This window comes from Reyranella sp. CPCC 100927, assembly GCF_007859315.1.
Taxonomy (GTDB): Bacteria; Pseudomonadota; Alphaproteobacteria; order Reyranellales; family Reyranellaceae; genus Vineibacter.
Genome location: NZ_VOHA01000031.1, coordinates 1 through 56863, shown reverse-complemented (window position 1 = coordinate 56863; position 56863 = coordinate 1). Strand labels below are relative to the sequence as shown.

53 protein-coding genes (1 of these 53 cut by a window edge) are annotated in these 56863 nt (G+C 66.7%); 25 read left to right on the top strand and 28 right to left on the bottom strand.

Annotated features, from left to right (window positions below; all coding sequences use genetic code 11):
• From FQU96_RS38550 to FQU96_RS38525, 6 genes are all read right to left on the bottom strand, one after another.
• A protein-coding gene (locus FQU96_RS38550) for a MaoC family dehydratase (protein ID WP_146546738.1) crosses the window boundary here: on the bottom strand, positions 1-27 show its 5' end (the start). Its footprint begins 393 nt before the window's first position; 27 of the gene's 420 nt are visible here — the first part of the coding sequence; its start codon is at positions 25-27; its stop codon lies off the left edge, out of view.
• Between the two features lie 19 nt (positions 28-46).
• A complete protein-coding gene (locus FQU96_RS38545) occupies positions 47-829 on the bottom strand; it encodes an HpcH/HpaI aldolase/citrate lyase family protein (protein ID WP_146546737.1) in 783 nt (260 codons plus the stop codon).
• Between the two features lie 212 nt (positions 830-1041).
• The gene (locus FQU96_RS38540; protein WP_146546736.1) at positions 1042-1833 is read right to left on the bottom strand and encodes a nucleotidyltransferase family protein; all 792 of its coding nucleotides are present in this window, start codon (positions 1831-1833) and stop codon (positions 1042-1044) included.
• 174 nt (positions 1834-2007) lie between these two features.
• Positions 2008-3162, bottom strand: a complete 1155-nt coding sequence (locus FQU96_RS38535) for a dATP pyrophosphohydrolase (protein ID WP_218575046.1) — start codon at positions 3160-3162, stop codon at positions 2008-2010.
• A 34-nt stretch (positions 3163-3196) separates the two neighbouring features.
• On the bottom strand, positions 3197-4063 hold the full coding sequence (locus FQU96_RS38530; RefSeq protein ID WP_218575045.1) for a sterol desaturase family protein: 867 nt from the start codon (positions 4061-4063) through the stop codon (positions 3197-3199).
• A gap of 165 nt (positions 4064-4228) precedes the next feature.
• Positions 4229-5836, bottom strand: coding sequence for an FAD-dependent monooxygenase (locus FQU96_RS38525; RefSeq protein ID WP_146546735.1), 1608 nt, complete (start codon positions 5834-5836; stop codon positions 4229-4231).
• A gap of 119 nt (positions 5837-5955) precedes the next feature.
• Here FQU96_RS38525 and FQU96_RS38520 point away from each other — a divergent pair, with 119 nt between their 5' ends.
• Positions 5956-6882: a LysR family transcriptional regulator gene (locus tag FQU96_RS38520; protein WP_178131070.1), complete on the top strand. Its 927-nt coding sequence runs from the start codon at positions 5956-5958 to the stop codon at positions 6880-6882.
• A 12-nt stretch (positions 6883-6894) separates the two neighbouring features.
• On the opposite strand, the gene FQU96_RS38515 is transcribed toward FQU96_RS38520, so the two are convergent.
• The 7 genes from FQU96_RS38515 to FQU96_RS38485 form a co-directional block, all read right to left on the bottom strand.
• A complete protein-coding gene (locus FQU96_RS38515) occupies positions 6895-7893 on the bottom strand; it encodes a tripartite tricarboxylate transporter substrate binding protein (RefSeq protein WP_178131068.1) in 999 nt (332 codons plus the stop codon).
• A 113-nt stretch (positions 7894-8006) separates the two neighbouring features.
• Positions 8007-9320: a CDP-alcohol phosphatidyltransferase family protein gene (locus FQU96_RS38510; protein WP_146546732.1), complete on the bottom strand. Its 1314-nt coding sequence runs from the start codon at positions 9318-9320 to the stop codon at positions 8007-8009.
• Between the two features lie 17 nt (positions 9321-9337).
• The gene (gene lptG / locus FQU96_RS38505) at positions 9338-10423 is read right to left on the bottom strand and encodes an LPS export ABC transporter permease LptG (RefSeq protein WP_146546731.1); all 1086 of its coding nucleotides are present in this window, start codon (positions 10421-10423) and stop codon (positions 9338-9340) included.
• 10 nt (positions 10424-10433) lie between these two features.
• Positions 10434-11714 (bottom strand): LPS export ABC transporter permease LptF, encoded by a 1281-nt coding sequence (lptF, locus tag FQU96_RS38500; protein ID WP_146546730.1) that lies wholly within the window; start codon positions 11712-11714, stop codon positions 10434-10436.
• 10 nt (positions 11715-11724) lie between these two features.
• On the bottom strand, positions 11725-12171 hold the full coding sequence (locus tag FQU96_RS38495) for an HIT family protein (RefSeq protein WP_146546729.1): 447 nt from the start codon (positions 12169-12171) through the stop codon (positions 11725-11727).
• A gap of 113 nt (positions 12172-12284) precedes the next feature.
• On the bottom strand, positions 12285-13196 hold the full coding sequence (locus tag FQU96_RS38490; RefSeq protein WP_178131066.1) for a metallophosphoesterase: 912 nt from the start codon (positions 13194-13196) through the stop codon (positions 12285-12287).
• 26 nt (positions 13197-13222) lie between these two features.
• On the bottom strand, positions 13223-13555 hold the full coding sequence (locus tag FQU96_RS38485) for a hypothetical protein (protein ID WP_218575044.1): 333 nt from the start codon (positions 13553-13555) through the stop codon (positions 13223-13225).
• Positions 13556-13729: 174 nt separating this feature from the next.
• On the opposite strand from FQU96_RS38485, the gene FQU96_RS38480 reads away from it, so the two are divergent.
• Together FQU96_RS38480 and FQU96_RS38475 are read left to right on the top strand one after the other, a co-directional pair.
• Positions 13730-14914: a CDP-alcohol phosphatidyltransferase family protein gene (locus FQU96_RS38480; RefSeq protein ID WP_218575043.1), complete on the top strand. Its 1185-nt coding sequence runs from the start codon at positions 13730-13732 to the stop codon at positions 14912-14914.
• On the top strand, positions 14911-15909 hold the full coding sequence (locus FQU96_RS38475) for a hypothetical protein (RefSeq protein ID WP_146546727.1): 999 nt from the start codon (positions 14911-14913) through the stop codon (positions 15907-15909). Before FQU96_RS38480 ends, FQU96_RS38475 begins: the two co-directional genes overlap by 4 nt.
• Before the next feature lie 21 nt (positions 15910-15930).
• Here FQU96_RS38475 and FQU96_RS38470 read toward each other — a convergent pair whose 3' ends face one another.
• Complete coding sequence (locus FQU96_RS38470; RefSeq protein ID WP_218575042.1) at positions 15931-16431, bottom strand: GNAT family acetyltransferase; 501 nt, start codon at positions 16429-16431, stop codon at positions 15931-15933.
• A gap of 116 nt (positions 16432-16547) precedes the next feature.
• The gene (locus tag FQU96_RS38465) at positions 16548-18125 is read right to left on the bottom strand and encodes an ABC transporter substrate-binding protein (protein WP_146546725.1); all 1578 of its coding nucleotides are present in this window, start codon (positions 18123-18125) and stop codon (positions 16548-16550) included.
• Between the two features lie 178 nt (positions 18126-18303).
• On the opposite strand from FQU96_RS38465, the gene FQU96_RS38460 reads away from it, so the two are divergent.
• Complete coding sequence (locus FQU96_RS38460) at positions 18304-19641, top strand: tetratricopeptide repeat protein (RefSeq protein ID WP_178131065.1); 1338 nt, start codon at positions 18304-18306, stop codon at positions 19639-19641.
• 37 nt (positions 19642-19678) lie between these two features.
• On the opposite strand, the gene FQU96_RS38455 is transcribed toward FQU96_RS38460, so the two are convergent.
• Positions 19679-20107, bottom strand: a complete 429-nt coding sequence (locus FQU96_RS38455; RefSeq protein WP_146546723.1) for a RidA family protein — start codon at positions 20105-20107, stop codon at positions 19679-19681.
• A gap of 175 nt (positions 20108-20282) precedes the next feature.
• Complete coding sequence (locus tag FQU96_RS38450; protein ID WP_255468824.1) at positions 20283-21863, bottom strand: ABC transporter substrate-binding protein; 1581 nt, start codon at positions 21861-21863, stop codon at positions 20283-20285.
• 198 nt (positions 21864-22061) lie between these two features.
• On the opposite strand from FQU96_RS38450, the gene FQU96_RS38445 reads away from it, so the two are divergent.
• The 3 genes from FQU96_RS38445 (at position 22062) to FQU96_RS38435 (ending at position 26513) form a co-directional block, all read left to right on the top strand.
• Complete coding sequence (locus FQU96_RS38445; protein ID WP_146546722.1) at positions 22062-24515, top strand: hypothetical protein; 2454 nt, start codon at positions 22062-22064, stop codon at positions 24513-24515.
• Positions 24516-24733: 218 nt separating this feature from the next.
• The gene (locus FQU96_RS38440) at positions 24734-25564 is read left to right on the top strand and encodes a protein-L-isoaspartate O-methyltransferase (RefSeq protein ID WP_218575041.1); all 831 of its coding nucleotides are present in this window, start codon (positions 24734-24736) and stop codon (positions 25562-25564) included.
• A 22-nt stretch (positions 25565-25586) separates the two neighbouring features.
• Positions 25587-26513, top strand: a complete 927-nt coding sequence (locus FQU96_RS38435; RefSeq protein ID WP_146546720.1) for a protein-L-isoaspartate O-methyltransferase — start codon at positions 25587-25589, stop codon at positions 26511-26513.
• Positions 26514-26595: 82 nt separating this feature from the next.
• Here FQU96_RS38435 and rpsD read toward each other — a convergent pair whose 3' ends face one another.
• Both rpsD and FQU96_RS38425 read right to left on the bottom strand, forming a co-directional pair.
• Complete coding sequence (gene rpsD, locus FQU96_RS38430) at positions 26596-27210, bottom strand: 30S ribosomal protein S4 (protein ID WP_146546719.1); 615 nt, start codon at positions 27208-27210, stop codon at positions 26596-26598.
• Between the two features lie 208 nt (positions 27211-27418).
• Positions 27419-28402, bottom strand: coding sequence for a tripartite tricarboxylate transporter substrate binding protein (locus tag FQU96_RS38425; protein WP_146546718.1), 984 nt, complete (start codon positions 28400-28402; stop codon positions 27419-27421).
• 119 nt (positions 28403-28521) lie between these two features.
• Between FQU96_RS38425 and FQU96_RS38420 the strand changes: the two genes are divergently transcribed.
• Both FQU96_RS38420 and FQU96_RS38415 read left to right on the top strand, forming a co-directional pair.
• Positions 28522-28899 carry an EthD domain-containing protein gene (locus FQU96_RS38420; RefSeq protein ID WP_255468823.1) on the top strand — a complete coding sequence of 126 codons (378 nt, stop codon included), beginning with the start codon at positions 28522-28524 and terminating at the stop codon, positions 28897-28899.
• Positions 28900-28917: 18 nt separating this feature from the next.
• Positions 28918-29277 carry a rhodanese-like domain-containing protein gene (locus tag FQU96_RS38415; RefSeq protein ID WP_146546717.1) on the top strand — a complete coding sequence of 120 codons (360 nt, stop codon included), beginning with the start codon at positions 28918-28920 and terminating at the stop codon, positions 29275-29277.
• 10 nt (positions 29278-29287) lie between these two features.
• Here FQU96_RS38415 and FQU96_RS38410 read toward each other — a convergent pair whose 3' ends face one another.
• From FQU96_RS38410 to FQU96_RS38400, 4 genes are all read right to left on the bottom strand, one after another.
• Positions 29288-29647 carry a hypothetical protein gene (locus FQU96_RS38410; RefSeq protein ID WP_146546716.1) on the bottom strand — a complete coding sequence of 120 codons (360 nt, stop codon included), beginning with the start codon at positions 29645-29647 and terminating at the stop codon, positions 29288-29290.
• On the bottom strand, positions 29640-29765 hold the full coding sequence (locus FQU96_RS42960) for a hypothetical protein (protein WP_255468822.1): 126 nt from the start codon (positions 29763-29765) through the stop codon (positions 29640-29642). Before FQU96_RS42960 ends, FQU96_RS38410 begins: the two co-directional genes overlap by 8 nt.
• A 160-nt stretch (positions 29766-29925) precedes the next feature.
• Complete coding sequence (locus FQU96_RS38405; RefSeq protein ID WP_178131063.1) at positions 29926-31041, bottom strand: leucine-rich repeat domain-containing protein; 1116 nt, start codon at positions 31039-31041, stop codon at positions 29926-29928.
• A gap of 68 nt (positions 31042-31109) precedes the next feature.
• Positions 31110-31946, bottom strand: coding sequence for an enoyl-CoA hydratase/isomerase family protein (locus FQU96_RS38400; RefSeq protein WP_146546714.1), 837 nt, complete (start codon positions 31944-31946; stop codon positions 31110-31112).
• Positions 31947-32044: 98 nt separating this feature from the next.
• On the opposite strand from FQU96_RS38400, the gene FQU96_RS38395 reads away from it, so the two are divergent.
• The 5 genes from FQU96_RS38395 (at position 32045) to FQU96_RS38375 (ending at position 38625) form a co-directional block, all read left to right on the top strand.
• Entirely contained in the window at positions 32045-33088 is a 1044-nt protein-coding gene (locus FQU96_RS38395) for a low specificity L-threonine aldolase (protein ID WP_146546713.1), read from the top strand.
• Between the two features lie 113 nt (positions 33089-33201).
• Positions 33202-33729 carry a hypothetical protein gene (locus tag FQU96_RS38390; protein WP_146546712.1) on the top strand — a complete coding sequence of 176 codons (528 nt, stop codon included), beginning with the start codon at positions 33202-33204 and terminating at the stop codon, positions 33727-33729.
• A gap of 87 nt (positions 33730-33816) precedes the next feature.
• Complete coding sequence (locus FQU96_RS38385) at positions 33817-36120, top strand: xanthine dehydrogenase family protein molybdopterin-binding subunit (RefSeq protein WP_146546711.1); 2304 nt, start codon at positions 33817-33819, stop codon at positions 36118-36120.
• Positions 36121-36244: 124 nt separating this feature from the next.
• A complete protein-coding gene (locus FQU96_RS38380; RefSeq protein ID WP_146546710.1) occupies positions 36245-37843 on the top strand; it encodes a GMC family oxidoreductase in 1599 nt (532 codons plus the stop codon).
• 152 nt (positions 37844-37995) lie between these two features.
• Positions 37996-38625 carry a DUF1013 domain-containing protein gene (locus tag FQU96_RS38375; RefSeq protein ID WP_146546709.1) on the top strand — a complete coding sequence of 210 codons (630 nt, stop codon included), beginning with the start codon at positions 37996-37998 and terminating at the stop codon, positions 38623-38625.
• Between the two features lie 38 nt (positions 38626-38663).
• Here the strand turns inward: FQU96_RS38375 and FQU96_RS38370 are convergent, their stop codons facing one another.
• Together FQU96_RS38370 and FQU96_RS38365 are read right to left on the bottom strand one after the other, a co-directional pair.
• Positions 38664-39401: a hypothetical protein gene (locus tag FQU96_RS38370; protein WP_146546708.1), complete on the bottom strand. Its 738-nt coding sequence runs from the start codon at positions 39399-39401 to the stop codon at positions 38664-38666.
• Between the two features lie 18 nt (positions 39402-39419).
• On the bottom strand, positions 39420-39881 hold the full coding sequence (locus FQU96_RS38365) for a glycine/sarcosine/betaine reductase selenoprotein B family protein (protein WP_146546707.1): 462 nt from the start codon (positions 39879-39881) through the stop codon (positions 39420-39422).
• Positions 39882-40085: 204 nt separating this feature from the next.
• On the opposite strand from FQU96_RS38365, the gene infA reads away from it, so the two are divergent.
• Positions 40086-40361: a translation initiation factor IF-1 gene (infA, locus tag FQU96_RS38360; RefSeq protein ID WP_146546706.1), complete on the top strand. Its 276-nt coding sequence runs from the start codon at positions 40086-40088 to the stop codon at positions 40359-40361.
• Between the two features lie 41 nt (positions 40362-40402).
• On the opposite strand, the gene FQU96_RS38355 is transcribed toward infA, so the two are convergent.
• The gene (locus tag FQU96_RS38355) at positions 40403-42307 is read right to left on the bottom strand and encodes a propionyl-CoA synthetase (protein ID WP_146546762.1); all 1905 of its coding nucleotides are present in this window, start codon (positions 42305-42307) and stop codon (positions 40403-40405) included.
• A 104-nt stretch (positions 42308-42411) separates the two neighbouring features.
• On the opposite strand from FQU96_RS38355, the gene FQU96_RS38350 reads away from it, so the two are divergent.
• On the top strand, positions 42412-43374 hold the full coding sequence (locus FQU96_RS38350; RefSeq protein WP_178131061.1) for a tripartite tricarboxylate transporter substrate binding protein: 963 nt from the start codon (positions 42412-42414) through the stop codon (positions 43372-43374).
• A 53-nt stretch (positions 43375-43427) separates the two neighbouring features.
• On the opposite strand, the gene FQU96_RS38345 is transcribed toward FQU96_RS38350, so the two are convergent.
• Positions 43428-44840, bottom strand: a complete 1413-nt coding sequence (locus FQU96_RS38345; RefSeq protein WP_146546704.1) for a hypothetical protein — start codon at positions 44838-44840, stop codon at positions 43428-43430.
• A 374-nt stretch (positions 44841-45214) separates the two neighbouring features.
• Between FQU96_RS38345 and FQU96_RS38340 the strand changes: the two genes are divergently transcribed.
• The 7 genes from FQU96_RS38340 (at position 45215) to FQU96_RS38310 (ending at position 54542) form a co-directional block, all read left to right on the top strand.
• Positions 45215-45457 carry a hypothetical protein gene (locus FQU96_RS38340; protein ID WP_146546703.1) on the top strand — a complete coding sequence of 81 codons (243 nt, stop codon included), beginning with the start codon at positions 45215-45217 and terminating at the stop codon, positions 45455-45457.
• A 356-nt stretch (positions 45458-45813) separates the two neighbouring features.
• Entirely contained in the window at positions 45814-47439 is a 1626-nt protein-coding gene (locus tag FQU96_RS38335) for an acyl-CoA synthetase (protein ID WP_146546761.1), read from the top strand.
• A 174-nt stretch (positions 47440-47613) separates the two neighbouring features.
• Positions 47614-48933, top strand: a complete 1320-nt coding sequence (locus tag FQU96_RS38330) for an SrfA family protein (protein WP_146546702.1) — start codon at positions 47614-47616, stop codon at positions 48931-48933.
• 94 nt (positions 48934-49027) lie between these two features.
• Complete coding sequence (locus tag FQU96_RS38325) at positions 49028-50332, top strand: hypothetical protein (RefSeq protein WP_146546701.1); 1305 nt, start codon at positions 49028-49030, stop codon at positions 50330-50332.
• Between the two features lie 69 nt (positions 50333-50401).
• Positions 50402-51754 (top strand): hypothetical protein, encoded by a 1353-nt coding sequence (locus tag FQU96_RS42380; RefSeq protein ID WP_178131059.1) that lies wholly within the window; start codon positions 50402-50404, stop codon positions 51752-51754.
• 69 nt (positions 51755-51823) lie between these two features.
• Entirely contained in the window at positions 51824-53140 is a 1317-nt protein-coding gene (locus tag FQU96_RS38315; protein WP_146546700.1) for a hypothetical protein, read from the top strand.
• Between the two features lie 88 nt (positions 53141-53228).
• Positions 53229-54542 carry a hypothetical protein gene (locus tag FQU96_RS38310; protein ID WP_146546699.1) on the top strand — a complete coding sequence of 438 codons (1314 nt, stop codon included), beginning with the start codon at positions 53229-53231 and terminating at the stop codon, positions 54540-54542.
• Positions 54543-54671: 129 nt separating this feature from the next.
• Here FQU96_RS38310 and FQU96_RS38305 read toward each other — a convergent pair whose 3' ends face one another.
• The gene (locus FQU96_RS38305; protein WP_146546698.1) at positions 54672-54839 is read right to left on the bottom strand and encodes a DUF465 domain-containing protein; all 168 of its coding nucleotides are present in this window, start codon (positions 54837-54839) and stop codon (positions 54672-54674) included.
• 131 nt (positions 54840-54970) lie between these two features.
• Between FQU96_RS38305 and FQU96_RS38300 the strand changes: the two genes are divergently transcribed.
• Positions 54971-55543: a UbiX family flavin prenyltransferase gene (locus tag FQU96_RS38300; protein WP_146546697.1), complete on the top strand. Its 573-nt coding sequence runs from the start codon at positions 54971-54973 to the stop codon at positions 55541-55543.
• 4 nt (positions 55544-55547) lie between these two features.
• On the top strand, positions 55548-56789 hold the full coding sequence (locus FQU96_RS38295) for a M20 family metallopeptidase (protein WP_146546696.1): 1242 nt from the start codon (positions 55548-55550) through the stop codon (positions 56787-56789).
• Positions 56790-56863: the final 74 nt, after the last annotated feature.

Sequence of the window (56863 nt, the reverse complement as noted above, 5' to 3'; positions counted from 1 at the left end):
GAAGCGTTCATGCGGATGCGCGCGCATGGTCGTCCAGGCGGACAGCCTATTTCAATCCGCGCAGGAAAGAGGCGCGGCTGCGGGCCGCTTCCATCAGGAATGCGAAGTCACTGCCCGACAGCACCATGCGCACCCCCATGCCGATGTATTTCTCCATCACCGGCGGCACGTAGACGCCGCCCATGCCGGCCCATTTGCCGTGCTTGCGGCAGGCGGCGATGACGGTCTCGTACGCCTTCACCACCTCCGGTGTATCGAGCTTGCCGGGAATGCCCATCTCGGTCGTCAGGTCATTGGTACCGATCAACAGCACGTCGATGCCCGGCACGGCGGCAATGGCGTCGGCATTGGCGATGGCGCCGGGTGTTTCCAGCATCACCACCACCAGCAGCCCGTCATTGACCGCCTTGGTCGCCTCGGCCGGCGGCACTGCCTGGAAGGCCAGCTGCGCCATGGCGCCGGCCACCGAGCGATGACCAACAGGCGGATAGCGCAAACGATCGGCAATGATGCGCGCCTCGTCGGCGGTATCGACGTGCGGCATCACGATGCCCATGGCGCCGCCATCGAGCACACGCGTCGCCATATCGTACTGGCCGTGCGGCACCCGCACGATCGGCGCAATGCCGACGGCATTGGCGGTCACCGCGATCTGCACCGCCACGTCGAGATCCATCGAGTTGTGCTCGAGATCGATGAACAGCCAATCGAATCCCGCCGTCTTCATCGCCGGCGCGATGTCGACCGTGCGCGCCTGGCGCAAGCCGACGCCCAGTGATACTTCGTTTTTCTTCAAGCGCTCGCGCGCCGCGTTGACCATCTCGACCATGAGTCTCTCCCGCCGTCGATCAGGAACCAGCTGAGGAGCTTAGTGCCTGTTTCGCTCGAATGCGATCACGCTGTCATTGCCGAAGGCAGAGCTGTCATCCCGAGCGCAGCGAGGGATCCTCTGCAAGTGACGCACGGGTGCGCCTACGTCGAAAGATCCCTCTCCTGAGCCTGCCGAAGGGGCGCTCGGATGACCGCGGGGATCGCGCGGCTCTAGCGTCGCTGTGACAAGATCCGCTCGACCTGGGCCAGATCCGATGGTTTGTCGACGTCGATCGCCGCCTCTGGCTGCGGCAGGATCACCGGCACGCCGCGCACGCCGATCAGCCGCGACAGCTCGCCAAACGCACCGCGCAGATCGAGCCAGCCCAGCGCGTAACGCAGCAGCGGCCGCAGGCCGATGCTGGCGGCGATCTTCCAAGGCGTCTTGCGGTAACGCTCCATCCGGGCCCAGAACGCGACGGCCTGCGCCGCCTCCGGCCGCATGAAGGCAAAGAGATTGCAGCCGGAATACCCTTCTCCGCCCAACTGGATGAAGGTGCGCACCGAATCGGGATAGGCCGCCAGGATCGACGTCCGCGTCGCCAATCCGACAGCGACCTCAGCGTCCCGGCTCACGCCGTCAATGAAGCTGGCAACGATGTCGGGCGTCAGCAGTGCATGGTCGCTGGTCGTCACCAACAGCGGGAACGCGTCGGGCAGGGTGCGGATCGCGGCCTCGACCGTCAGCGCCGGCGATGATTGCGTCGGCATCACGGTAATCTCGCCGCGCTCGACGGCGGCGGCCAGCGCCGGCAGCGTATCGACGATCTCGCGATCCTGCAGCGCCAGCACGATACGACCAACAGCGGGGCTGGCCCGCAGCGCGTCAACCACGCGCAGCAACATCGGCTGGCCGCCAACCACCGCCAAAGCCTTGTGCGTCACGCCGGCAGCCTGCGCGACCGGATCGACCGCACCGCGACTGCCCGCCAGCACCAGCGCGGTAAAGCGAGGCGTGGTCATGCGATACGGTTCCTCCCCCAACGCAGTTGGGGGAGGTGGCCGTTTCGGTACTTCGACGCTTCGCGCCGAAGTACCTGAGCCGGAGGGGGACCCGACGTGGTCTCAGTTAGCAACACCACGTCAGCTCCCCTCCGCCCCTTCGGGGCACCTCCCCAGCGGCGCTGGGAAGGAAGATCATGACAACGCCTTTTCGTAGATACGGTGCTTCTTATAGAGCTTGCCGCCGACCGAGCGGATGATGTTGTTGGTGGGCTTGTTGTCCTCCAGGATCCAACCCAGCTCCGCCGTCTTCATGCCGATCCGCTTGCCGTTCTCACGCAGCGCGTCGATGGCCATCATGGCCAGGCCGGCGCCCAGCAGCGGATGGTTGCGGAATTTCTTGCGCACGCCCATCAGGGGCACGCGCGCGCTTTTCGGCTTGTCGACCAGCAGGCGCCAGGCCAGCTTGGCCCAGCCGAACGGCAGCAACTTGCCGTCGAGGTCAGACAGCGCTTCGTTGAGGTTGGCCAACGCCACGATGAACGCCACCGTCTCGCCATCGACATCGACGAAGATCGCCAGATCCCGGATGACCACGGGCTTCAGGGTCTTGGCGGCGACGGCGATCTCGGCCTCGGTGAACGGCACATAGCCCCAGTTGTCGGACCAGGCGTCATTGAAGATGTCGAGCAACGTGCGCACCTCGGCATCGAAGCGCTTCATGTCGGCGGTGCGCACCTTGACGCGGCCGGCCAGCCCGCCGCGCTCGATCAGCTTGCGGCCGATCGTGGGCTCGGCGTTCTGCACGTCGTAGTCATACGAGACGACGTCCTTGGCCTTGGCATAACCCTGCGCTTCGACCCGGGCCGCCGCGTACGGCGGATGGTAGGGTATCAACAGCATGGGGCGACTGTCGAAACCCTCGATCTGCAGGCCGACCTCCTCGTTGATCGAGAGCGACAGCGGGCCCCGGATGCGCTTCATGCCGTTGTCGCGCAGCCACGCCTCCGCAGCGCTCAGCAGCGCGGCGTAGACGGCGGGGTCATCCTCGGCATCCATGCAGCCGAACAGGCCGGTCGCATCGGCATGGCGGTCGAGGTGGGCCCGGTCGACCTGGGCCGAGATGCGGCCCACGACGCGATCGGCGCGCCGCGCCAGCCAGAAGCGGACCTGGGCGTGCTGGAAGTAGGGATTCTTGGCGGGGTTGAACGTATCGCGCCGCTCCATGTCGAGGTGCGGTACGTAGCCGGCATGGCCGCGGTAGAGGCGCTTGGGCAGATCGATGAATGCCCGCATGTCGCGGGCATTGTCGACAGGCGTTACGACAATCGCCTCTGCGTCCGTACTCATGGCGATTGCCTGGTTCCTGGTGCTGGCGACGCGCCTAAGCCGCCTTGTCGCGCGGCGGCTGCGCCGCGTTGCCGCCGCCGCCGTAGCCGAGATCAGCGCCGATGGCGTCGGCACTGGCATGCGGCGTATGGGGCTTCCAGCGCCGGCCGTCGGCACCGACGCGGATGCCGTCGGTCGACAGGGCGGCGACCCATGGATACTTCGCCGCCATCGTCTCGTCGTAGCCCAGGTTGAACACGGTCGGGCTCTTGGTGCGATCGCGCGCCGCGTCGTAGCCGGTACGCAGGACGCGATCGACGACAAAGTTGGTGATGCCGTAGTTGCCGTTTTCGTTGTGGAAGTGGTGCAGCAGGTGCAGGCGCTTGATCTCCTGCATCCATTTCTGCTTGGGCCGATAGTTCAGATGTTGCGCGCTGTGACAGAATTCATAGAAGCAGGTGGTCAGCAGTGCGCCGGCGACACAGGCAGCCGCCCCTGCCGGCCCGCCGATCAGCCAGCCCAGCGGCAGGGTTACGATCGCGATGGTGGGCAAGGTCGTATAGAGCGCGCCGAACAGCACCCCCAGATTGTGCGGATCCTGGTGGTGGTCGAAATGCGTACGCTTCCACACCTTGGCGGTCAGCGGCGAGCGATAGGCGACGCGGCTGTGCAGCACCCAGCGGTGCAGGATGTACCACACTGCCGGATAGACGATCATCGCAGCCACACCGGCACCCATCACCCGCGCGACATCGAGCGCCGTCCACGCCGGCATCCAGGCAAACGTCAGCGCCAGGCAAACGGCGGCAAGCACGAAGTAGGCGACCACTGCGTAGTGGGTGAAATAGGCACGCACCAGATCGCGCATAGTCATGCGCGACAGGTTGTACTTGCTGCCGGCCCAGAAGCCGATGCGAATCACACGTTGCTCCGTTCGCGGCGGCGCACGCCCAAGGGCGCAGCACCGAAGGGGTGTCGCGAAAGAGTCAATCTAGTCGCAAGACGCCACCACCTCAAGCACGGGGTGGCGCAAAATGCTGTAACACCTTGTCATTGTTGGTGATCTGGCCTGCTGGCCGGCTTCTGTTCACGGCAATAGAGCTGCAAAAGCACCAGCCAGCGCGGCCTTGGTGTCGGATGGCAACCAGGGCATCCGCCAGGCAACATGACCGTCAGGCCGCACCAACACCGCACCGCGGCGGCCCATCCTGCAGCCGGCCCGGATGCCCTGGGGCGGCAGGCGATGCAGCCCCAGGGGCCGGCCTGTCTGGGAGGACACCGCGCGGCCGGCCTCCAGCCAGTCGTCGCCGTCCTCGCCGGCGACCAGGACGAAGTCGCGCTCGAACCAGTCCAGGCTCGAGGTCGTGCGGGCCTCGTCGAGCCAGAAATGCGGGAAGCGGCTGCCGGGCCGATCCGTTGGCGCGTAGTAGCGCGAATAGGTCGGCGGGCGAGTCGATCCGTCGGGGATCACGGCGCCCTGTTCGTACAGGAAGCCCAGCGACTGGCCGATGCTGTGCAGGTGGTTGTCGAGATCGTCGAGCCAGAAATCGATGCGATCACGATCACCCGACCGGCACGCCTCCTCGACATGCGGCAAACGCAGCGAATTGCCATGGCTCCAGTCCGCGTTGGACTGCGCGACCGGCCGCCGCTCCAGGTCGTAGCTGTCGAGCAGCGTCTGCGACGCCCGGCCGCTCAGCACATAGGCCAGTTTCCAGGCGAGGTTGTGCGCGTCCTGCACGCCGGAGTTCAGCCCGAAACCGCCGGTCGGCGGAAAGCGATGCGCCGCGTCGCCGACCAGCAACACCCTGCCTTTGCGGAAGCTGGCCGCGACCTGCTTGCTCATGCGCCACACGGACGTACTGATCCGGGTCACCTCAAGGTCATCGAGGCCGATATAGGGGCGCAGAAACCCACCGACCTCATGGTCGTCCAGCGGCCGTTCGCGGTCGTCGCGATCGGTCCCGATGCGCATCACCATCAGCCAGCGGTCGGTGCCGTTGGTGTTGAGCAATGTGATCGCCGGCACGGCCCGGTCCTGCGGGATGACACGGATGATCGCCGCTTCCTTGGCGACCGGCAGGCGCGAGAGATCGGCCCTGATATAGTCGTTGAGCATGACGGCAAGGCATGGCGGTCCCACCATGTCGATCCCGGCGGCGCGGCGCGTGCCGCTGCCGGCGCCATCGGCACCGATCAGCCATTGGGCCTCCCAGGTCTCGATGGTATCCGTCCGCAGGTCACGGATGCGTGCCCGCACGTGTGAGCCGACATCTTCGAAGTCGACCAGCTCCGTGCCGTAGCGCACCGTGCCACGATCGCCGGCGCGCACGGCGCGCAGCAGTTCCTCTTCGACGACGTCCTGGGCAACGAGGCTCTTCCACGCCGGCGTCTCCTCGCCGCGCGGCTCGGGTCGCGTGCGGCCATACTCGAGCCCGGTCACGCACTGCATCATGGCCCAGACATCGGTGCGATCGGGCAGGCCCCGGGCGCGGATGGCGCCTTCCACGCCCCATTGCCGGAAGATCTCCATGGTCCGCACCCAGCAGCCGCGCGACTTGGGATGATCCGTGGTCGACAGGTTGCGCTCCACGGCAAGCGAGCGCACGCCAAAACGGCCAAGCGCCATGGTCATCGCCAACCCGACCGGCCCACCCCCGACGATCAGCACCGGCACCTTCCGGATCTCGGCCATCGTTCCTCCGCACGTTTGATCGTCCGGTAATGCGGTCAGCCTCCCCTATCGCACAAAGATATTGTTACTATCGATGCGATACCGGATCGGCATGTGCTGGCTGCGGGGGAGGACGTATCGTGGATTTTCGCCAACTCCGATACTTCGTGGCTGTCGCCGACACCGGCACGTTCAGCGGTGCGGCCGAACGCATCCGCATCGCCCAGCCGGCACTGAGCCGCGCCGTGGCCCGACTGGAAGACGAGATCGGCAAGCCATTGTTCGTACGCCACGCCAGCGGCGTGACACTGACCGACATCGGCAGCGCGCTGCACCGGCGCGCCGAGGGGCTGCTGCGCGACCTGCGGCGCCTGCAGGATGACATCGCGGCCGACGAGGGTGAGCCGCTGGGATTGACCGTTGTCGGCATGCAGCCCTCGCTATGGGCGCTGGTCACGGCACCGGTGCTGACGGACTACCTGCAGCGCTACAAGCGGGCGTCGGTACGCTTGATGAGCGGCATCAGCGCCAGCCTGCATGACGCGGTTGACGACGGACGCGCCGATATCGCCGTTGTCTCGGCACTGGCGATCGCGAGCAGCCTGCAATACGTGCCGCTGGTGACCGAACGCATCGTCGCGGTTGCGCCGGCGGCACGCCGGCTGCGGATGTCGCGGCCGGTATCGATCGCCGAACTGGCGCGCGCGCCCCTGGTCATCAGCCAGCGCCCCAATATCGTGCGGGCGAAACTCGACGAGGCCATCGCGCGCAGCGGCGCAGCGGTCGACATCCGGTGCGAGCACGACAATGCCGACATCATGGCGGCGCTGGTCGCCGCCGGCATCGGCCTGACCGCAGCCCCTTACAGCGTGGCACGCCAGGCCCAGGCCAATCATGCCATCTCGATGGCACCGCTGGAGGACCTGACGATGTCGTGGCGCATCTGCTTCTCCAAAAGCCGGGCCGGCTCGAATGCCATCCGCATCCTGACCACGATGCTGCGCCAGCAAGCAGCGCAGGCCATCCGAAGCGGCGCCTGGAAAACGGCGACGCTCGATGCGGAATGATCGGCGCCGCCCCTACTCCAGCCTGATCCCCAGTCTGCGGATCAAGGCGCCCCAGCGCCGGGCTTCCGCCTTGTAGATCGTTTCGAAACTTTCCGGCGTACCCGTATCGCCGGGGATGGCACCGAGACTGATCATGCGCTCGCGATACTCGGGGGCCGATGTCACGCTGGCGATCTCGCGGTTCATGCGCTCGACGATTGCCCGCGGCGTTCTCTTTGGTGCCAGCACGCCATACCAACCGTAAACGTCGAAGTCGGCATAGCCCTGCTCGATCATTGTCGGCACGTCGGGCAGGCTGTCATGGCGTTCCGCCGTGGTGATGGCGAGCGCCCGCACCTTGCCGCCGGCCACGGTCGGCTTCGCCTCGCCGATCGGCGACATGAAAGCATCGATATCGCCGCGCGCGAGATCCTGGACCACCTGCGGCATGGTGCGATACGGGACCAGTTCGACCTTGCCGTCGAAGGACTGCAGGTAGAGCTCAGTCGCAAGATGCGCCAGGCTACCCGGCGCGATGTTGCCGATCGTGAGCTTGCCGGGCCGGGCCTTGATGTGGGCGGCCAGTTCAGTCATCGAGCGCACCGGCAAGCCGTCGCGCACCAGGAACGCGAACCCAGCCTTGGACATCATGGCGACCGGCACGAAGTCGCGATCGATATCGTAGAGCAGCTTTTCGTACACGAACGGGTTGGTGACGATCAGGCTGGCGATGATAAACAGGAACGTATAGCCGTCGGCGGGCGCCTGGGCGGCGATCTGAGCCGAAATGCCACCAGTAGCCCCCGGCTTGCCGTCGACATAGACCTGCTGGCCCAGCCGACCCGCCAGTTTTTCCGCGACGATCCGGATGTGCAGGTCGGTGATGCCGCCGGTCGACGGGCTCACCATGCGCACCGGCCGGCTGGGCCAGGTATCGGCCATCGCCGGCGCGGATGCCATGCCGCCCAGCAGCGCAGCGCCAGCGCCGCGCATGACGTGCCTGCGGGTCGAGCGGCGCTCGGGCCTGACCATGATGTTCCCTCCTGGCGCGGCCTCTCTGCGGGCCATCGCCAGACCGTGTCCCCGACGCACAGCCAACGCCAAAACTTAATCAGAATACGGCCGATGCCCGATCGGCATGGCGTTCAGTGCGCGCTGTGCGGCGCCTCGCTGCGGGCCAGGATCCAGATCGTGCGACCGGCATGCCAGGCCACCGTCGCGGCCTGCCAGGCGACAATCAGCCAGAACGTCTCGCGACCCAGTCCCAGGACCACGCCGACCAGAAACAGCGGCAGGAAGATATTGCGCCGGGCGATCACGGCACGCACCGCACCGTCGATCGGCGCGTGCGCGTGCAGGCCGCGGCCCTTGTAGCGCCACTTGTAGACGGCCAGCACCAGGCGGTCGGCGACGTACAGCGCCAGCAGCACGATGGCCGCGATGACCAGAGGATCGCGCCCGGCGCTGCCCTGCCACAGGGCCGACAGCGGTATGCCGATCAAGCCGATGGCCCAGGCGGCGTACCAGAACGGCGGATGCACGATGTCCAGCCCGTGATCGAGCACATTGCCGAGTGCCGACGAGGTGAACGTCAGGCGCGCCACCTTGCCATCGACCGAATCCAGCACGCTCATCACATAGGCCAGCACGAACCCCCAGGCCCACCATCCCAGGGCAAAACACGGCACGGCGGCGAACGTGGCCACGATGCCGACCCAGGTGATGGTATTGGGATGTACGCGCCAGCGCGTGGCCAGCCGGGTCAGCGGCCACACCAGATAGGGATAGACGTACCGGGTAAAGACGTCGGTCGAGCCCTTGTAGCTGGCATCGAACAGAAACCGCTCGACCGCGGCGCGCGCCATATCGTCACCGACCCGACGGACCCAGAATGGGACGTCACGGCGCTGCAGCGCCACGTGGGCATTGAACCCCTCCGCCGTCAGCGTGCGCGCCGCGCCTGATGCCAGCAGGCCGGCACCCAGCGCGTGCATGTCGGCAGCGGCGGGCACAACCGTGCCCGCCGCCAGCAGGATCGCACAGTCGGCCGCCGAGCCGGTCTCCGGCCATCCCCCGAAGACCGCGGACCAGGTACGCGCCAGCGCACGCGGCACGGTCGTGTCGCCGGTCACAACCACACTGTCCCGCCGATCCGCCAGATGGGCGAACAGGCGCGGATCGACGACACTGTCGGCGCTGACGGCAAAAACGGTATCGGCCTGGCCGGCGCTGAACGCCGCCAGCCGCGTGCCGGCATCGCCCGGTGCGCGCAAAACGCGCAAGCCCAACGCCGCGAGATCCGCCGGCAGCGAGGGCGGCGCAGCCGTGCCGCTGTCGATGACGATGTGCGCCGCCGGCACGCCGTTCTTCAGGGCGGCGCGGATGTGGCGCTCGACCAGCGACATGCCGAAAACAGTCAGGCCCGGCGTAGCGGCCGCGGCGTCGATCCAGACCTGCATGACCGGCCCCCGCGCCGCTACAAGCCTTCGATGCGCAGCAGGATACTGCCGGCGACACTGGCGAAAATGATGGGTGGCGCCCAGGCGGCGATCAGCGGCACCACGGCGCCGGACTCACCCAGCGCCTGCGACACACCATCGGTGATGAAGAACAGGAAGCCCAACGCGACGCCGGCTGCCAGGCGCGCGCCAAGGCTCGACATGCGCACACGCGCCTGCGCCACGGGCGCTGCCAACAGCAGCATGACGATGATCACCGCCGGCAGCGCCAGGCGCCGCTGCAACCAAGCATCATAGGTGTAGCTCGGCCGCGTTCCCACGGTCGCTCCGGTGCGCAACACGAGAAGCTCGCGGGTGGTGAACTGGGTCGAGATGGCGGCCAGATTGAAGAAATCGCCTGGCCGCAGCGGCGACGTCCAGAGCCAGTCCGCCGACCGCGTCGTGCGCGGCCCCAGCGGATCGATGATCTGCGTGACGACGTTCTCCAGCTTCCACTGGCCGCCGCGCTGATATCGCGCCCCGCCGGCCACGATACGCTCGACGACGTTGGCCGACGCATCACGGCGCAGCAGCGTGACGCCGCTCAGATAGCGGCCCTCGCGCTGCACGCTGGTGACGTTGACGATATATGCCGGGTCGCGCAACCAGACGCCCTTGGCCTGGTCGCGCTGGTTGGTTTCGTCATCGGTCGGTTTCTCGACCTCGTATCGCGCCAGCCGTTTCTTCGCCCACGGCGTCACCTGGTCGGCGACCGCGAGATGGACGATCGCAACCAGCAGCGTCGCCGGCATCATCAGCAGCAGCATGCGGTAGAACGACATGCCTGCTGCCTTGAAGGCCAGCACCTCGTTCTGCTGCGCCAGGCCGAGCAAGGTCAGCAGCGCCGCCAGCAGCGTGGCGAAGGGCGTGATCAGGGCCGCCATCTCCGGCAGGCGATAGAGCATGTAGCGCGGCACGACCATGAAGCCGTCGCCATAGCGTTTCTCGATGATGTCGGCGTTGTTGAGCACGTCGAACAGCAACGCCATCGAGGCGAAGCCGAAGACGATCAGCGCCAGCCGCTGCAGGAACAGGCGCGAGAGGTAGCGGCCGGAAACACCCATGATCCGCCCCTCACGCACGCCCAAAGGCGCGGCGTACGGCCGCCGTCAGATTGGCGCGCGACCGTTCCAGGGCCGCGAACATGGTCTCCACCGGATTGTCGCGGGGCCGCTCCTTCACCAGCCAGAACAGGAACAAGCTCAGCGCCATCATCGCGATCAGCGGGCCCCACAGGCCGAGCCACGGCGAAATCCTGCCGTAGTCAGCCCCTTTTTCGCCGAACTGCAGCAGGTAGTTGAAGAGCGCCAGCAGGATGACGCCGACCACGAGGCCGGCCGCCTTCTGGCTGCGCCGCGACGCCAGGCCCAACGGGATCGACATGAAGGGCAGGAACAGCAGGGAGAGGATACGCACCAGTCGTGCATGTGTTTCCGACTCCAGGCGGCTGCCCTTGAACTGCAGGGGCTGCGCGCTTTCGCTGCACGGCCAGGGCGGCGGCGACGGCGCTTGCGCGGCCGGCTGCAGCCGCAGTTGGCAGAGCAATTCGGAGAAGGTCAGCTCGCGCTCACCGCTGCGATCGCGGAAGGGATCGGTCGTGGCGACTTCCATGGGCAGATCGAAGCGCTCGAACGACAGCACCGTCACTTTGTCCGACGCACGTTCGGTCTCGACCCGCCGGCCGTTACGCAGCTTCAGCACGATCTGGCCGCTGTCCGGCAGACGCCCCGCTTCACCGGTTTCGGCCGTCATCATCACGACGCCGCCGTCGGTCTTGCGCTGTTGCACGAACACGCCCTTTAGCGTGCGGCCCGAATCACCCATGTCCTCGATCAGCACCGTGTAGTTGCCGATGCCGTTGAAGAACGACCCCTTTTCGACGGCGAGATCCCACGCCGAATTGGTGGCCGCCCACATCAGCGCGCGGAACTGGTAGCGCGTCAGCGGCTGCAGCCAGCCGACCAGCAATACCATCACCAGGGTCAGCATCACCGTCAGCCACATCACCGGCCGCAGCAATCGCGTCAGGCCGACACCGGCCGACTGCAGTGCGTCGAGCTCGCTGTCGACGCTCAGCCGTGTGGCACTGAGCGTGATGCCAAGGAACAATGCCAGCGGCAGGGCATATCCGAGATAATGCGGCACCAGGTTGGCGAGCAGCTTGAGTACCAGCAGAACCGGGCCACCCTGGTTCACCAGCAGCTCCATCAGCCGCACCATGCGCTCCAGCAGCAGCGCGACCAGCGCGATGCCGATCGACGCCGTCAGCGGCACCAGCGCCCGCTCCAGGATGTAGCGGTCGATCCGGGTGATCCCGAAGCGCTGCAACATCGACCGCGATAGCGTGAGCGACATGGCCGTCTCGTCAGCCGACGTCGGCCCACACGCGCTTCAGGTGCGCGGTAAGATCAGCCAGCGTCGTGGGTCCCAGCGGCGGGTTGAAGCCGATGTTCGGGGCCGCCGGCCAGCCGGGGTCGGTGAACTCGAGATCGCCAAACGTACGCGCCGTGGCGTAACGCGGCAGGACGTGAAAATGCACGTCAGGGTCGACCATCATCAGCATGAGCCAGTTGATCTTGTCGTAGGTGAAGGCTTTTTTGAGGCAGCGCTCGATGCGCTCGACCAACACCTTCATCTCGGCATGGGCCTGCGGGCTGATGTCGGAAAAGGCCGTTACGGGATCCTTGCAGACCAGCACCAGGGCCCCCAGCGTTGCCTGGGCGGGACGAACCTGAACGCTCCAGTAGGCCGTCTCGGCCACCAGGCCAGAGGGATAGCCGAACTTGGTCATGGTGGCGTTGGGCGTGGCCATGTCGGGATCCAGACTTGAGGTTTTGGGGCGGGCGGCCGGATCAGCCGGTCGCGCCGGACCCGTCAGGCAGGCGTGGTAGGCGAAATAGCCTCAAATTACAACGCGGTGTGTGCTCACGCCGCCCGCGCCGGCGCGACCGGGGGTCGCGGCGCCACCAGCCGGAAGCGCTGCGCCGTGCGGCAGCCAGCCAGATCGTCGGCAATGGTGCGGACCTCGATGTCGATGGCCCAGCCCGTGTCCTGCGCCGATACCCGGATCAGGTTATACCCACCGGCGCCATAGCGTGTCCCCGGTGCGGCCGATGCCGACGCCGCGCCCAGGACCGGCACGCCGCCCTGCGGCGTATCGATGCGGCCGAGTTGGGTACGGTGGTTGTGGCCATGCAGGACCAGCTCGGCACCGACGCGTTCGACCGCTGCCCGAAACGCCGCGGCATCGGTGAGCGCCTTGCGCGGCTTGGCGCCACCGATCTGCGGCGGGTGATGGATCAGCACGACGCGGCACAGGCCAGCAACAGCCAGATCGCGCATGACCGCCTCGAAGCGCGCGATCTGTTCGGCACCCAACGTACCGGCGGCGACGAGCATCGGCATTGGTACCGCCGTGCTGAGCCCGACAAAGGCGACCGGGCCGCGCCGGCGCACCGCAGGAAACTCCGGGCGTGCCGACGCCGGCGCACCGTCGCCGACCATGTAGGGGGCCCACAGATCGAACCCTTCGCCTGGCGGCGTGCGGACATAGGCGTCATGGTTGCCGGGGATGGCCGTCACATGGTCAGGCGGGCCCAGGCGGGTCAACCAGTCCGCAGCCTGGCGAAACTCCTCCACGGTCGAAATATTCACGAGATCGCCGGTGACGACGATGTGATCCGGCTTGGCGGCGCCGATATCCGCCATGGTGGCCGCCAGCGCATCGGGTCGAAGCATGAACCGCCGGCGGCGTGTCCATGACAGCCAGCCGGTGACACGCTTGGACAGCAGCTCGTGCATCCGCACCGGCGGCAGCGGCAGGTGGGGGTCAGACAAGTGGGTGAATGTGAACACAGGTGACGTCAACGGCGGCCAATGTCCGGTTGCGCGCTGGCATGCAGGACGGCCTTGCCGTGCGCTGTGAGCATCACGCTTTTTGTTTCTCCGGCGAATGTTACCAGCCCATCGATGACCGAGTCTTCCCAGACCGACTGGCGTGGGCACGTGCTGCGCCAGGCATCCATGACATCGGCGTGCGTGCGGGGTGCGGCGGCAATCCAGGCCAGAAACTGAACGGTCAGCAGGCTGACGGGGGACAAAACCTCGCCGGACACCGGTCCTCCCAGAGCCTCAACCCCGGAATCCAGGGTCATGGTGGCCGGCCGGTCCATCGATTTCGCCGTTTCATAGCGCATGCGTGCAGTTTGCCACGGTTGGCCCGGACAATCGAGCCTTGGCCTCATATGGGGCCTTCGGACATCCCCCGCCCTGCGGCGGCAGCAGCGCCGTCTTGCGGCTGAGGGCGTTCTTGCCTAAACCTGACCCAACGACCACACCGGATGATGGTCGGTTTGCCCCCTGACGACACCGTGACCGACACCCGTTCCGACCTCTCGACCAGCACGCCGACCGTCTGCCTCGTCGGCCACGCGCAGGCGCGGCCGTTCTCGCAGCCGGCGCTGGAGCGCCTGCGCCGGATGTTCGGCCGGGTGGGCGTCACGACGATCCTCGACGACGGCGAGAGTTGGCCTGAACACGGGCAGGTCACCTTGCTGCGCGCCGACCACCTGTTCGACGACGCACTGGCGCGGCCATTGGTCGACCGCAACGACATCGCGCTACAGGCGCCCGGGTCGGGTCGGCTGGTCGCCGTCACGGTGCCGGCGGCCAAGGCGGCGGCCGCCTACGCCTTGCTGTCCTCGCCGTCCCCTGGCGCCGCCGATGCCCAAGCTCTGGGGCTGCAGGTCGTCTCGCCCGATTCGCTTGGTGTGTCCTACCGCAAAAATCTGCGCAACAACGTGCCGCCCTACGTGCTCTCGACCCAGGAGATGTCGGTGGCTGCGATCGAGCGTCACATGTTCATGGCCTCCTACAAAGGCCTGACCGACGTCGTGACCAAATATGTCTGGCCAGCGCCCGCTCTGGTGGTCACCCGCTGGTGCGCGGCGCTCGGCATCTCGCCCAATGCCGTCACGCTGGTCAGCTTTCTGTGCGTCGTTGCCGCGACACTGCTGTTCTGGTTCGGCTGGTTCCTGTCGGGCCTGCTGTTTGCCTGGGCGATGTGCTTCCTCGATACCGTCGACGGCAAGCTGGCGCGGGTGACGTTGACCTCGTCGAAATGGGGCAACGTCTTCGACCACGGCACCGACCTGGTGCATCCACCGTTCTGGTGGTTTGCCTGGTACTGGGGATTGGGCACACTGACCTTCGCATCGCTGCCCGGCATGCAGATCGCGATGCTGATCGTGATCGCGGGCTACATCCTGGGCCGCATCGAAGAAGGCATCTTCCTGTGGGCCTTCAAGTTCGAGATGTTCACCTGGCGGCCGATCGATGCCCTCTCGCGCCTGATCACGGCACGGCGCAACCCCAACCTGATCATCCTGTCGGTCTTCACGCTGCTTGGTCGGCCCGACGTCGGCCTGGCCGCTGTCGCCATGTGGACCGTGCTTTGTATCGGCTTTCACGCCGTGCGCATCATGCAGGCCTTCGCCGAGCGCCGGCGCGGCCGGGCGGTGGCGTCGTATCTGGCCGGCTCCGGCGCCGCGGCATGACCACGTCGATCATGGCTCGCGGCGATGCATACGCGACGCTGCGGGCGTTGCTGGCACGCGAGGCCAACCAGACGGTGAGCGCCGCGGCGCGCGCCATGAGCGATGCGATCGTGGCGCGCCACAAAAGCTGCCTGTTGGCGACACTGTTCTACGGTTCCTGCCTGCGACCGGCCGACGACGGCGATGGCACCGTCGTCGGTCCTGGCCGGGCCGAGGAACGGCTGATGGATTTCTATGCCGTCGTCGATGATGTCCGGCGTGCCAACACCGGCGCGCTGGCGGCGCTCGGCAACCGGTTCCTGCCGCCCAACGTCTTCTATCTCGAGGTGCCGTACGACGGCACCCGGGTGCGCTGCAAGTACGCCATCGTCACGCTGGCACAGTTTCGGCGCCTCGTGAAAGAGGACACGCTGCAGAACTATTTCTGGGGCCGGTTCTGTCAGCCCACCGCCGTGCCGTTCGCCCGGTCCGGCATGCGTGACGCGCTCGTCGAGTCGCTGGCCGATGCCGTGACCACCGCCGTCAAGACCACGGCGCCGCTGTTTGCGACGTCCTTCAGCGCCCGCGACCTGTGGGTGCGTGTCTTCAGCGAAAGCTACGGCGCCGAACTGCGTCCCGAATCGGCTGAACGGCCAGCCCACGTTCACGACGCGCACGCCGCCCGCTACACGGAGTTGACGCCCGCGGCACTGGCTGCCGCCGGCTTTCCGTCGGTGAGCGACGCTGACGGGCGCTTTGCGCCGGTTGCCGGTGCAGACGTCCAGCGCCGCACGCGGCGCGCCTGGATCCGGCGGCGGTGGCTGGGCAAGACGCTCAACATCCTGCGCTTGATGAAGGCAGTGTTCACGTTCGAAGGCGGCGCCGATTACGTCGCCTGGAAGATCCAGCGGCACTCCGGCGTGCGCGTGGACATGAGCGACTGGCAGCGCCGCCACCCTCTGCTCGCCTCGCCGGTGCTGGCGGTCCGCTACTGGCGCAAGGGCGCATTCCGCTAACGCCGCCGGAACGAGGCCTGCCTACTTGCGTTTTGGCCGATCCGGCGTCGCTTCGCCGTCGCGCTGGTCGCGGTGCTCGACCTCCCGTTCCACGCTGGCGCTGAGGCGCTGATACACACCCAGGCCGAGAACGATCAGAATGCCGGTGATCAGCAGGAGCGTCGGGTAGATCATCTCCGCCACCTGATCCTTGCTGACGCGGAACACGGTGACCAGGCCTTCGAGGAAGACCGCGATGGCGATGGTGGAGACGAACTTGGTCAGGCTGCGCCGGGCCTCGGACGCGGCGCGCAGCTCGCGGCCACGCACGACTTCTTCCTCGATGAGGTACTTCGAGACGTCGAATACCGCGATCGCCACCACCAGGTAGCCGATCGCGCGCAGCAAAGCCTCGCCACCCGCGGCCAGCGACCCGCTGGCGCTGACTACGAAATCATAGATTCCGTAGAACCCCAGGGCCGCCGCAAGCAGCATCAGGAGCGTGCCCGCCAGGCCAAAGACGATCCGGGAGATGAGTTCCATGGGTCCGTGTCGTTGTGTCATGGACAACGCTGGGCACTGCCTGTTGGTTCCTGCGTCCCGGGTGACGCAAAAGCGCCCCCGGGCGTCTCGTCGGGAAGCCGCGCACGCGGAGGCGATTACTTCTTCGTCACGTTCCAGAACACCGTGACGGGCGCGTTGATCCAGCCGCCGAGATTGCTGCGCAGGCCGGCGACCGGGAATGACTCACCCAGCGGCACATGCGTGATGATCGTCATCGCGCGAGTCTGCACCTCGTCGGCGATGGCGCGCTTCTTCGCCGGGTTGGTTTCCAGTGCGTATTTCTCGCGCAACTGCTCCATGGTCTCGTCGCAGGGCCAGCCGGCGCGGGCCTTCTCGCAATTGGACTGGAGAAAAGGCGTCATGAGCGGGTCGAGCAGATCGGCCTGCGACCAGTACGTGAAGAATGCGCTCCAGCCACCTTCCGCGACCGGCCCCTTCTTGGTCAGCAGCCGGTTCACCAGCGACTGCCAGTCGCTGGACTGCATATCGACCTTGAAGCCGGCGCGCTCGAACAGGCTCTTGGCCACCGGCGACAGCGGGGCGAGCGGCGGTGAGTCGCTGGCGTGCAGCAGCACGACCGGCGTGCCGTCGTAGCCGCCTTCCTTCAACAGCGCCCGCGCCGCCGCGACGTTGGACTCGGTCTTGCCCTGCATGCCGGCCACCGATTCCAGCGGCGTGCCGCAGGTGAACATCGCCTTGCAGGTGCGATAGAAACGTGGATCGCCATTCACCGCCTTCAGGAAGTCTTCCTGGTTCAATGCCATCATGGCCGCCTGGCGCACCTTCTCGTTGTTGAACGGCGGATGCAGCCAATTGGGCCGGAACACGTACTGGTTCGGGCTCACGCTCTTGACCAGCACGATGTCCTTTTCCTTCTCCACCAGCGGCAGCAGGTCGTACGGCACCTGCTCGATGATATCGATTTCGCCGGCCAGCAACGCGTTGACCATCGTCTGTGAGTCGGGCATCGCCAGCCACTCGATGCGATCGACCTTCACCACCTTGCCACCGGCCAGGCCCGAGGCCGGCTCGGCACGCGGCTTGTACTTGGGGTTCTTGATGTAGACGATGCGCTCGCCCGGTTTCCACTCGTCGCGCTTGAGGATGAACGGACCGGAGCCGGTATAGTCGTCGATCTGCTTGAAGGGATCGGTCTCGGCGACGCGCCGGGGCATCATGAAGGGCGTGTTGACGCTGGGCTTGGCCAGCGATTCGACGACTAGGCCGTAGGGCACCTTCATCACCAGTTCGAAGGTGCGGGCATCGAGCGCCTTCATCTCCTGGGTGAACTGCAGCAGCTTCTGGCCCATCGGATCGCGCGCACCCCAGCGCCGTATCGAGGCGATACAGTCCTCGGCCGTCACCGGCTGGCCGTCGTGCCACAACAGGCCCTCCCGCAGGACGAAGCGGTAGATCTTGCGGTCTTCGCTGGCAACCCAGGACTCCACCATCTGCGGCTTGGGCTGCAGTGCCGCATCGAGCGCAAACAGCGTGTCGTAGACCAGGTAGCCATGGTTGCGCACGATGTAGGCGCCGCTCCATACCGGATCGAGCACCTTGATGTCGGAGTGCATCACCACCCGCAACGTCTGGGCTGATGCCGCCGTGCCCAGACATGCCGCACCCAACGCGAACGCCCAGCGAATCAGGCTGTGCCGGAACCGCCCCACCATGGCTGACCTCCGTCTCGGGGGATGGACACTACGGTGTTTGAGCCAATCGACGCTTGATACGACGCAGACCGAGCAGCCTAGACGGTGTCTGCGGCGAAAGGAACTCCGCGCGTTGACCGGCGGTCGCGCCTGCCTCCTAATGGCAGCACGTCAACGACAACAAAGAATCGGGGGAGTCATGGTGAGGCGGTCGGCGTACGGGCTGCTGATGGTGCTGATCCTTCTCGCGCCACCGGCCGTGGCACAGGACGGACGCTACGATGTCGACCACGCACCCGCGACGCTGAAGGACCTGCAGTCGCGCTGCGGCCTCCTCAAGGTGCTCACGACATGTCCGCTGCCGGCCGAGGACTTGCGGCTGCTGGAACGCGCCGTGCAGGGCGACCGCTTGGCGCAACACCTGCTGGCGAGCCGTCTTGCCTCGGGCAACGGGTTTGCCGGCGGCAATGGTGCGCGCAGCGCCATCGGCTGGTTCGGCCGTTCGGCGGAGCAAGGCAATCCCGAGGCGGCGCTGCGCTACAACGATCTGCGCAGCGACGGGTTGGAGCCGGCCGCCGACGAGACCCGCATCGCGACCGTGCTGCAAGGATCGGCACGGGCCGGCAGTGCGACCGCACGGGTGGCCCTGTCGGAGATGATGCTCTATGGCCGCGGCGTCGCACGCGATGTCGCCGGTTCGATGCAGCTGTTGCGCCAGGCTGCCGACTCAGGCGACATACGCGCACGCCAGCGGCTCGAGCGGCGACTGCTGGTGGGCGCACCGGGCGTACCGCCCGACCGCGCCGGCCTGATCGAGATCCATCGGCGCACCGCGGCCAGCGGTGATCCCCAGGCGATGGCGACACTGAGCCGGATGCTGCTGGATGGCACGGGCAAAGCGTTCGACCCGGCGGAAGGTTATGTCTGGCTGATGCGGGCGGCGCACCTGGCGCACGCCCCGGCCGTCGAACGCGCGATCCGGCTGTTCGACGAAGGTCTGGTGCGCGACAACCGCACGATCGTCGCGCCGGATCCGGTACAGGCCTACATGTGGGTCCTGATCGCGACACGCCGTCCCGGGACGCCGGGACCTTCGAGCACGCAAGCGCGCCTGCAGGAGACGATGTCGAGCGCCGATCTGGCGGAAGCCCGGCGCCGTGCCGCTGCCTGGCGGCCGATGACCGCCGCCGACGCGTTGGCCGCGGCCTTCGAACTGCCACCGGTGACCGCCGACGGCGAGACGCGGGCGATCGTGGCATCGCTGTCCGGCGATACACGCCGGCATTTCGAACTGCCGCCCGGCGTCGTACCGCAGCCCTGGCAACGCGTACCCGACTTCAACCGGGCAGCCGAGGTCGCGGCCGCGATCACTGCCATCGGCGGCTATTGCGAGGCGCAAGGACATTCGCTGTGCATCAGCGTCTGCCGGGCCAATCCCTACATCGACCGCACCGGCGACACCCCGGCCGACCGCCAGCGGCGCATCGATGCGTGGAAGATGTGCGCCTCGGGCGTGGGCATGCCGCGATTCCGGTGACCCGCCGCGGGTGAGACGACGCCGGCGATGCGATCGGCTACGGCCCTTCCTGGTTGAGGGGTGCCTGGACCGGCAGGAAGGCCGTGGCTTCGATCTCGACCTTGGCGCGATCCTCGACCAGGGCCGAGACGAAGATCACCGACATCGCCGGAAAATGGCGGCCGAACACGTCGCGATAGGCGGCGCCGAGATCGCGACCGGCGGCGACGTACTCGTCCTTGCGGGTGACGAACCACGTCAGCTTCAGGACGTGCTCGGGACCGGCGCCCGCTTCGCGCAACAGGCGCGCAATGTTGCGGAAGGCCTGGTGGCACTGACCGGCGAAATCATCGGTCTCGAACACGCCGGCATCATTCCAGCCGATCTGGCCGGCCAGCACGATCAGTTGGCCCGGGCCGATGGTGGTCATGCCGTTGGCATAGCCTTTGGGGCGCGGCCATTCGGCGGGAGCAAGCGTGGTGATCATGGCAACCTCTTCAGCTCGAGCATGTCGCTTTGAATATACTCCTTGCGGGATCCGCAGCGACATCGGCGCTGACACGGCAGCGCCTGTTCTGCCGCGTGCTGTTTTGACCGACGCGAGATCTCGCGACCTGGCGAGCACATCATGGTCTCCCGCCGGCGCGGGGAGACGCAATGCTCTACTTCTTCTCGATGCCCCAGAACGCGGTGACGGGCGGCGGCACGGCGGGCATGCTCACGTTCTTGCGCACGGCGGAGACGCCGAACCACTCGCCGAGATTCACGTAGGTCACGATCTCGCGATTGTAGGCCTGCACCTCTTCAGCGATCGCCTTTTTCTTCGCGGGGTCGAGTTCACGGGCATAGGCATCGCGCAGCTTTTCCATCTTCTCGTCGCACGGCCAGCCGGCGCGCGCCTTGTCGCAGGTCGACACCAGCATGGGCGCCATCAGCGGATCGAGAATGTCGACATGACTCCAGCTCGTGAGGTAGGCGCTCCAACCGCCCTCCGACGGCGGCCCCTTCTTGCTGATCAGGCGATTGACCATGCTCTGCCAATCAGCAGGCTGGACCTCGACCTTGAAGCCGGCCCGCTCCAGCAGCGACTTCGCGATCGGTCCCATATTGCCGATCACCTGCAGGTCAGTCGGGTACGGGATCACAACCGTCGTGCCGTCATAACCCGCTTCCTGCAGCATCTGTTTGGCCTTGGCGGCGTTGCCTTCGATCCAGCCGGCCATGCCGGCGTCTGTGGCCAACGGCGAGCCACAGGGGAAGATCGTCTTGCAGGTCCGCCAGTAGCGCGGATCGCCGATGATGCCCTTCAGGAAGTCCTCCTGGTTCAGCGCCATCATGGCGGCCTGGCGGATCTTGGGATTGTTGAACGGCGGGATCAGCCAGTTGGGCCGGAACGTATACTGGTTGCCGACGCTCTGCTTGATCAGGGTGACGTCCTTCTCCTTTTCCAGCAGCGGCACCAGGTCGTTGGCGACGCTCTCGATCATGTCGACCTCGCCGGCGATCAGCGCGTTCACCTGGGTCTGCGGATCGGGGATCCAGACCCACTCGACGCGATCGAGCTTCACGACCTTGCCACCGGCCAGACCCGAGGCCGGCTCGGCGCGCGGCTTGTACTTCGGGTTCTTGACGTAGACCACCTTTTCGCCCGGCTTCCATTCGTCCTTCTTGAAGATGAAGGGGCCCGAGCCGATGACCTCGTCCACGGCCTTGAACGCATCGGTCTCGGCCATCCGCTTGGGCATGATGAACGGCACCACGACGCTGGGTTTGCCCAGCGACTCGACGACCTGGCCGAACTGATCCTTGAGCACGAGGCGGAAGGTCTTGGCGTCGACCACCTCCCACGTCTTCACCGACTGCGCCAGCTTCTGGCCCATCGAGTCGCGCGCTGCCCAGCGCTTGAGCGAGGCGATGCAATCCTCGGCGGTGACCGGCGTGCCGTCGTGCCACTCCAGCCCGTCGCGCAGGGTGAAGGTCCAGGTCAGGCCGTCGTCGCTGGGCGCGTACTTGTCGACCATCTGCGGCTTGATCTGGAACTTCTCGTCCATCGCGAACAAGGTGTCCCACACCAGGTAGCCGTGATTGCGCACGATATAGGCGCCGCTCCACACCGGATCGAAGCTCTTGAGATCCGAGTGCATCACCACGCGCAAGGTCGACTGCGCCAGTGCCGACGCCGACAGCGCCAGTCCCGCGGCCACGCCGGCTGCCACCACCATCATCCGCCCGAATACCGCCATTTCCCCCTCCTCTCGTCTCGCCCATGTCAGTGGGAGGAGGAAAGTCTAGCAACTTGCACGCCAAGGCGCGCAAGAATGATCCGGCGGCGCGGCCGCATCGTTTTGCCCCTTCTCCTGCTCTCGCGGAGCGAGGGGATTCTGCTACAGTGAGTGCTGACCGGGGCGGAAGCCTCACGCTGACGGGAATGGGTTTCGCTGGTGTCGACTGATGTAGCCGCGCATGCGAGCCCCGCCCGTCTGTTGCCGCTGTTTCTCGTGTCGATGGCCGCGATCGGCTTCGAGATCGCGCTGACACGCTTCTTCGCGATCGCCAGCTGGTCGGAATACGGCTATTGGGTCATCTCGATGACCATGGTCGGGCTGGCGGCCAGCGGCATTGTCGCTGCCCTCTTCCAGCGCCCGATCCTGCGGCATGCCGACCTGCTGCTGCCGGCGATCCCGCCGCTGCTGATCCTGACGGCGGCGTTGGGCTGGCACTGGACCACCATCGTTCCGTTCAACCCACTGGAACTGCAGAACAAGCAGCTGTGGGCCGACCAGCTCACCAACATCGCGCAGTATTACGCCGCGCTGTTCCCGTTCTTCTTCCTGGTCGGCCTCTACATCTCGCTCTACTTCATGGTCCACAGCGCGGCGATCGGGCGTGTCTACGCCTTCGATCTCGCCGGCGCCGGCCTGGGCGCGGCCTTCGTGCTGGGCCTCATGTTCGTCGTCCACCCGTTCTACCTGATCGCCGGCCTGCTGGTGCCGCTCGCGCTGGCCGGCTGGCTGGCGCCCGCCCGCGGCCGGACACGGCTTTGGACCGGTGCCGCGACGTTCATCGCGCTGTTGGCGGCCGAGGCGCTGGTGTGCCTCTACAACCAGGCGCACATCAACGAGTACAAGGAAATCTTCGGGCCGATGAATACGGCCGACAGCCGCGTGGTGGCGACGCGCACGTCACCCAAGGGCTTCTACCAGCTGCTGGACAATTTCACCGAGCGGCTCGACCTCGACATGTCGAACAATACCGGCGTGGTCGAGGACGCCACCCTGCCACGCGCCTTCGGTCTCTACGCCGACGGCAACCGTCTGGCATCGCTGCCCAAGTCGACGACAGTGGAGACCGGCTATTTTCCCGCCGCCCTCGATTCGCTGCCTTACCGGCTGCGTCCGCCGCAGAGCGTGCTGTTGCTGGGCAGCGCCGGCGGCTTTCGCATTCACGAGGCGCTGGGCGCCGGCGCCGGGCTGGTCACCGTGCTGGAGCCCGATCGCACCCTGCGCGACGCCCTGCTGGAAGGCCTTGGCCCGGCGCCGGCGTTTCCGGCGCGGCCCGACGTTCGGATCCGCGACCTCGGCCCGACGGCAGTCGATGCGGTCGGCGCCGACGGGCCATTCGACGTCATCGATATCGGGCGCGATTTCCTTACCCAGTCCGACACCAATCGCGCCGCCCTGTCGGTCGAGGTGCTGGCCGGCTACATCGCCCACCTGACGCCGCACGGCGCGCTGTCCATCCCGGTCTCGATCCGCGAGTTCACCGTCTATGCCGTCAAGATGATGCGCACGGCGCGCTACGCGCTGGCCGCCGCCGGCATCGCCGAGCCCGAGCGCCACCTGGTGATCTACCGCTCGGCGTGGAACGTGCGCATCCTGATATCACGCACGCCGTGGTCGGCGGACGCCATTGCGGCGATGCGCCAGTTCTGCGACGAACGCTCGTTCGATCCGATCTACTACCCGGGCATCGATCCGGCTGGCGTGCGCATCTTCAACGAGCTGCCGGTGGTGTCATTCGATACGGTCGACGCGCCCTCGGGCGGAGCGAGCGACGCGATGATGCAGGAAGCGGCGGCGATGGTGGCCGGCGCGACCTCGCCCTACCACGCTTTCTTCCGCCTGGTACCGCCGACCTTGGACCGGCCGTTCCTCAACGCCGTGCTGCCGCTGCGCCAGATCGAGACGATCCTGGACCGCATCGAGCTGGTGCCACGCGAAGAGCTGGCAACCGTGATCAACATCGCGGTACTGGCCCAGGCCATCGTCATCGCGCTGATCGTGCTGCTGCTGCCGCTGGTGCGCCCGTCGGGCAGCCGGTTGCCGACCGGCCAGTTCCTGCGCGCCATGGCCTACTTCGCCGGCCTGGGCCTGGGCTTCCTGTTCCTTGAGATCTACCTGATCGAAAAGGCGGCGCAGTACCTGCACGACCGCGTGCTGGCCTTTGGCCTGGTGCTGGCCACCATGCTGGTCTGTTCGGGCGCCGGCAGTTACCTGGCCGAGCGTTTCCGCGTCAGGCCCATGGTGGGCCTGGGCTATGCCGTGACCATCATCATCGGCTGGACGGAGCTGCTGTTCGTCAGCCTGGACCCGGTACTGGCGTATACGGCGGCGGCGCCTGCGGCGGTGCAGATCCTGATCGTGATTGCGTTGGCGGCACCATTGTCCGTGGCGCTGGGCATGCCCATGGCACTGGGCCTGAGCCAGTTCCAGGGTGCGCGGCTGGCTTTCCTGCCCTGGGCCTGGGCCGTCAACGGAGCCTGCTCCATCGTCTCGACGCCGCTGGCCAACCTGCTGGCAGCGACCATCGGCTTCAAGATCCTGCCGCTGGCCGGCATCCTGCTGTACGCCATGGTGCTGCTGACGATGCCGATCATGCGGCATCGCCCGTCATGACCGGCCGCACTGCCGGTGGCGGTACCTAGGCCTCCCATCACGCCGGAGATGACAGCTGCGGATGGCAGGGGCCTGCGCATTTCCATCGACTTCAAGCTTTTGACACTTCCTGCTATGATGCGCCCTGTCATGGTGGTTCCAACAATGCCGGCAATACGGCGCAGTGCATGATGGATCGGGCTCGTCGCGTCCCCTTGGCCCTGTCACGGCGGTCGGTCATGACGGGGGTTGCCTGCCTGTCGCTGCTGCCCGCCACGGCCACGGCCCATCAGGACAAGGACTGGACGTTCGATAAGTACGGTCGCGCCATGCAGGCCAGTGGTCGGCGTACCGACCTGACCGAGCGGACATTCGAAGCGGTCCGGCAAAAGCGTGCGCATGCCCTGCAGCAACTCGAGACGTACTTGGCGGGCAAATTCGGCAACGCCGATCTCGATGTGATGCGCGCCTTCAGCCAGGTGCCGCGCGAGTACTATCACTTCAATTACAGCAGCCACGGCTCGTTCGCCCGCGAGGCCTATGACTGGTATCCCAGGCCGTGGGCGATCGGTTTCGGCTCGGCCCTGTCGGACTTCCTGGGGCAGGCCTACATGACTCAGCTGGCGCGGCCCAAGGCAGGCGAGACGGCGCTGGAGATCGGCACGGGCTCGGGCTACCAGATCTCGATCCTGTCGCGGATCGTGCGCAAGGCCTGCTCGATCGAGATCATCGAGCCGCTGGGCACGCCGGTGGGCCGGATCTTCAAGCCGCTGGGTTTCGACAACATCGAGAGCCGGGTCGGCGACGGCTATTTCGGCTGGCCGCAGGAGAAGGACGGCTTCGACATCATCATGGTAACGTGCGTGGCGCAGCACGTGCCGCCGGACCTGCTGAAGCAGCTCAAGCCCGGCAGCGGCCGGCTGATCATCCCGGTCGGCCAGCCCTTCAAGCGTGAGCAGGTGCTGTACGTGTTCAGCAAGGACGCCGACGGGCGCATCCAGTCGCGCCGCGACGTCGGCGTCTACTTCATCCCGATGACCGGCCGCATCGCGCGCGGTCGGTCGGCATAAAGCGGATAATCAAGGGGAACCCATGCATCGACGCTCCTTCATGCTCTCCTCGCTGGCCGCCGCCGGCGGCAGTGTGCTGCCCGGCCTGGCAGCCGCCACGCCAACGCCGCAGGCCGGCGGCTGGGGTTACGATTCCTACCTGGCGGCGATGAAGGCGTGCGATCGGCCCACGACACTGACCCGCGAACAGTTCGACGTCGTGCGCGGCCGTCGCAAAGGCGCACTGGCCACGATCGAGAGCGTGCTCAAGGCGCATTTCACCGAGGCCGATCCCAACGTGCTGCGTGCCTTCAACGAGGTGCCGCGCGAGTTCTACCACTACGATTTCGCAGCCCGCTCGGCGTTCGCCACGGTGGCCTACGAGGAGAAGTCCAAGCCCTGGCGCATCGGCTTCGGCTCGGCGCTGTCGGACTATCGCGGCCAGGCCTACATGACGCAGCTCTGCAAGCCGACGGCCCAGAGCGTGGCGCTGGAGGTCGGTACCGGCTCGGGCTTCCAGATCTCAGTGCTGTCGCGCATCGTGAAGAAGGCGTACTCGATCGAGATCGTCGAGCCGCTGGGCAAGGAAGTCGGGCGCATCTTCAAGCCGCTGGGCTACGACAACGTGGAGACCCGTATTGGCGACGGCTTCTTCGGCTGGCCGGAAGAAAAGGACGGCTTCGACCTGATCATGGTCACCTGTGCCGCCCAGTTCGTGCCGCCGCCACTGCTGGCGCAGCTCAAACCCGGCGGCCGCATGGTCATCCCCATGGGACAGCCCTTCAAGCGCGAGCAGTTCCTCTACGTCTTCACCAAGGACGAGGACGGCAAGGTCCACTCGCGCAAGGATCTGGGCGTCTATTTCGTGCCGATGACTGGCAAGATGCTGGCCGACGCCAAGAAGCCGGCCGGCGAAAAGGGCGCGGCAGCCGACAAGCCCGCCGCCGAAAAACCCGCCGCGACCCAATAACGAAAAAACCTCCCTGCATCGCAGGGAGGTTTCGTCTGAATTCGATCACCGCCCCCGCACTGAATGCGGGGGTGGTTTTGCATCAGCGGCTGTAGAACTCGACCACCATCGAGGGTTCCATCTGCACCGGGTATGGCACGTCGGCCAGTGCCGGGGCGCGCAGGAACTTGCCCTTCATGTCCTTGTGGTCGACTTCCATGTAGCCCGGCACTTCGCGCTCGGCGAGCTGCGTGGCTTCCAGCACCACCGCGAGCTGCTTGGCCGACGGGCTGAGCTCGATCAGGTCGTTGTCGCGCACCTGATAGGAGGGAATGTTGACGCGCCGGCCGTTGACCTTCACGTGCCGGTGGCTGACCAGCTGGCGCGCGGCGAACACGGTGGCGGCGAACTTCATGCGGTAGACGATGGCGTCCAGGCGACGCTCGAGCAGGCCGATCAGGTTCTCGCCGGTGTCGCCCTTGCGACGGATGGCTTCCTGATAGTAACGCCGCATCTGGCGCTCGCTGACGTTGCCGTAGTAGCCCTTGATGCGCTGCTTGGCCATCAGCTGCTTGCCGAAGTCGGTCGGCTTGGTGCGCTTGGCGCCATGCTGGCCGGGGCGGGTTTCGCGCTTGTTGATGGGGCTCTTGGGCCGGCCCCACAGGTTCACGCCCAGGCGGCGGTTGATCTTGTACTTCGAATTCTCGCGCTTGCTCACGCTCGGTTTTCCTTCGCTCGCATTTGTCCGGATAGGCCGTGATCGGGCGATGGCGCCCGGGCGGGAGCGGCGCCCAAGGGCGCAGTTCCACGTTCTCCGGAAGAAGGGCGGGAATATAAGGATCGCAACGGCCGAGTCAAACGGCGATATTCATGGCAAATCAAAGGGTTAGAAAATTCCTTCCCCGGTTTTCAATGGAAGGAAGACCCTAATCGACCTTGGCGCCTGCCTTGCGGATGATCTCGGCCAGCCGAGCCTCCTCGCTCGCACGGTAGGCGGTGACATCCTGCTGCGTCGACCACCACGCCGTGGCGCCCAGCTCGATGTAGGCCTTTACCAGGTCCGGGCTCTCGAGCGCCTTCTTGCTGAAGGCGGACATGCGTTCGACGACCGCCGGCGGCAGCTTCGCCGGCCCCACCAGGCAGGTCCACGACCGGATGTCGAAGCCCGGCAGGAACTCGGCCAGTGCCGGGATGTCGGGCGCCGCCTGGCTGCGCTGGGCGCTGGTCACGGCGAAGCCGCGTACCTTGCCCGGCCGGTACTGCGCCAGAGCGCCGGGAATGTTGTCGAAGATCATGTGCACCTGGCCGGCCAGCAGGTCGACCATGGCCGGCGCCGCGCCGCGGTAGGGAACGTGCAGCATGTCGACCCCGGTCAGCTGCTTGAACAACTCACCCGACAGATGAAGCGTCGTGCCGTTGCCGGCGGACGCATAAGAATACTTGCCGGGGTTCTTCTTCAGCAGCGCGATCAGCTCCGGCACCGTCTTGGCTGGCAGATCCATGTTGGCCACCAGCATGTTGGGCAGCCACCACAGATTGGTGACGAACGTGAAGTCCTTCTCCGGATCGAAGGTGAGCTGGCCCTTCTTGAGGGTTGGCGAGATCGCGTGCGAGGCAATGCCGCCCAGGCCGATCGTATAGCCGTCGGGCGCCGCCTTGGCGACAACGTCGACGCCGACATCACCGCCGGAACCACCGCGATTCTCGACGACGAACTGTTGGCCGGTGACCTCGCTCATCTTCTGGCAATAGAGTCGCGACAGCGTGTCGGTGGCGCCGCCGGCCGGAAAGGGATTGATGTAGCGCACCGGCCGGCTCGGCCACTGCTCCTGGGCCCGCACCACCATGGGCGCTGCCATGGCACCGCCCAGCACGCCCAACGCAGCCCGCCGCCGCAGACTTGCCGTCATCGTTACCTCCCCAACGTTTGTTTCTGCCGCACCGTCGAGCCGCCGTGGCCAAGAGTCAATGCCGGCCCACGCGCGCTTTCGCACTATGACGCCGGCCCGGCGAATGGCATCGTCTGCCCATGCCGATGATCAAGCTCACCTTTTGCCTGCGCCGCCTGCCGCATCTGACCCAGGCCCAGTTCCACGACTACTGGCGCAACAGTCATGGCCCGCTGGTGCGCAGCCACGCCGCGGCGTTGGGCATCAGTCGCTATGTGCAGACACACGCGATCGCAACGCCGTTCAATGACGGCCTGCGGCAGTCACGCCAGGCACCGGAGCCGTTTGACGGCATCGCCGAGTTGTGGTGGCCGGACCTCGCGACCTTCGAGCGCGCAATGAGCGCGCCCGCGGCACGGGCCGCCGGCAAGGCCCTGCTGGCCGACGAGCAGACCTTCATCGACCTGCCACGCTCGCCGTTGTGGCTCAATCATGAACATCAGATCGTTGGCGCGTGAACGCCACGGAGTTCTTTCATGCTGTCGAAGCTCAAACAGCTACTGGGCCTGGAGCGCCCTCTGCGCTGGCTCGAGTGTCCCGATCTTACCGCGCGCGCAGCAATGCCCGTGTTGATCGATGTGCGCGGCGCGGATGAATTCGACGGACCCCTGGGTCACATCGATGGCGCCGTGAACGTGCCGGTCGACGCCATCGTCGATGGCAGCGCCGACCTGACACGGTGGCGCGAACGGGAGATCGTGCTGGTGTGCCGCACCGACAAGCGCTCGGCACGCGCCGCCGACAACTTGATGGCGGCGGGCTTTCCGCGCATCGCCGTCCTGCGCGGCGGCATGGAAAGCTGGAACGCACTTGGCCTGCCGGTGGCACGCAACTGACCCAGCCGAATTAGCTCGTCCCCGGCGGCGCGAAGAAACAGCGCCGGGAACCGTTGGGCTGATGGCAGCGCCAGAAGCGGCCGTCCTTGCTGCGCAGGGTCTCACGATCCGGAATGCGTTCACCCGTGCTGAGGATCCGCCAGCCGCCCGGCTCGACCTCGATATCCGAGGCGGGCACGACGGCGCAGTCATGTTCGCCGCAGCAATGCTCTCCCGTGATGGGATTGCGGAAATTGTCGACCCGCATCCAGTCGTGATCATCGTGGGCCAGCACCGTGCCCGCGGCGCCAGTCGCCGACATGCCAACGACGATCAGAATTACGCGCAGACCCGCTGGACGCGAGACCTGAATGGGCGCCGTGTCAGTCATCGGGCGCTCCGTGATCGTTGTATGTCTGAGCCGGGCTCGGCAAGTGGCAGGCAGCGCCGACGATCGTCAGCCACATGAACGGGGCGAGATAGATAAGGATGAGGGGTGCGAGCGGCATGGTGCCCTCCTCGGCCGGACACTCCGCGAGCGCGTGCGTGGCCGTTGGCGAACCATGAAACGATTACGCCAGCCGTGCGTTCCGCCTGTTGATGAGAATCCGTGCGTGGCGCACCCGACGCGCAGAACATGCTCCGCGCGTGAAATTTCGTGGCGTTGTGCTAACGCGTGATACGCAATTTCGGTGAGGCCTTGCGGGCGGCATCGACACCGGCCTCGGTGATCCGCGCCTTGCGCACGCTGATGGCAACCAGTGTCGGAATGCGGCTCAGCGCCGCCAGTCCGGCGTCGCCGACCTGGGTCTCGTCGATGGTGATGCGGCTCAGCGGCAGATCGACCAGCGCCGCCATGCCGGCGTCACCTACGGCCGTCTCGCTCACCCACAGGATCTTGAGGTGCTTCAGGTTGCTCAGCGCCTCAAGCCCCCTGTCGGTGACCTTGGTGCGGTTGAGATAGAGCGTCTCGAGGTTTTCCAATCCGCCGATCGCCTTCATCGAGTCGTCAGTGATCGCCGTGCCCCAAATGAAGAGCCGCCGCAGCGAGGAAAGACCAGCCAGGTGCATGGCGCCGCGATCATCGACGGCGGTGTTCATGAGGCTGAGCTGCTGCAGGGTACGCGACTCCGCCAGATACGACAGGCCGGTGTTGATCCGCGTGAAGTTGAGGCCAAGCGTGCGCAGGTTGGATAGCGCCGCCACATGCTTGAGCCCCTCGTCCGTCACATTGGGCATCTGCTGCAGCGACAGAGTTTCGAGCGTCTTGGACGAGGCCAACGCCGCCAGGCCCGCGTCGGTGATCTCGGCGCGATCCAGGGTCAATGACCGCAGGTTCCGGATCCTGGCGATATGCGCCATGCCGGAGTCGGTCCAGCCGCGCGTGCTGCCCAGGTTCAACACCGCCAGCTTCGGTGACGTCGCCAGCGCCTCCAGCAGTTTGTCGTCGATCGCCAGGCCATAGAGCCCCAGGCTGGTAAGCTCCGGCAGGCGGGCCAGCTGTGCGATCCCCGCCGCGGTGATCTTGCCGCGACCGATGTCGACATTGGCCAACCGCGGCAACAGGAGAAACGCCGCCAGGTCCTCGTCGGTGAGATGCTGCCAGGCGCGCGCATCGATATTGAGCGTCGTGGCGCGGGTAGCATTGTCGAGTGTGAATGGCTGGTTGCCGTTCTTGATCCCAAGGTCATTCAACCGCTTGACCAGGGCGTCAAGCTGACTGCCGTGGGTTTGTGCGCTCTCGGCCGCGGGCGGCCGGCTCCACGCCGGCGTGGCGAGCAGCATGAGTGCAGTCAGGACAAGGGCGGAAGCCCGAACACCACGCGACACCAAACGTTCAACCAACTCGGACATTATCGACCCTTGAACTGCGGCGCCCGCTTTTCCATGAAAGCGGCAACGCCTTCCTTCATATCCTCAGTGCCGAACAACGGCAGCAGTTGCAGGAATACATGGTGCACATGTTCGGTGAACGGCTCGTTCCAGGCCATGCGCATCATGCGCTTGGCGGCCTGGATCGCGAGCGGCGCGTTGGCGGCGATCTCGGCCGCCATTTGTCGCGCCGCTGCCAGCGTCGTGCCGTCGTCGACCACGCGCGATACCAGCCCCAACGCCAAGCTCTCCTCTGCCGACAACGTACGGCCGGTGAAAATCAGCTCCGCCGCCTTCGACCAGCCCAGCAGGCGCGGCAGATACCAGGTGCCACCCGACTCCGGCAACACGCCGCGCTTGGCATAGCTTGCCGCCAGCTTGGCCGACCGCGCCATGATGCGGATATCGGCCCCCAGGGCGATATCCAGGCCATACCCGGCAGCCGCCCCGTTCAGCGCGCAGATCACCGGCTTGTCGATGTTGTGCAGCACCGTCGGTGGCGTGTTGCGCAGGTCGATGGTGGTGCGCATGAAGCCCTGGCCCAGACCGATGCTGTCCGTGCCGCTCTTCTGCGCCTCCAGGTTGAGGCCGGCGCAGAAGGCCTTGTCGCCGGCACCCGTGAGGATAATGACCCGGATCGCCGCATCGTCGCCGGCGCGCACCAGGGCCGCCGATAAGGCATCCAGCATCGATCGCGAAATCGTGTTCATGCGCTGAGGTGCGTTCAGCGTGATCGTCGCGACCGGACCGTCGGCGGCATACAGCACCTCGTCCGCGGCCGCGGTTACAGTCGTATTGCGTGCATCGTGGGGGGCCATGCGGAACTCCTATGGAAGCATGCCGGTTCCGTCTATTGTTCGCCCGCCGCCGGCGATATTCAATGGCGCCGCCATTCCCTCTCGAGGCTCGGTCCATCATGCAGAACCGCTTCATCGACCTCTACAGCGACACCAAGAGCAAACCGACGCCGGGTATGCGCAAGGCCATGGCCGAGGCTGAGGTGGGCGACGAGCAGAAATTCGAAGACCCCTCGGTCAACCGGCTGCGCGAGAAGGTCTGCACCTTGCTGGGCAAAGAGGATGCCGTCTTCCTGCCGTCCGGCACGATGTGCAACCAGATCGCGATCCGCGTGCATTGCCGGCCGGGCGAGGAGATCATCTGCGACCGTCAGGCGCACATCATCACCTCAGAGGGCGGTGGCCCTGGCGCCAACGCGGGCGTCATGTTCCATCCACTCGACGGCCCACGCGGCACTTTCACCGCCGCCATGGTCGATGCCGCCGTGAAGGATCCCAACAACCGTTATGCGCCGCGCTCGCGCCTGGTCGAAGTCGAGCAGACGTCCAACCGCGGCGGCGGTGCCGTGTGGGCGCTGTCGGCGCTGCAGGATGTCGGTGCCGCCGCGCACCGGCATGGCCTGAAGGTACACATGGACGGCGCCCGCCTGCCCAACGCCTGCGTGGCCTCCGGCGTGGCGGCCGCCAAATTTGCCGCCCCTTGCGATACGCTGTGGCTGGACTTCACGAAGGGCCTGGGCGCGCCGGTCGGCGCCATCCTCGCCGGCCCCAAGGATTTCATCCATGAAGCGTGGCGCGTAAAACAGCAGCTCGGCGGTTCGATGCGCCAGTCCGGCATCATCGCCGCTGGCGCCCTCTATGCGCTGGACAACCACTGGGACCGACTGGCTGAGGACCACGGCAACGCCAAGCGCCTCGCCGCGGGATTGGCCGACATCGAGGGCATCCGTCTCGATCCCGCCGGCATCGAGACCAACATCATCTATTTCGACGTCACCAAGCCCGGCTGGACGGCGCCGAAGCTGATGCAGGCGATGAAGGCCGAAAATGTCGGTATCGGTGCCTTTTCACAGAGCATGATCCGCGTGGTCACGCATCTCGATGTCAGCCGCGAGGACGTCGACGTCGCCCTGGGCGCCTTCCGGCGCGCACTGGCAACCTAGGATCATCGCGCCAGAATTCGCGGCGCATCACCCGTTCGGGTGACGCGCCGCGCCGTGCCACCGGGTAACGTTGTCGGAAACGGTGGGGACCGTCGACAACGAGGGGCACGACAATGCGGCGCACGGTATCCATTTTGGTCATTGCCGCCGCTTTTCTGGCAGCGATGAGCGGTCCGGGCTGGGGTGAATCATCGGACCGCGCCCTGGAACGAAACACACCCGCGCACCCGGCCACGCCGGTAAAAGCGGGGGATATTCTCATCGCCAAGGCGCACCACTGGAGCGCCTGGATGATCGACGGCAAGCTGGTGTTCATCGAAGATGATGGTGGCGGATTCAACGCTGCCATCATCGTGAACCGCGATACCATCGATTTCGGCATGACTAGCCTGGTCTGGCGTGTGGTGCCGGGGTCGACGTACGACATGCAAATCAACATCGATGGCCAAGTCTTCTCCGGAACTGCCGTCGGCACGAACGATACGACGATACAAATGCGGGACATCAACAATCGCTTCCTGCAGAATCTTTATTGGGGTCAGAAAGCCTACATCCGCGTCAACCAGTATGATCTCGTGCTATCGCTGACCGGCTCAAAGGCGATCATCGATGCAGGGTTGCGTTACGCCCGTGGGTACTAAGTAGGGTACCGCCCCCTCACCTACGGCTAGACAAATCTCGCCTGCGGCTGGCACGGTAGTCGAAACCTGCCTCCGTAAAGGCTCACCATGCCCGATACACCTCTCGCCGGACTCGGCGTTCCGGCGAAACGACTGGAAGACGCGCGCCTGCTGACCGGCCGTGGTCGCTTCACCGAGAACCTCGTCGGGCGTGATGCCCTGCACGTGTATTTCCTGCGCTCGCCCTACGCGCATGCGCATCTGACGCGGGTCGACACCGAGGCGGCTCGCGCCGCGGCCGGTGTTGTTGCGGTGCTCACCGGCGCCGATGCCGCCGGCGAGGTCGGCCATCTGCCGGCCATCAGCGAGATCAAGGGCATCGACGGCGCGCGGCATCATGAGCCGCAACGACCGTCCATCGCCGTCGACCGTGTGCGCTATGCCGGCGAGATCGTCGCCATGGTGGTCGCGCAGTCGCTGGAACAGGCGCGCGATGCCGCCGAATTGATCGAGGTCGACTACGAGATGTTGCCGGCCGTCGTCGCCGGCGACGATGCCTTGAAGCCCGAGGCACCGCTGGTGCACGACGATGTGCCCGGCAACCTGATGTGCACCTGGCGCAAGGGCGACAAGGCCGCGGTCGATGCGGCATTCGCGCGCGCCGCGCGTGTTGTCAGCGTATCGCAGCGCTTCAACCGCATCCTGGCGAACTACCTCGAACCGCGCGCCGTGGTGGCGACGCACGACTCGACGTCTGACGTGACGACCATGACGTTCGCATCGCAGGGCGCCCACATCCCACACAAGCTGCTGTGCGATCGCGTGCTGAAGCGGCCACGCGACAAGCTACGGCTGGTGACGCCCGACGTCGGCGGCGGCTTCGGACCTAAATTCACGCTCTATCCTGAGACCGCTCTGATGCCGTGGGCCGCGCGCCGGCTCGACCGCCCGTTGCGCTGGACCTGCGAGCGCGCCGAGAGCTTCCTGACCGACAATCATGCCCGCGACCTGGTCGCGACGATGGAACTGGCGTTGGACGAGAGCGGCCGCTTCCTGGCGCTGCGGGTTGATGCCGTCGCCAATTTCGGCGCCTACGTCTCGATGTTCGCCCCGACCATCCCCACGACCGGGATGGCCAAGGTGGCGTCGGGCCTATACCGCATCGGGGCGATGCAGATCGATATGCGCTGTGCGTTCACCAACACGGTGCCGGTCGACGCCTTCCGCGGTGCCGGTAAACCCGAGACCCTGGCACTGCTCGAGCGCCTGATCGACGTCGCTGGCAACGAGACCGGTCTGGGCCCCATCGAGATCCGCCGCCGCAACCTGGTCGAGTCGTTCCCCTACACCACGCCGCTGGGCTACACCTACGAGAGCGGTGACTACAAACGCCTGCTCGACGAGGCACTGACGCTGGCCGACGCCGGCGGATTCGCGGCACGCCGTGCGGTCAGCGAAACGACAGGCCGACGGCGCGGCCTGGGGATCGCCTGCCACTTGCACGGCAGCGGCGGCGTGGCCGACGAAATCGCTTCGGTCCGCGTCCGCGGCGATGGCAGCATCGCGGCAACGGCCGGCACCCAGTCACAGGGCCAGGGGCATGAAACCGTCTTCGCCCAGATTGTCGGTGCCGCGCTCGGCGTGCCTTACGACCGTGTCACCCTGGCGCAGGGAGACACTGCCCATATCGCGCGCGGCGGCGGCACCGGCGGCTCGTCGTCGACCATCATCAGCGGCACGACGCTCAAGCGCGCCGCTGACGTCGTGATCCTCAAAGGCCGCGATCTGGCCGCTGAGTTCCTCGAGACCGCGCCGGCCGACATCGCTTATCGCGACGGCACGTTCGAGGTGGTCGGTACCGATCGCCGTCTCGGCCTGTTCGAGGTGGCGGCGCGCGCCGAGGCCAGCGGTCGTCCGCTCGACGCCACCGGCGACTTCGTCGACAAGATCGAGAGCTGGTCCACCGGCGTGATGGCCTGTGAGGTCGAGGTCGATCCCGAGACCGGCGCCGCGCGGATCGATCGCTTCATCGCCGTGGCCGATGTCGGCACCACCGTCAATCCAATGTTGCTGGCGGGCCAGATCCATGGCGGCATCGCGCCGGGCGTCGGCCAGGCGCTGCTCGAGGACGCCGTCTACGATCGCGACAGCGGCCAGCTGCTGGCGGGATCCTGGATGGATTACGGCATGCCGCGGGCCGACGATCTGCCTGATCTGCAGGTCGCGACGTTCAATACGCCCTCGACCAACAATGCGCTGGGCATCAAGGGTGTGGGCGAGCTGCCGACCAACGGCGCACCCGCCGCCGTCGCCAATGCGATCGTCGATGCGCTGCAGCCGTATGGCGTGCACCACATCGAGACGCCGGCAACGCCCCTGCGCATCTGGAATGCCATCACGCAGGGAAAGTAAGTGATCCCTGGGAGCGCGGGCCTCCGGCCCGCTCACGTCAGGCGAAAGCAGCGCTTTCGCCTTGATGCGGGCGAGACGCCCGCGCTCCCAGGGGCCGTGATTTGCGTAACAACGGTCGTGGGCAATGATTGAACCTGACACCACCTTCGACGTGATCATCGTCGGCGCCGGTTCGGCCGGCGCCACTGTGGCGGCACGGTTGAGTGAGGACGGCCGCAGGCGCGTGCTGCTGCTGGAGGCCGGCCGAGACTTCCGGTCGGCCGAGACGCCGCCCGAGATGGCCAGCATCAACCCGCTGCGCATCATCATGCCGCCACGCCTGCAGGCCCTTTACCAATGGCCGGACCTGATGGCACGCCGCACCCATGTGCAGCAGCCACGCCTCTACTGGCGCGGCCGCGGTATGGGCGGCTCGTCGTCGGTCTATGCCCTGATCGCCATTCGCGGCGTGATGGCCGCGTTCGACCACTGGGCAGCGCTGGGCTGCCGTGGCTGGTCGGCCGAGGACGTCCTGCCGTTCTTCCGCCGGCAGGAGGCCGACGAGAACTTCAGCGGCGCGCCCTACCACGGCGCCGATGGACCGTTGCCGGTGTGGCGTGCGCCACGCTCGCAATGGGGCGCCGTGGATCGCGCCGTCGCCACCGCAGCCCTGGCCGAGGGCTATCCCTGGAGCAACGATCTCAACGCGCCAGGCAGCAGTGGCGTGGCACACTATCCCATCACCTGCCGCGATGGCCGGCGCGTGTCGACCAACGACGCCTATCTGGAGCCGGCGCGCGGCCGCAACAATCTGGCGATCGTCGGTGATGCGCTGGCCGACCGCATCATCGTCGACGACGATAACCGCGCGACGGGCGTCGAGGTCCTGCACGGGACGCGGCGCACGACCTATCGCGGCCGCGAGATCATCGTCAGTGCCGGCGCCGTCCATTCGCCGGCGCTGCTGATGCGCTCCGGCATCGGTGATTCGGCGACTTTGAAGGAGCACGGCATCGCCGTCCGCCACCACCTGCCCGCCGTCGGCCGGCACTTCTTCGACCACCCCGTCGTGCGCGCCGAGGTACGGCTGAAGCCCCAGCATCGCCCGACCCACGTCGATGCGCGGCACACCAATGTGTGCGTCACCTACAGTTCGGGCCTGGCCGGCGGCGGCTTCAACGACATGATCTTCCTGGCGATGAACCATCGCGGCTTTGCCGACGATGACCTCTCCCGTCCGTCGCCCGGCAGCGTATCGGTCTCCATTTTCGAGGCCCTCTCGCGCGGCGCGGTGGTCCTGCGGTCGGCCGATCCCAGGGTCGATCCCTTCGTCGAAGAAAACATGCTGTCCGACACCCGCGACCTGGTGCGCATGCGCGACGGCGCGCGGCGTCTGTTTCGCATCCTGGCGCAGCCGGCTGTCGCCGGCATCGCGGAGGCCGTCACCATGGGCATGACAGGCACCCCAACCGACCAGGCATCCGCCCTCGATGACGCTGCCCTGGACGCATTACTGCTGGCTGAGGCCACCGATGCCCAGCACGCGGCGGGGACCTGCCGGATGACCGGCGACGATAGCGATGAGGGCGTTGTCGACGTCCGCTGCCGCGTGCGCGGATTGCAGGGTCTGCGCGTGATCGACGCTTCCGTCATGCCGGCCGACTGCCGTGCCAACACCCACCTGACCACCGTAATGATTGGGGAAAAAATGGCAGAAAACTTAAAAACCGAACTATTACAATAACTTATGAGACTGGATAATCTGAGGCGGCGCTCGATAGTCTTTGACCCAACCACAAAGCCCCCTATATAACGATGACAACTCATTCATTATTCGGACGGTAGCCGCGCGGCGGGTGCAAGCGGCTTCCGGGTCGGAACCGCAGGAGAATAGTCATGGCCACGCCGCTGATGCCGAAGGCCACCGCCGTCTGGCTGGTCGAAAATACAACCCTGAGCTTCGAGCAGATCGCCACGTTTTGCGGCCTCCATCTGCTGGAAATCCAGGCGATCGCCGACGGCGAAGTTGCCGCCGGCATGGTTGGCCGCGACCCGCTCGTCAACGGCGAGTTGACCAAGGAAGAGATTGCCCGTTGTGAGGCCGACTCCACGGCGCAACTGCGGCTCCTGACGCACGACCGGCCGCAGCCGGCGTTGCGCGCCGGCGGCCCGCGGTACACGCCGGTGGCCAAGCGCCAGGACAGGCCCGACGCGATCGCCTGGCTGCTGAAGAGCCATCCCGAATTGCAGGACGCCCAGATCGCCAAGCTGGTCGGCTCGACCAAGAGCACGATCCAGGCGGTGCGCGATCGCACCCATTGGAACACGCCCAACATCAAGCCGCGTGACCCCATCACGCTGGGCCTGTGCACGCTGCGGGATCTCAACACGGCGCTGGACAAGGCGCGCCGCAAGGCGGCACGCGAGGAGTCGAGCAAGAAGAAGGCCGAGGCCCTGGCGGCGGCGGATCAGGCCGCCGGCGAGGTCGATCCCAGCGAGGCCGAGCAGCCCACCGTCGAGGAGTGAAGGGAAGCGCGCGGGGTATCGCGCGCTTCCGGTTCATGTCACCCCACCCGTGCCGCGGGCACGAGCTGGTTGCTGCCGACGATGGTCAGCACCTTGTCGGGACTGGCCAGGCAGGCCTTGCGGACCGTGCGGATCAGCTGGGCCGCCACGGTGTGATCCCAGAACCAGTCCAGGACCTGCTGGCTGCTGGGGTTCGTGCCCGGCGCCACAGCAGCCTCGGTGTACAGCGCCTTCAGATCGTCGATGACATAGCGGGCCGCCTGGATCGCGCGCAGATCGGGCACCGGACTGGGGCCTGTCGGTCCGTCAGCCAGAAAACTGCACACCAGACTCGCCCATGCATCCAACGGCAGTCGTCCGCCGCCGACGGTCGTGTAACCGCGCACGTCGTGCACACGGTCCCACGCCAGCAGCACCGCGGCGAGCTCGACCTGCAGCACATGCCTCCATTCCGCGGCCGACGCATCGTCTGCCGGCACCGGCACGTCGGGCAGCGTGACGGCGGGTGTCCAGCCCGTCTCTGGCAACCGGCCCGGCGCCGCCTCGGCGTAATCCTCCAGGATCACCGGTCCATCATCGCGCTCCAGCAGCCGCAGCGCCGTCAGCAGCACGCGGCGCTGGAAATCGGCGTTTTCAGGCTCGCCCAGCGGCCGCCCCAGCTCGAACGGTACCCACAGGCCCCGCGGCCCGCGGATCTTTTCCATGTGCAGGCGAATCAGGCCGATCGCCGTCGTGGCGATCCCGCGCTGTTCGATCAGATGTCCCAGCGCGCTCACGGCGCGCGTGCAGAAGGGTCAGACGGGACTGAGCACCACGGCATCGACATGGTCGTCGCGCAGCCGGGCCACCATGCGGTCGGCCAGATCGCCCCAGGCCTGGGGATCGTTGGAGCCCATCACCGCATAGTGCCGGTCGGCAACCGACCCGATGACCCCGCCGGCGGCCAGTTCGCGCAGCCGATCGACGGGATAGACGACGTTGATATCGCGCTGAAAACCGGTGCGATCATAGTTCACGGAAATATGCGTCATGACGACGTCGCCGCGGCCCAGCGGCGTCGGCAACTCCCGGAATACGTTCTCACTCGGCAACATCGGGCGCTCACCCCGCGCATGGATCGCGGCCGAGGTCACGACCGCCACGCGACGCCGGGCCAATGGCCCGCCGGTCACGAACGGACTTGTGTCATATTTCGGACAATCGAGATCCGTCAGGCGCTGGCGGGTGGGGGGCGGCAGGTCTTCTAGGCAAGCCATGTGGCTGTACTCCGGTGGCCAAAACCGCTAGAGCATAGCCCGGTTCACGATGCGGCAGGGCGAGGGACGCGCTCGTTTTGCTCGCCGTACCATGAGCTTTCTTAGATTGCCGAAGCGTCGGCGCCCACCGCCGCTTCGCTCCGCCGCCTTCGGCGCAGCGACGGAAATGCCTTTGATCAGAGACGCCGCAGATAAGGTTTGCCCATGGCCAAAGAAGAAATGGTCCCGTTTGAAGGTCTTGTGACCGAGATCTTGCCGGACGCCCGCTATCGCGTTCAGCTCGACAACGGCCGGATGATCATTGCCTACACCGCCGGCAAGATGAAAAAGAACCGCATCCGAACGCTGGCTGGCGACAGGGTCACGGTCGAGATGTCACCCTATGATCTCGACAAGGGACGCCTGATCTTCCGCCACAAAGACGAACGCAGCAGCATGTCCCCCGGCGGCCCGCCGCGCGGCCAGTACCGCCGCCGCTGAGTTTGGCCTCTCCCGCAGGCAGGCGGGAGAGGATGCGGACATCACTTCCGCGCGTAGCCTGCCGGCTTCAGTGCCTCGCCGATTTCGCCAAGGACAACCGGATCGTCGATGGTGGCAGGCGTGGTGTAAGCCTGCGAATCGGCGATCTTCTGCATGGTGCCGCGCAGGATCTTGCCCGAGCGCGTCTTGGGCAGCCGCCCCACCACCACCGCCGTCTTGAAGAACGCCACCGGCCCGATGCGTTCGCGCACCATGCGCACGACGTCGGCAACGATCTCGCCGTGCGGCCGTTCGACACCCGCTTTCAGCACCAGGAAGCCCAGCGGCACCTGGCCCTTCAGGTCGTCGGCAACCCCGATCACCGCGCACTCCGCCACGGCATCATGCGATGCCAGCACTTCTTCCATCTGGCCTGTCGACAGGCGGTGGCCGGCGACGTTGATGACATCGTCGACACGGGTCATCACGGACACATAGCCGTCGGCATCGATGAAGCCCGCGTCCCCTGTCTTGTAGTAGCCGGGGAATTCCGCCAGGTACGCTTGGCGGAAGCGATCGTCGGCATTCCACAGCGTGGGAAACGTTCCCGGCGGCATCGGCAGCTTGCCGACGATGGCACCGATCTCGCCCGCCGGCACGGGCCGGCCTGCCGCGTCCAGCACCTGGATGTCCCACCCCGGCGCCGGCACTGACGTCGACCCCGGCTTGACCGGCATCAGCTCCAGGCCCACGAAGTTGCCGCAGATCACCCAGCCCGTCTCGGTCTGCCACCAGTGGTCGATGACCGGCACGCCCAGCAGGCGCTGCGCCCATTCGATGGTCGGCGGATCGCCGCGCTCGCCGGCCAGGAACAGCGTGCGGAAGTTCGAGAGATCATGCTGCTTCAGCAGCTTGCCCTCGGGATCCTCTTTCTTGATGGCGCGGAATGCGGTCGGCGCCGTGAACAGCGCCACGGCCTTGTGCTCGGCGATCACGCGCCAGAACGCGCCCGCGTCGGGCGTGCCCACCGGCTTGCCTTCGTACAGAATGCTGGTGGCGCCGTAGATCAGCGGTCCGTAGACGATGTAGCTATGGCCAACGACCCAGCCCACGTCGGAGGCTGTCCACCACACCTCGCCCGGCGCGATGCCATAGAGGTTCTTCATCGACCAGTGCAACGCCACGCAGTAGCCGCCATTGTCGCGCACCACGCCCTTGGGCTGCCCCGTCGTGCCCGATGTGTAGAGGATGTAGAGCGGATCGGTGGCTTGCACCGGCACGCAGGCCGCGTGCGGCTTGCCAGGCACGAACGTCGCCCAGTCAAGATCGCGCCCGTCGACCATCGTGGCCGGGCCTTGCGGGCGCTGCAGGATCAGGCAATGCGCCGGCTTGTGTTTGGCCAGTTCCAGTGCCTGATCGAGCAGCGGTTTGTATTCGACGATCCGGCCAGGTTCGATGCCGCATGACGCCGCCAGCACCAGCTTGGGTGCGCAGTCGTCGATACGCGAGACGAGTTCCTTGGCCGCAAAGCCGCCGAACACCACCGAATGGACGGCACCCAGCCGCGCGCAGGCCAGCATCGCCATCGCCGCTTCGGGGATCATCGGCATGTAGATGATGACGCGGTCGCCCTTGCCGACGCCCAGCGCCGCGATGGCGCCGGCCAGCTCGGCCGTGGCATCGCGGAATTCGCGATAGGTGTAACGCCGCTTGGTGCCGGTGACCGGCGAATCGTAGATCAGCGCCAGCCGATCGCCGTGGCCGGCATCGACATGGCGGTCGAGTGCATTGTGGCAGGTGTTGAGTTCGCCGCCGGGAAACCAGCGGTAGAACGGCGGTGCATTGTCGTCGAGCGCACGGTCCGGCCGGCGATACCAGTCGATCGCGGCGGCCTGCTCCAGCCAGAAGCCTTCGCGATCCTTGAGCGAGCGGGCGTGCAGGGCACGGTAGATGTCACCCACGGCCATGGCGGCGTTCCTCTTTGGCATTCCTTGTCTTCACGCTTAGCGGCCCTGGCATCGATCGGCAATGGTACCCTGACGGCGCGAAATGCCGCGATGGGAGGAAACACGTGCTCAGACTTGCCGCCAGCGTCGTCGCCATCCTGTTTGCCGTCCTGTCACAAGCTGCCGCACAGCAGAATTTTCCCAACAAACCGCTGCGCATCGTCGTGCCCTACGGGCCGGGCGGCTCGGCCGATCAGGTCATCCGCCTTTATGCCGAGAAGCTGTCGCCGGCGCTGGGCCAGCAAGTCATCATCGAGAACAAGCCCGGCGCCTCCGGTGGCGTCGGCGCCCAGATGGTGAGCAGCGCGCCACCCGACGGCTACACGTTGCTGTTGGCGCCGACGGCGGTGCTCGCCATTACGCCGATTGTCCGCAAGACCAACTACGATCCGGCCGATCTCACGCCGATTGCGCGGCTCTCGACGCCACTGCTGGTGGTGACCCTGACCAACGAGCTCGGCGTCAAGACGTGGCCCGAATTCGTCGCGCTCGCCAAAGCCAACCCCGGCAAGTACTGGTTCGGCTCCTCCGGCCTGGGCACGATCACCCACCTGACCGGCGAGGTGCTGACGCGTACCGCCGGTATCCAGATGCAGCATGCGCCCTACAAGACCATCGTCGATGCCGTCGGCGACGTCATGAGCGGCCGCATCCATATGGTGTTCGATCCGTCCTTTCTGCCGCAGGCCAAGGCCGGCAAGGTGCGCGCCATGCTGGTGGCCGACAAGGAGCGCATGGCCGATATCCCCGACACGCCGACGGCCGATGAGCTGGGTCTCGACCTCAAGGGCTTCCGCGCCCGCAGCTGGTTCGGCCTGTTCGGCCCCAAAGGCATGCCCACGGACGTCGTCGAACGCCTGTCGACCGAGCTGGGCAAGATCGCGCAATCGCCCGATCTGCAGCAGAAGCTATTGATGGTGGCGCAGCGCGCCGAGCATCAGCCGCACGATGCCTTCGTGCGCCAGGTCGCGGACGACACCGCGTTCTTCACCGCGCTGCTGCGCGAGCTGAACATGAAACTGGACTAACTGAGGAAGGGCCCCCGCCGCGTCCTGGTGGCGGATGTTCGGTTGCCCGGCATTCACCGCGGACGCGTGGCCAGTTCGCGATTGGCGTCTTCAAAGAAGGCGATCAGCGCGACGGCGTTCATGCCGCGCCGGCACGCTGCCTCGACAAGGGGCATGATGATTCCGGCAGCCCCCTCCTTCTTGTCCACCAGCGCCTTCTGCAGATCGGACGGGCGGAGTTTTGCTGACGGTATGCCTTCCTGAGCCTGGCGCACGTCGACGGCTTGCCGCACCGCGGCCTGGTTGACCTGGTCATCCGACACGCGGGGCGTCGGAGGCTCCTTGCCTGGCAGCTTCTCGATATTGAGCACGCCTGATGCCCGCGATCTGTCGGCGGCAATGCGGTCCAGCAACAGACGGCCATTTGCCTGGTCGAAATAGGGCAGCAGATCCGTGATGAGCTGAGAGCAGCCGGCGTCGCGTCGACGCTGATCGAGCAACGCGTTTTCGTAGGTTGTCATTTCGCTGCGCAGCTGCGCGTTGCCCTGACGATGCTGAGCCAACCGGGCCTCGAGATCGGCAGCCCACCTCAGCAGTTCCTCGAGCGCTTCCGTTGTTCGCAGGGCTGCGACCGCCAACACGATGTTTTCCACTGCCCAATAGGAAACGTCCTGGCGTACCGGGCCCTCGTTGACCACGGCGCTCACCAGGGTGCGCAGACTCCGCAGCAACTCGTCGCGCCGATGCCGCAATTCCTCGCTCATGGCGGCAAGGTTCGCTTTCTCGTCGCTCAGCGTGCCGGCATTGACGACATCGTTTGCCGTCACCGACAGTGACGGGCTCGGCGGCGACGGCAGCGGAGACCCGAGCCCGCGACGGTCCGGATAGCGCCGCGGCGGCGCAACCTGCCGCAGATAGCGTTCGGCTTCCGACGGAGTCTCCGGCTGCCGGCGAATGCTGTTTCTTTCGCGCTCCGCCGCCGCGAGGTCGACACCCAGGTGCGCCAGCTTGCGGATGGCGGCGACCAGCTTCTCCCGTTCGACGGCGCCAACCTTGTCCTTACCCAGCAGCGCTTCCAGCTCCTGCAAGGCCGCGATGTCGTCCCTCAGTTGGGCCATGGCCTGCCGGTCGCTGCCCAAAGTCCGCAGCGACGCGCTTGCGTTGAGGATCGCGCGCTGCAGTCCTACGTGCCCGGCATCGAGCGAATTGGTGAACGGAAATCCGAGAACGACGGTCAGGAAGAGTCCAACGCCGGCGATATAGTGCGCGATCCGGGTGATCGGGCCATTTCCGCTTACGAACGGAACGCCGAAATACAGCACCACGTTGGCGATCAAAGTGATGATGGGCACGTAGGCGGCGACGTCGTGGTAGAGAAACAGGAGACCCTGGATGATGATCTCGTCGGTACTCTGCAGACCGCGTTGGCTGGACCCGATGGGCCCATAACGCAGGCCCGTATATCCCAGATAGGTTTCCAGCATCATCAGGCAGAAGAACGCCGCGAACGCTCCGACAAGCAACGCCAGTCCTCGATCGTGTCGAATGAGAGGGAACAGCGGCGCCGTAAAGAAAAAGACGCCGACCAGAACGGCCCACCACGAAACGGTGAATCCCTCGGCAACGACATGGGCGCCAAGCCAGGCGCTGGTGACCACCGCCCCGACCCACCAGACCGGCGTCGGTGCGGCCCATATCGCCGGCGCGTGTTTCGGCTTTTCGTCAGCGACCACAACTGCCTCCCCCAAAGCAGCCCGACCCGCCAAGCGCCGAATACTAGCACATCTTACGCGAGCACCGCAGAGCGTTCGGAACCGCGCGCTGTCCGGCGCGTTTTCTTGGGTAGAGGCAGGACAAAGACATGCTTGTCGATTTCATCATCGCGGAGCTGCTGATCTGGGCGGTGATGGTCGTACTGTTTCCCCCAACCGTCGCTATCGTCGGCGCGCTCACCAGGCGCATGTCGCTGCCAACGCCCCGGCACGCCCGCCGCAAGCGCCGGATGAAGCCCGCACCGACGGGATTGCGTGATCGCGCCTTGTCCACGATTGCACGCCAGCGCCGCCGCCCCATGCCGTCCGTCAAAGTCCCGCTGCGTCCCTAGAAACGCACGCGGCGGCTGGTCGATGTAACGACTTTGTGCAAGATTGCCGGCCGGTCGAAGTTGTGTGGGGATCGGCAGGCATGGCCAGGGGCAAGGCAAGCGGCAAGAGCGGGCGGACCAAGGCGCCGAAGAAGGGCACCGGCGCTGCCCGCAAAGGGTCCACGGGCAAGTCGGCCAAAGCGGCAGTTAAAAAGAAGACAGCAGCCAAGCGCGCCGCCGCCAAGGTGCCGGCGCCGCCGCGTAAGCCGGCCATACCGGCGGGACGCCCGACGGGCCCGCGCCGGCCGGTCAAGGCACGCTCCGCCGTGGGCCGCGGGCCATCACCGCGGCCGGTTTCGGGCAAGCACCCGCCGGCAATGCCACGCAACATCTACGAGCGCGATCTCGACCGCAATCCCGCCAACTTCGCGCCGCTGACACCGCTGCAGTTCCTCGAACGCTCGGCCAGCGTCTATCCCGATCACCCGTCGCTCGTCCATGGGCCGCGCCGCTACACCTGGAGCCAGACCTACGCACGCTGCCGGCAACTTGCTTCGGCGCTGGAGAAGAGCGGCATCGGGCTGGGCGATACGGTCACCATCATGGCGCCCAACGTGCCCGAGATGTACGAGGCGCACTTCGGCGTGCCGATGGTGGGCGCCGTGTTGAACTCGCTCAACACGCGGCTCGACGCGGCGATGCTGGCGTTCATCCTCGACCACAGCGAGACCAAGCTGCTGATCGTCGACCGCGAGTATCATCGCGTGATGAACGACGCCCTGGCCCAGGCCAAGGTCAAGCCGCTGGTGGTCGATATCGACGACGCGCAGTGCGATGACCGTGCACCGATCGGCAGCACGACCTACGAAGACTTCATCGCCGACGGCGACGCCGACTTCGCCTGGTCGTACCCGGCACACGAATGGAACGCCATCACGCTGAACTACACGTCGGGCACGACGGGCGACCCCAAGGGCGTCGTCTTCAGCCATCGCGGCGCGACGCTCTCGGCCTATGGCAACGCCACGCAGTGGGCGATGGGCATGCACCCGCGCTATCTGTGGACGCTGCCGATGTTCCACTGCAACGGCTGGTGCTTTCCGTGGACCCTGGCCCTGGTCGCCGGCACCAGCGTGTGCCTGCGACGCATCAACGCCAAGACCATCTTCGATTCCATCGCCGACCACGACGTCACGCATATGTGTGGCGCGCCGGTGATCCTCGGCTTCATCATCAATGCCACCGACGAGGAACGTCGGGCGCCGGAACGCACCGTCGAGTTCATGACCGCCGCCGCACCGCCGCCGGCTGCCGTCTTGGAAGCTGTCGAAAAGCAGGGTTTTCACATCACGCACGTGTATGGCCTGACCGAGGTCTATGGCCCAGCGACAATCTGCGCCTGGCACGATGACTGGGACGACCTTGAAAGCGCCGAGCGTGCCCGCCTGAAGGCACGCCAGGGTGTGCGATACGCGGCGGAGGACGCCGTTACGGTGATGGATCCGGCGACATTGACGCCGGTGCCCCGCGACGGTTCGACGATGGGCGAGGTGTTCATCCGCGGTAACCTCGTCATGAAGGGGTACCTCAAGAACCCCAGCGCGACGCAGGCGGCGTTCGCCGGCGGCTGGTTCCGTTCCGGCGACCTGGGCGTGATGCATGCCGATGGCTACATCGAACTGCGTGACCGCTCCAAGGACATCATCATCTCGGGCGGCGAGAACATCTCGACCATCGAGGTCGAAGGCGTTCTCTTCAAGCATCCCGCCGTATTGGATGCCGCCGTCGTGGCACGGCCCGACGAAAAGTGGGGCGAGACGCCGTGCGCCTTCATCGTGTTGAAGCCGGGCATGGCGGCGACGGAAGACGACATCATTGCCTATTGCCGCGCCAACATGGCGGGCTTCAAGATCCCGCGCACGGTGGTTTTCCGCGACCTGCCCAAAACCTCGACCGGCAAGGTGCAGAAATTCGTGCTGCGCGACTGGGCGAAGAAGCTTTAGTCGCGCGGCCGCGCTCACACGACTGTCATCCCCACAGGCAGCGCGGGATGACAGCGCGCGTCACCCTGCCCGACCGACGCCATAATTGGCCGCATAAAATGGCGCGCAGCGGGGATATGCCGTCGCGTTGAGGCGTAGACTGATACGAGCGCCCTGCGATGGAGGAATCGCGCCGTGCCCGGCACGACATTGGTCCGCACGACGCTGACGGGGGTGAGGCCGCTGGGAGTGCGCGGCGAGCCCCTGCACCACGCCCAGGCCCAGCTGCGCGCCGTCATCCGGCGCCGCCTCGACGAACGCCATTTCCATCTGCTCGCCGAACCGCAGCCCCACGATCTCGGCGGCCGCATCGACTGGTACTCCGAGCACAGCGGCGATGTCCGACCCATCACCGCCCTGACCGAGCCCGAGCGCGATGCCGTCCGCAACGACATCGATACCCTGCTCGCCGATATCGACCGTCTCGGCCAGTCCCTCGAAACCGGCACCACCGAAGACGGCCGCCTCGCCGGCAGGTCCCTGCGGCTGGCCGCCAAGCGCCCTTCCGACGACTACCTCTTCCTGGTCGGCGATCAGCCCGTCGTCGTCTGCTGGGGATACGACACACAGGCCGCCGGCGCCGTCCTGCCGCCCGCCTTCGTGCCGTCCCCTACCGTCGCCGCCCCACCGCCGCCGCCGCCATCTCTGGCGCCGCCGCCGGCGATCGCCCTGGCGCCCGCCGGTGCCGCCGTCCTGCGCCAGCGCTTCCCGTGGCTGTTCTGGCTGCTCGCCGGCCTGCTCACCATCCTCATCCTGCTGCTGGCATCCTGGCTGCTGCGGCAGTGCATGCCGGTGCCGCCCGATACGCGCGTCACCGAACTGCCCCGGCCGCCGGCGCCGCCGCCCGAGCCACCACCACCCGATCCCACGGTGGGCCTCAAGGGCGATCTCGACAGTGCGCGCGACGAGGAAGGCCGGCTGAAGGTCACCCTGGCAGCGCTGCGGGATGAACTCAGCAAGCGCCACAGCCAGTGCAAGGCCCCCGAACCGCCCAAGCCACCGGAACCACCCAAACCGCCGGTGGTCGAGAAGAAGCCCGAGCCCAAGGTGGCGGACAAGAAACCCGACCCGCCGCCCAAGCCACCCGATGATCGCATGCGCATGCCGAAGGCGCCCTCCAACGACTACTCCTTCCTCAAAGGCTGCTGGCGCACGGATACGTTCAAGCACGGGCCGCGTATTCCGCCCGGTTACGCGACCTATTGCTTCGACGCCAACGGCCGCGGCTCGATGGAATTCCGATTCAACGACGGCACCACCTGCCGTGCACCGGCGACCGCGCGCTTCTCGGGCGGCACGCTGCGCGTGGTCGACGCCGACACCACGTGTTCGCCGCGCGGCACCTGGGCGCAGGACCGCCTCGACTGCACGGCCGGCGCCGACGGCGTCGCCTACTGCCGCGGCGAGAACCGCACCGAGCGCTGGACCGTCAATCTGCACCGGACGGGAAGTTGAGGAATACGCGATCGCACCGACGCGTTTGCGACATGGTTATGCCCTTCTGTCGCCACGGGGCAGGTGCAGTCTGACGGCATAAACTGGAGGAAGAATGCCCAGCAACGCCACGCTCGTCCGCACGACCCAGTTCGGTGCGCGACCGCTTGGCGTGCGGGGCGAGCCGCTGCACAACACGCACGCCCAGATCCGCGACGTGGTGCGCCGCCGCCTGGGCGCACGGCACTATCACCTGCTGGCCGAGCCGCAGGCCTATCCCGCCACAGGACGGATCGACTGGTATGCCGATGGTGCGCCGGTGCATGCGGCAACCGACCTGCCGGAGGCAGAACGCGATGCGCTGCGCGCCGAGATCGACGGCATGCTGGCCGACATCGATCAACTCGGCTCGCAACTCGAACGATCGACCGGTGAAGACGCGCGCCTGGCCGGACGGGCCTTGCACCTGGCCACCAAACGGCCCGATGACGACGCTTATCTCTTCCGGGTCGGTGACCAGCCGGTCGTGATCTGCTGGGGCTACGATGGCGAGACGGTGGGTGCGATCCTGCCGCCGGCCTTCCTGCCCAGCACCACAACCACGGCCGCGCCGCCGCCAGCGCCGCCACCGCCCGTCGCGATGCCGGCGGCTGTCGTCGCGGCAGCACCGGCCGTGGCGCGCAGCCGCTTCCCCTGGCTGGCGGCATTGCTGGTCGGGCTGCTCGGCATCCTGCTGATCCTGGGCACGTCCTATGGACTGCGCCTGTTCCTGCCGGTGCCACCCGATACGCAGGTCACCGAATTGCCGCCGGAGCCGCCACCTGCGCCACCGCCGGCGCCGCCCGATCCGACGCTTGATCTGAAAGCGGCGATCGACGGCGAGCGCGATCGCGAGGGCAAGTTGAAGACGTCGCTGGCCTCCCTGCGCGATGAGTTCCAGCAGCGGCAGGCACAATGCAAGGCTCCCGAGCCACCGCCAAAGCCGGAACCACCCAAGCCGCCGGTCGCCGAGAAGAAGCCCGAGCCCAAACCGGCCCCCAAGCCCAAACCCCAGGTCGCGGAGAAAGCGCCGGCGCCGCCGCCGCAGCCCAAGGCGCCACCGGTGACACAGCCGCCGCCCGGCATGCTGCCGTGCAACGCCGACACCGCCAGCGGTGGCGCCGGCGTGACGCGCAACCGTCACTATGTCGGCGACAAGCCCGGCACCGTGGTCATTCGCTACAACATGAAAATGATTCCCGACCAGATGAACGTCTACTATCGCGGACGCCTGGTCGCGACCACGAACCGCCCGACCAGTTTCCGCGGCACGCTCACGTTCCCCTTCACGCCCGAGGCGGGAGACCACTCGGTCACGGTCGAGGTCGTCGGCCCCAGCCTGGGGACGGAATGGATCTATCGATTGGACTGCCCGCAGTAAGAGGCGCACCGCCCGGCCGCCGCTGCACCATGTCTTGAACACGCCACGCCGCACCCGCATTCTGCCGCTATGGCCGGAACAACCCTGGTTCGCACGACAATGGTGGGCGTCCGCCCGCTGGGCGTCCGCGGCGAGCCGCTGCACCACGCGCAAGCGCAGATCCGCGGTGTGATCCGACGGCGGCTGGGCGACCGTCACTATCATCTGCTGGCCGAGCCGCAGCCCCACGATCTCGGCGGCCGCATCGACTGGTACAGCGAACGCGACGGCGCCGTGCAACCGCTGTCGGCGCTGTCCGACGTCGAACGCGACACGGCCCGGGCCGACATCGATACATTGCTGGCCGACATCGATCGGCTGGGTCAAAGCCTGGAAGCGAGCCCCACCGACGATGGTCGTCTCGCCGGCAGATCGCTGCGGCTGGCCGCCAAGCGTCCCTCCGACGATTATCTCTTCCTGATCGGTGACCAGCCGATCGTCGTCTGCTGGGGCTATGACACCGAGGCCGCCGGTGCCGTGCTGCCCGGCGCCTTCCTGCCGACAAGCACGGTGGCGCCGACGCCGCCATCACCGCCACCACCGCAGCCGCCGCCCTTTGCACCGGCGCCGGCCGTTGTCGTTGGACCACCGGCGACAGCACTGTTGCGCGAGCGTTTTCCGTGGCTGTTCTGGCTGCTGGCCGGCCTGCTCGCCATCGCCATCCTGCTGCTGGCGTCGTACCTGTTGCGCCAGTGCATGCCGGTGCCGCCCGACATGCGGGTGACCGAACTGCCGCCCGAACCACCGCCGCCGGCGCCGCCGCCACCACCGGATCCAACCATCGCCCTGCAGCGCGATCTCGATGGCGCACGCGACGGTGAGGGCAAGCTGAAAGCCACGCTGGCATCGCTGCGCGACGAACTGAACAAGCGTTACCAGGCATGCCGGCCACCCGAGCCGCCACCCAAACCGCCCGAGCCACCGAAACCGCCGCCGGTGGTCGAGCGCAAACCGCCACCGCCGCCGGCCAAGCCCCCCGACCTGCCGGAGGATCGCTGGAAGAGGGGCGACCTGGCCCTGCTGCAGGGCTGCTGGCGCCTGGGCCGCGACGCGCAGACCAATCTGCGGCAGCCCAACGGACAGGTCGTGCGCGGCTACGATCGGGCGGGCCGCATCTGCTTCGGCGCCAATGGCCAGGGCACGCGCGAGAAATCCAGCGAATTCCCTGGCCTGCCGCCCATCCGCTGCCGTGCGCCGGTCAGGGCGTCGTTCCAAGGCGACGGCACGTTGCGTACGACCCAGCCGCGCGTCACGTGCGAGCCGTCGCAATTCTTCTGGACCGACCAGCCGAACTACCTGACCTGCCGACGCGTCAGCGACACCGTCGCGCTGTGCCGCGACAATTTGGGTGCCGAGCACGAGTTCCGCCGCGAGGGTGCATAGACAATCCTCAGCTTTGTCATATTCGACAGGCTATGCTGAACGCACTGCTGTGATGGTCGAGATTGGTTGATGCCCGGCACGACATTGGTCCGCACGACGCTGACGGGGGTGAGGCCGCTGGGAGTGCGCGGCGAGCCCCTGCACCACGCCCAGGCCCAGCTGCGCGCCGTCATCCGGCGCCGCCTCGACGAACGCCATTTCCATCTGCTCGCCGAACCGCAGCCCCACGATCTCGGCGGCCGCATCGACTGGTACTCCGAGCACAGCGGCGATGTCCGACCCATCACCGCCCTGACCGAGCCCGAGCGCGATGCCGTCCGCAACGACATCGATACCCTGCTCGCCGATATCGACCGTCTCGGCCAGTCCCTCGAAACCGGCACCACCGAAGACGGCCGCCTCGCCGGCAGGTCCCTGCGGCTGGCCGCCAAGCGCCCTTCCGACGACTACCTCTTCCTGGTCGGCGATCAGCCCGTCGTCGTCTGCTGGGGATACGACACACAGGCCGCCGGCGCCGTCCTGCCGCCCGCCTTCGTGCCGTCCCCTACCGTCGCCGCCCCACCGCCGCCGCCGCCATCTCTGGCGCCGCCGCCGGCGATCGCCCTGGCGCCCGCCGGTGCCGCCGTCCTGCGCCAGCGCTTCCCGTGGCTGTTCTGGCTGCTCGCCGGCCTGCTCACCATCCTCATCCTGCTGCTGGCATCCTGGCTGCTGCGGCAGTGCATGCCGGTGCCGCCCGATACGCGCGTCACCGAACTGCCCCGGCCGCCGGCGCCGCCGCCCGAGCCACCACCACCCGATCCCACGGTGGGCCTCAAGGGCGATCTCGACAGTGCGCGCGACGAGGAAGGCCGGCTGAAGGTCACCCTGGCAGCGCTGCGGGATGAACTCAGCAAGCGCCACAGCCAGTGCAAGGCCCCCGAACCGCCCAAGCCACCGGAACCACCCAAACCGCCGGTGGTCGAGAAGAAGCCCGAGCCCAAGGTGGCGGACAAGAAACCCGACCCGCCGCCCAAGCCACCCGATGATCGCATGCGCATGCCCACAGCCCCGTCAAACGACTACTCGTTCCTGAAGGGCTGTTGGCGCACGGACTTCTTCCGACATTCGCCATCGCATGTCGGCGGCACCAGCACCTACTGTTTCGACGCCAACGGCCGCGGGACCCTGACCTTCAGGCGGTCCACGGGCGAGACCTGTCGCGCGCCCGCGCGCGCCCAGTTCTCGGGCAACACGCTGCGCATCGTCGATTCAGATACCCGCTGCAGCGACGGAACCCAGTGGTATGCCGACTATCTCGACTGCCGCTCCGAGCAGGGCAACGTGGCACGCTGCAGTGGCCAATCGCAGGCCAACCGCTGGTCCGTCAACCTGCACCGGGTCAATTGACGGATTATCTCGCGTCACGCGTGTGAAGTCTCTTGAGACCGGCCCAGTCACAGCCCATTCTGGCCGCAGTCTTGAGTGAACCCTCGTGATGGCCGGAGCCACCCTCGTTCGAACAACGCTGGCCGGCGTGCGCCCCCTGGGCGTCCGCGGTGAGCCGCTACACCACGCCGAAGCACAGATCCGTGCCGTCATTCGCCGCCGGCTGGGCGACCGCCATTTTCACCTGCTGGCCGAACCCGAGCCGCATGATCTGGGTGGCCGCATCGACTGGTACAGCGGTTGCCACGGACCGATCCAGGCCATCACCGACCTGCCGGAAGGTGCCCGCAGCGCCGCGCGCGGCGACATCGATGCTCTGCTGGCCGACATCGACCGACTGGGCCAAAGCCTGGAAACAGCCGCCTCCGACGATGGCCAGCTCGCCGGACGCGCCTTGCGGCTGGCCGCCAAGCGGCCGTCCGACGATCACCTCTTCCTGGTCGGCGACCAGCCCGTCATCGTCTGCTGGGGCTATGACATTCAGGCGGCCGGCGCCGTGCTGCCTGGCGCCTTCCTGGCCGGCTCCCAACCTCCTGCGCCACCGCCGCTGCCGGCCGCCCTCTCACCACCGATACCGCAACCGCTGGTCATGGCGCCGGCCGGCGCCGCGGCCGTCGTGCTGCGCGAGCGCTTTCCGTGGCTGTTCTGGCTGCTGGCCGGCCTGCTCGCCATCCTGGCTCTGCTGGTGGCGTCCTGGCTGTTGCGTCAATGCATGCCGGTGCCGCCCAACCTGCAGGTCACCGAGCTGCCCGCCCCACCGGCACCGCCGCCCGAACCGCCGCCACCCGACCCCACGGTCGGCCTGCAGGGTGACATCGACAGCGCCCGGCGCAATGAGGACAGGTTGAAGGCAACGCTGGCCTCGCTGCGCGACGAACTGGAGCGCCGCACCCTGGCATGCCGGCCGCCAACGCCGCCGGCGCCGCCACCCGTACCGGATCGGCCCCAGGCCGCCACCAAACCCGGCGATGTGCTGCGCCTACCCGAGAAGCCGACCAACGACTATTCCTTCCTCAAGGGCTGCTGGCGCGGCGACCAGTTCCGCTACACGCCCCGTCATCCGCGCGGCGCGCACACCTACTGCTTCGACGAGAACGGCAACGGCAAGCTGATCTTCCGCTGGCAGAACGGCGTTACCTGCGAGGCACCGGCCCGGGCGCGCTACGAAGGCGGCACCCTGCGCATCACCGACGCCGATACGACCTGTGCCGACGGCACGCGCTGGACGCAGGACCGCCTGGTCTGTCGCGCCGGCGCCGGCAACGTTGCGCAGTGCAGCGGCGAGACCAACATGCATTTGCCGGACCAGGGCGTCACGCGCGACCGCCCGACGCACTTCACCGTGCGCCTGCACAAACAGTAAGGCAGGGGATAGCCGTTTTTCGGGTGAATCGCCCGGTGTCGTAGCCCGATCGTGACGAGGTCAGGCTACGCCCGCAGCCGCTGTTGTCAGCGGAGGCGCCGGCCGCAACGGGCAGGCGCCCTTGATGAGCTAATGACTCGCCAGTTCGGCGATCTCATCCTTAAGTCGCAATTTCTTCTTCTTCAGTTCCTGCAGCACTTCATCGTCGGGATGGGGTCGAGTGACTTCGTCGTGGATGGCTTGTTCGAGCGCGGCGTGCCGCGATTTGAGGGTCTCGATCCGATCCATGAGGCTCATTGGCTTTCCTCCGGTGCTGACCCGACGTAAGGACTATACACACGTCCCATGGGAGTCGATATGGGGTCGACCGAAATTGGGGACAAGATCGCGGGGATGCGGCTAATCTGCCTCGGGAAAGTACAGCAATCATGACCTATCCGGCACGGCTCATCATCGGCATCTCGGGTGCTTCCGGGGTGATCCATGGCGTGCGTTTGCTGCAGCTTCTGCAACCGCTGCCGATCGAGACGCATCTGGTGATGACCAAGACGGCCGAGGTCACGCTGGCCCACGAAACCGACTGGAAGGTCAAGGACGTCAAGACGCTGGCCGATCACGTCCACGCGCCGGGCGATCTCGCGGCCCCGATCTCCAGCGGCTCGTTCAAGACCATGGGCATGGTGATCGCACCGTGCTCGATGCGCAGCCTGGGCGAGATCGCGACCGGCATCTCGAGCTCGCTGCTGACGCGCGCCGCCGATGTCGTGCTCAAGGAACGCCGCAAGCTGGTGCTGTTGCCGCGCGAGACGCCGCTGCATGCCGTGCACCTGCGCAACATGGCCACGGTAGCGGAACTCGGCGCCATCATCGCACCGCCATTGCCGGCGTTTTACAACCGGCCGCAGACGATCGAGGATATTGTCAACCATACCGCCGGTCGGGTGCTGGACCTGTTCGACATCGACCCGGGCGTGGTGAAACGATGGGGTGAATCAGGGTAAGCCCATGCCGAGCGATCCTGCCGTTCCGTTCGACAGCATCATCAGCCTGGCCGCCCACCTGGTGTCGATCCCGTCCCGCGCTGGAATCGATCCCACCGCGCCTGTTCTGAACGCCGCCGCCGCGTGGTTGACACAGCACGGGCTGCCCCCGACGTGGCTGCGCAATGCGCAAGAACGGCCGGTTGCCCTGCTGGTGCGCATCGACGGCGCGGAACCAGGTCCCGCGATCTGCTTGAATGCCTGTATCGATACCGCACCGTTTGGCGACGAGAATCGCTGGCGCCTCAGTCCCACCGCCGGCGTGGTGGACGGCGGCAAATTGTGGGGCCGCGGCGCCGCCGACTCCAAGATGGGCGTCGCCATCCTGTCGCACGTCGCGCACTTCCTGGCGACGACGGCAGCACTGCCGCGCGGCACGGTCTACGTCCTGTTCGATGCCGACGAGCACACGGGTGAATTCGGTGGCGTGAAAGCCTTCCTGAAGCAGGCCTCGCCAAAACCGCAGGCGGCGGCATTGGGCTATCCCGGCGATGACAGCCTGACCCTCGGCTCGCGTGGCTTCCTGCGCGTCAAGCTTCACGTCTCGGGACAGTCCGGTCATTCGGGCGCCGTCACCGACCGTGGCGTGAACGCCATCAGCAAGGCCGCCGCGCTCGTCGCCGCCATCGACAGCCGGCCACCACAGGGTGCTGCCGACACCCTGTTCGCCTTCGGACCCTGCGCCACGGTCACCCGAATCGAGGGCGGCGAAGGCTTCAGCCAGATCCCCGACCGCGTGGCGTGCAACCTCGACATTCGCCTGACACCGGGATTCGATCACGAGGCCGCGCATGCCTGGCTGGGCGCCATCATCGACCATGTCGATGCCGCGTTGCCGTCACCAGGGCCGACCCGGATCGAACCGGTCGAGCACTGGCCGCCTTACGCCGTCGCCACCGATCATCCGCTGGTCACCGCGTTCCTGCAGGCCAGCCGCCAGTCGTTCGGCCACGACCTGCCGCCCCTGGTGTGTGGTCCATCCAACATCGGCAATTATCTGGCTGCGCACGGCGTTGCGACCATCTGCGCGCCCGGCGTCGCCTGCGCCAACATCCACGGCACCGACGAATGCGCCGATCTGTCGACGGTGAGCAGCGTCTACAAGATGTACTGTGCCGCCGTGCCGGACTTCCTGCAGCGATGCGCTGCCGTAACACCTGGGAGCGCGGGCGTCTCGCCCGCTCATGTCAGGCAAGGCTTCGCTTGATGCGGGCGGGACGCCCATAGGCGCTAACTTAGCATTGGACAGCGGGAACGAGTTGAGATTCAAAGAGGTAGGGG

Excerpts from the sequence above, each read along its gene's own strand:
- FQU96_RS38545 (WP_146546737.1), bottom strand. The coding sequence starts at position 829 with ATGGTCGAGATGGTCAACGCGGCGCGCGAGCGCTTGAAGAAAAACGAA.
- lptG (WP_146546731.1), bottom strand. The coding sequence starts at position 10,423 with ATGGGTGTTTCCGGCCGCTACCTCTCGCGCCTGTTCCTGCAGCGGCTG.
- FQU96_RS38540 (WP_146546736.1), bottom strand. The coding sequence starts at position 1,833 with ATGACCACGCCTCGCTTTACCGCGCTGGTGCTGGCGGGCAGTCGCGGT.
- FQU96_RS38435 (WP_146546720.1), top strand. The coding sequence starts at position 25,587 with ATGCATCGACGCTCCTTCATGCTCTCCTCGCTGGCCGCCGCCGGCGGC.
- FQU96_RS38325 (WP_146546701.1), top strand. The coding sequence starts at position 49,028 with ATGCCCAGCAACGCCACGCTCGTCCGCACGACCCAGTTCGGTGCGCGA.
- lptF (WP_146546730.1), bottom strand. The coding sequence starts at position 11,714 with ATGTCGCTCACGCTATCGCGGTCGATGTTGCAGCGCTTCGGGATCACC.
- FQU96_RS38295 (WP_146546696.1), top strand. The coding sequence starts at position 55,548 with ATGCCGAGCGATCCTGCCGTTCCGTTCGACAGCATCATCAGCCTGGCC.
- FQU96_RS38465 (WP_146546725.1), bottom strand. The coding sequence starts at position 18,125 with ATGGTGGGGCGGTTCCGGCACAGCCTGATTCGCTGGGCGTTCGCGTTG.
- FQU96_RS38390 (WP_146546712.1), top strand. The coding sequence starts at position 33,202 with ATGCGGCGCACGGTATCCATTTTGGTCATTGCCGCCGCTTTTCTGGCA.
- FQU96_RS38385 (WP_146546711.1), top strand. The coding sequence starts at position 33,817 with ATGCCCGATACACCTCTCGCCGGACTCGGCGTTCCGGCGAAACGACTG.
- FQU96_RS38495 (WP_146546729.1), bottom strand. The coding sequence starts at position 12,171 with ATGGCCACGCCCAACGCCACCATGACCAAGTTCGGCTATCCCTCTGGC.
- FQU96_RS38525 (WP_146546735.1), bottom strand. The coding sequence starts at position 5,836 with ATGGCCGAGATCCGGAAGGTGCCGGTGCTGATCGTCGGGGGTGGGCCG.
- FQU96_RS38415 (WP_146546717.1), top strand. The coding sequence starts at position 28,918 with ATGCTGTCGAAGCTCAAACAGCTACTGGGCCTGGAGCGCCCTCTGCGC.
- FQU96_RS38535 (WP_218575046.1), bottom strand. The coding sequence starts at position 3,162 with ATGAGTACGGACGCAGAGGCGATTGTCGTAACGCCTGTCGACAATGCC.
- FQU96_RS38510 (WP_146546732.1), bottom strand. The coding sequence starts at position 9,320 with ATGCAGGTCTGGATCGACGCCGCGGCCGCTACGCCGGGCCTGACTGTT.
- FQU96_RS38405 (WP_178131063.1), bottom strand. The coding sequence starts at position 31,041 with ATGCTGCTCGCCACGCCGGCGTGGAGCCGGCCGCCCGCGGCCGAGAGC.
- FQU96_RS38420 (WP_255468823.1), top strand. The coding sequence starts at position 28,522 with ATGCCGATGATCAAGCTCACCTTTTGCCTGCGCCGCCTGCCGCATCTG.
- FQU96_RS38425 (WP_146546718.1), bottom strand. The coding sequence starts at position 28,402 with ATGACGGCAAGTCTGCGGCGGCGGGCTGCGTTGGGCGTGCTGGGCGGT.
- FQU96_RS38485 (WP_218575044.1), bottom strand. The coding sequence starts at position 13,555 with ATGCGCTATGAAACGGCGAAATCGATGGACCGGCCGGCCACCATGACC.
- FQU96_RS38340 (WP_146546703.1), top strand. The coding sequence starts at position 45,215 with ATGCTTGTCGATTTCATCATCGCGGAGCTGCTGATCTGGGCGGTGATG.
- FQU96_RS42960 (WP_255468822.1), bottom strand. The coding sequence starts at position 29,765 with ATGCCGCTCGCACCCCTCATCCTTATCTATCTCGCCCCGTTCATGTGG.
- FQU96_RS38395 (WP_146546713.1), top strand. The coding sequence starts at position 32,045 with ATGCAGAACCGCTTCATCGACCTCTACAGCGACACCAAGAGCAAACCG.
- FQU96_RS42380 (WP_178131059.1), top strand. The coding sequence starts at position 50,402 with ATGGCCGGAACAACCCTGGTTCGCACGACAATGGTGGGCGTCCGCCCG.
- FQU96_RS38400 (WP_146546714.1), bottom strand. The coding sequence starts at position 31,946 with ATGGCCCCCCACGATGCACGCAATACGACTGTAACCGCGGCCGCGGAC.
- FQU96_RS38380 (WP_146546710.1), top strand. The coding sequence starts at position 36,245 with ATGATTGAACCTGACACCACCTTCGACGTGATCATCGTCGGCGCCGGT.
- FQU96_RS38515 (WP_178131068.1), bottom strand. The coding sequence starts at position 7,893 with ATGGTCAGGCCCGAGCGCCGCTCGACCCGCAGGCACGTCATGCGCGGC.
- FQU96_RS38345 (WP_146546704.1), bottom strand. The coding sequence starts at position 44,840 with ATGATGCTGGAAACCTATCTGGGATATACGGGCCTGCGTTATGGGCCC.
- FQU96_RS38475 (WP_146546727.1), top strand. The coding sequence starts at position 14,911 with ATGACCACGTCGATCATGGCTCGCGGCGATGCATACGCGACGCTGCGG.
- FQU96_RS38310 (WP_146546699.1), top strand. The coding sequence starts at position 53,229 with ATGGCCGGAGCCACCCTCGTTCGAACAACGCTGGCCGGCGTGCGCCCC.
- FQU96_RS38365 (WP_146546707.1), bottom strand. The coding sequence starts at position 39,881 with ATGGCTTGCCTAGAAGACCTGCCGCCCCCCACCCGCCAGCGCCTGACG.
- FQU96_RS38335 (WP_146546761.1), top strand. The coding sequence starts at position 45,814 with ATGCCACGCAACATCTACGAGCGCGATCTCGACCGCAATCCCGCCAAC.
- FQU96_RS38450 (WP_255468824.1), bottom strand. The coding sequence starts at position 21,863 with ATGGCGGTATTCGGGCGGATGATGGTGGTGGCAGCCGGCGTGGCCGCG.
- FQU96_RS38355 (WP_146546762.1), bottom strand. The coding sequence starts at position 42,307 with ATGGCCGTGGGTGACATCTACCGTGCCCTGCACGCCCGCTCGCTCAAG.
- FQU96_RS38455 (WP_146546723.1), bottom strand. The coding sequence starts at position 20,107 with ATGATCACCACGCTTGCTCCCGCCGAATGGCCGCGCCCCAAAGGCTAT.
- FQU96_RS38375 (WP_146546709.1), top strand. The coding sequence starts at position 37,996 with ATGGCCACGCCGCTGATGCCGAAGGCCACCGCCGTCTGGCTGGTCGAA.
- FQU96_RS38460 (WP_178131065.1), top strand. The coding sequence starts at position 18,304 with ATGGTGAGGCGGTCGGCGTACGGGCTGCTGATGGTGCTGATCCTTCTC.
- FQU96_RS38410 (WP_146546716.1), bottom strand. The coding sequence starts at position 29,647 with ATGACTGACACGGCGCCCATTCAGGTCTCGCGTCCAGCGGGTCTGCGC.
- FQU96_RS38315 (WP_146546700.1), top strand. The coding sequence starts at position 51,824 with ATGCCCGGCACGACATTGGTCCGCACGACGCTGACGGGGGTGAGGCCG.
- FQU96_RS38300 (WP_146546697.1), top strand. The coding sequence starts at position 54,971 with ATGACCTATCCGGCACGGCTCATCATCGGCATCTCGGGTGCTTCCGGG.
- FQU96_RS38470 (WP_218575042.1), bottom strand. The coding sequence starts at position 16,431 with ATGGAACTCATCTCCCGGATCGTCTTTGGCCTGGCGGGCACGCTCCTG.
- infA (WP_146546706.1), top strand. The coding sequence starts at position 40,086 with ATGGCCAAAGAAGAAATGGTCCCGTTTGAAGGTCTTGTGACCGAGATC.
- FQU96_RS38305 (WP_146546698.1), bottom strand. The coding sequence starts at position 54,839 with ATGAGCCTCATGGATCGGATCGAGACCCTCAAATCGCGGCACGCCGCG.
- FQU96_RS38440 (WP_218575041.1), top strand. The coding sequence starts at position 24,734 with ATGACGGGGGTTGCCTGCCTGTCGCTGCTGCCCGCCACGGCCACGGCC.